We start from the raw sequence: 56,821 nt of genomic DNA on the forward strand, positions 1-56,821 counted from the left end.
CGGCGGGGATGCCCCCCCCCCCCCCCCGCCCCCCCACCCACCCCCCCCCCCCCCCCCCCCCCCCCCCCCCCCCCCCCCCCCCCCCCCCCCGGGGTGCGGGCGCGCCGCGACCGCGTACTGGGCCTACCGTGGAGTACGGACCCGGGGCGACGGACGCGACGAGCAGGGGCACAGGTGGACTGGACGGCAGCGGGTGGCCACGGCCACCCCGCGGCGGAGGGCTTCGCCCACGACGCGCTGCTCTACGACTCCCTGGAGGAGCTCGTCGCCACGGCGGGCCCGTTCCTCCGCGCGGGCCTGGCCGCCGGCGACGCCGCGGTGATCGCCGCCTCGCCCCCGGCCGCCGTCGCGCTGCGCGAGGCGCTGGACGACGAGCGGGTACTGGTCCTCGACCGCGGCGACGCCTACGGGCCGCGGACGCCGGCCGCCATCACCGCCTTCCGCCGGCTGGCCGAGGGCCAGCGGGCCGCCGGGGCGGCGCGGGTCCGGGTGCTCGGCGAGCTGGACTTCGGGACCACGCCGCGCCAGTGGCTCGAGTGGGAGCGCTACGACGCCGTCATCAACGAGGCGCTGCGCGGCTGGGACCTCTGGGGCGTCTGCGCGTTCGACACCCAGCGCCTCCCCGAGCCGGTGCTCGCCACCGCCACCCGCACCCACGCGCACCTGGTGACGCCCGCGAGCCGCACCCCCAACCCCGCGTACACCGAGCCGGCCAGCTACCTGCGCACGCTGCCGGTGCCCGACGAGCCGCTCGAGGCGACGCCGCCGCGGTTCGCGGCCGCCGACGTCGCCGACTTCATCGGCCTGCGGCACGCCGTCGCGGCCCAGCTCGCCGGGGTCGCGGCGCCCGCCGACCTGGTCGAGGACTTCCTGCTCGCCGTGGACGAGATGACCTCCAACGCCGTCCGGCACGGGCTGCCGCCGGTGAGCCTCCGCCTCTGGACCACCGCGGACCGGATCGTGTGCACCATCGCCGACGGTGGGCCGGGCTGGGACGACCCGTTCGCCGGGTACGGGCCGGCGCATGGGTCGGACCTCTCCCGGGGAGGCATGGGGCTGTGGCTGGCCCGGCAGCTCTGCGACCACGTGGACATCTCCGGTGGCGCGCACCACCCCGGCGACGGCGGGGTGCGCGTCCGGCTCACCACCGTCCTGCGCTGAGCCGTCACACCGTTCCCCGTTTCCGTCCAGTGGGGACGGTGGCCGCGCGGCGCACCCGCGGGCCGCGATACTGGGGACCTCGACCGGGCGACGATGGGAGCAGCGTGGTGGATCGGGCGCGCACGGACCACGGACGGATCACCGTCCTCGTGGAACGGGAGGGCTGACGTGGACAAGGTGCTTCCCTCCGCCGCGGAGGCGGTGGCCGACATCCCCGCGGGCGCGACGCTCGCGGTGGGCGGGTTCGGGCTGTGCGGGGTGCCGTACGCGCTGATCGACGCGATCCTCGAGCAGGGCACGGATCAGCTGACGACCATCTCCAACAACTGCGGGGTCGACGACCAGGCCCTCGGCGTGCTGCTCTACGCGGGGCGGATCCGCAAGACGATCAGCTCCTTCGTCGGCGGCAACAAGGAGCTGGCCCGGCTGTACCTGTCCGGCGAGCTGGAGGTCGAGCTGACCCCGCAGGGCACGCTGGCCGAGCGGCTGCGCGCCGGCGGCGCCGGCATCCCCGCCTTCTACACCCCCACCGGCGTCGGCACGCTGGTCGCCGAGGGCGGCATCCCCCTCCGCTACGACGCCGAGGGCACCGTCGTGGAGGTGAGCCGGCCGAAGGAGGTGCGGGAGTTCGACGGGCGGCAGTACGTGCTGGAGACCGCCCTGACCGCCGACTTCGGGCTGGTGCACGCCGCCGTGGGCGACCGGCACGGCAACCTGGTGTTCCACGAGTCGGCGCGCAACTTCAACCCGCTCGCCGGGATGGCCGGGCGGATCACGATCGCCGAGGTCGAGGAGCTCGTCGAGCCCGGCGAGATCACGCCCGAGGACGTGCACCTGCCCGGCGTCTACGTCGACCGCGTGGTGGTCGTCGGCGGCGACCGCAAGCCGATCGAGCGGCGAACGACCCGGCCCCGCACCGACCGCGCGCAGACCCCGGCCGCCGCCGGCGAGGAAGCCACCACCGAGGGAGCACGCTGATGGCCCTGACCCGTGAGCAGCTGGCCGCCCGTGTAGCGCTGGAGCTGGAGGACGGCCAGTACGTCAACCTGGGCATCGGGATGCCCACGCTGGTGCCGAACTACGTGCCCGAGGGCGTGCACGTGGTGCTGCACTCGGAGAACGGCGTCCTCGGCGTCGGCCCCTACCCCTTCGAGGGCGAGGAGGACCCGGACCTGATCAACGCCGGCAAGGAGACCGTCACGCTCCTGCCCGGGGCGAGCTTCTTCGACTCGGCGATGTCGTTCGGCATGATCCGCGGCCAGCACCTGGACGTCGCGGTGCTGGGCGCCATGCAGGTCAACCCCCGCGGCGACCTGGCCAACTGGCTGATCCCCGGCAAGATGGTCAACGGCATGGGCGGGGCGATGGACCTCGTCCACGGCGCCCGCCGGGTGATCATCATGATGGAGCACGTTGCCCGCGACGGGTCGCCGAAGATCATGCAGGAGTGCACCCTGCCGCTGACCGGCAAGGCGTGCGTCGACCGCGTCGTCACCGACCTCGCCGTCATCGACGTCACCGACGGCGGGCTGGTGCTGCGGGAGACGGCGCCCGGGGTCTCCGTCGACGAGGTGGTCGCCGCGACCGGCGCCCCGCTCACCGTCGCCGACGACGTCCGCGAGATGCCGCTGCCCGCCTCCGTCTGAGCCGCGCCGAGTGTCGGCCGGCTGTCGTCTCCCCGGCCGGGAAGCGACAGCGGGCCGACACCCGCTCAGCGGAGCAGGGCCGCGAGGCGGGTCAGGAGCCGGTCGGGGTCGTGCAGGTCGGCGGCGGTCACGAACACCACCGTCCACCCGGCTGCGGTGAGCCGGTTGAGCCGGCGGCGGTCCGCGGCGACCTGCTGCCGCGTCTCCCCGTGCCAGGCGCCCTCGTACTCCACGGCCACCTTCCGGTAAGGCCAGGCGAAGTCGACGCGCGCGACGAACCCCTCGGCGTCCCGGATGCTGAACTGGGCGACGGGGCGGGGCAGGCCCGACCGGTGCAGGAGCAGCCGCAGCCGGGTCTCCTGCGGCGACGCGGCCAGCCCGTCGGCGAGTTCAGCGGCGGCTCGCGCCTGGCGGCAGCCCCTCCCGCGCGCGGCGGCCGCGGTCTCGCGCACCCACGCCAACCGGGTCACCCCGAGGTCGACGAACCGGTCGACCAGCACGACGGCCTCGTCCAGCGGGCCCCTCCCGGCCAGGTCGACGACGGTGAGCTCGGCGCTCGTCAGCGGGATGCCCGCCCGGTGCGCGACGTGTTCTGCCGCGAGGTGACGACGCCGCGCCCGCACACCCGGTTCGCGGCACACGGTCGACCCCGCTGGGACGGTGAGCTCGACGTCGTCGAGGGGTCCGGCGAGGGGCAACCCCCACAGGACCGCCGCGCTCTTCCCGCTCACCACCGCGCCGGGTACCAGCAGCTGAGCCGCCGCGCCGGCTCGGAGGGCGTGCGTGACCGGAAGCGCGGCGCAGGCGTAGACGTCACGGAACAAGCGCTGCCACGCGGGGCCACGCAGCTGGCCGCGGCTGAGCGTGCCGGCCGCGACCGCGCTGGAGCCACGGAAGACACGTCCGCGCAGCTCGACCGGGCGATGGGGCGGGACGGGCACGCGCAGAAGCGTGGCCGACCGCGCGGCAGCGCGCTGACGCCGTCCACAGCCGGGCTGCGGGTGTCGGCCGGTGGTCGTCTCCGGGGCGCGGAGACCACCACCGGCCGACGGTCGATCAGGCGGACGTGCCGCGGAGCTCGGCGAGGATCGGGCCGGCCACCTTGAAGGCGTGGTTGGCCGCGGGCACCCCGGCGTAGACGGCGGCGTGCTGGATGACCTCGGCGATCTCCTCGTCGGAGAGCCCGTTGTTCACGGCCGCGCGCACGTGCAGGGCGAACTCCTCCCAGTGCCGCAGCGCGATGGTGATCGACAGCGTCATCAGGCTGCGGTCCCGGCGGGCCAGCCCGGGGCGCTGCCAGAGGTCGCCCCACGCGGTGCGGGTGATGAAGTCCTGGAAGTCCGCGGTGAACGGGGTGGTGGCGGCGACGGCGCGGTCCACGTGCGCGTCGCCCAGCACCTCGCGGCGGGTGCGCATGCCGGCCTCGCGGCGGGCGGCGTCGGTGTCGGGCAGCTCGCTCATCGGGCGCCTCCGGCGGCGTCGAAGTGGCGGAGCAGCGCGCCGGTGACCTCCGCCGCGCGCTCCAGGTTGCCCAGGTGGGCGGCCGGGCTGAGCGTGAGCAGCCCCGCCCCGGCGATGCCCGCGGCGATCGCCTCCTGGTGCGGGGGCGGCAGCGCCGGGTCCTCGGCGCCGGAGACGACGAGCGTCGGGGCGGTGATGCGCCGCAGGTCCTCGCGCAGGTCGATGCCGCCGACCACCTCGCAGCACGCGGCGTAGCCCTCGTCGTCGGCGCCGGCCACCATCGCCTCGAGCCGGGCCACGAGGTCGGGGTGCTGCGCGGCGAAGCCCGGGGTCAGCCAGCGGGAGACCACCGTCGGGGCGAAGCCGGCGGTGCCTTCGGCGCGGGCCTGCGCGGCCCGGTCGAGGAAGCCCTGAGGCTCGGTCCTCGCCGAGCTGAACAGCACGGCCAGTCCCTGCACGCGGGAGGGCTCGCGGGCCGCCATCCGCATGCCGACCATGCCGCCGAGCGAGACCCCGGCGACGTGCGCCCGCTGCGCCCCGAGCCGGTCGAGCAGCGCCAGGACGTCGTCGACCAGGTCGTCGAGGGAGTACGGCCCGGCCGGCGCGGGTGACTCGCCGTGGCCGCGGCCGTCGTAGGTGACCACCCGGAACCGCTCGGCCAGCGCGGGTACCTGCGGGTCCCACATCGCGCGGGCCGCGCCCAGGGAGTTGGACAGGACGACCACGGGCGCGTCAGCGGGTCCGGTGACGGTGTGGGCGACGGGGACGGCGCTCATCGGGCTCCCTCGGTGAGGTGGGTGTGCTCGGCCAGGACCTCGTCGACCTGTGCGCCCGCCTCGCCGACGTCCGGCCGTGCGCCGAGCAGTGCGGCGAGGTCGACGTCGTCCCGGCCGGCCACCACGTCGGCCAGCGGCCGCCCGGTGGCCTCGGCCTCCCGCACGGCGGCCGCCGCCTCGTCGTGCGCCGCGTCGCGGCCGAGCAGCGGGGTCAGGGCGTCGGCGAGCGCCCCGGCGAGCTCCGGGTCGCGGGCCGCGGCCACCGTCGCCGCCATGCGGGCGGGGTCGGGGCGCAGGCCGGCGAGGCTCTCGACCAGCCAGGCCGCGGCCGAGCCGACCGTCGACAGCAGGTCGGTCAAGGCGGGCCACTCGCTGTGCCAGGCGCCGGCGGCGCGCTCGTGCTCCTGCTCCATCGCACCCAGCAGGGTGGCCACGAGGCCGGGAGCCCGCCGGGCGCAGGCGCGGGCGGAGATGGCTGCGACAGGGTTGCGCTTGTGCGGCATGGCGGACGAGCCGCCCCGGCCGGCGCCGGTCTCGGCGACCTCGGCCACCTCGCTCTGCGCGAGCAGCACGACGTCGACGGCCACGGTGGCCAGCACGCCGGCGGTGGCGCCGAGCGCGCCGGCCAGGTCGGCGACCGGCAGCCGCACGGTGTGCCAGGGGGCGGCGGTGGCGACCAGCCCGAGCTCGGCGGCGAGCGCTGCCCGCAGCGCCGTCCCCGACCCGTCGGCGGCGGCCAGGGTGCCGACCGCCCCGCCGTACTGGACCGGCAGCGACGCCACGACCTCCGCCAGCCGCAGCCGGGCGCCGTCCAGCCCGCTGAGCCAGCCGGCGGCCTTCAGGCCGAAGGTGGTGGGCAGCGCCTGCTGCAGAAGGGTGCGTCCCATGAGGACGTCGTCGCGGTGGGCCCGGGCCAGCCCGGCCGCCGCCTCGGCCGCGAGCGCGAGATCACGGTCGATCGCGGCGATGGCCCGGCGGCTCATGAGCACCAGCGCGGTGTCGACGACGTCCTGGCTGGTGGCGCCGACGTGGACGGCCACCGCATGGCGCTCCCCCACCGCGGCCCGCAGCACCCGCACCAGCGGCGGCACCGGGTTGCCGGCGTCGGCGGCGTGCGCGACCACGGAGGCCAGGTCGAGGGCCGCGGGTTCCGCGCAGGCACGCGTGACCGCATCGGCGGCCGTGGCGGGCACCAGCCCCGTCGCCGCGGCGGCGCGCGCCAGGGCGGCCTCCACGTCGAGGAGCGCGTCGAACCAGGCGGAGTCGGAGACGGCGGTCGCCGCGCCGCCGCGGGCGAAGGTCGCGCTGAAGAGACCGGTCACGTCCCGTTCCTACCGCGTCGAGGACCCTCGGGCGGGCTCATACCGCGAAGAACACCGTCTCGCGCTCGCCCTGCAGGTGGACGTCGAAGCGGTAGCCGTCACCGCCCGGGGCGGCGAGCAGCGTCTGCCGCGCGGCCTCGTCGGGCAGCGAGCGCAGCACGGCGTCCTCGGCGTTCGCCTCGGCCTCGTCGGCGAAGTAGATGCGGGTGACCACCCGGTCGAGCAGCCCACGGGCGAACACCGAGACGTCGATGTGCGGCGCCTGCAGCCCGCCCTCGCCGTCGGGCACCCGGCCCGGCTTGAGGGTGAACACCGAGAACTCCCCGGTGATCGTCTGCGCGCGGGCGTAGCCGCGGAAGCCCGGGTAGGACGCCGCGCCGCGGGGGTCCTCGGGCGAGGGGAACCGGCCGTCGGGATCGGCCTGCCAGGTCTCGATCATGGCGTCGGGCACGACCTCACCGGCGCCGTCGAACACGCGACCGCGCAGCCAGAAGCCGCCCGGGGTGCCCTCGGCGGCGGCGAACTCGCCGTCGGGCCAGGTGAGCCCGATGGCGAGGTAGGGGCCGACGGTCGCGCTCGGCGTGGTGCCCAGCCGGAACGGGCCGGTGAGGAAGCCGCTGCCGCGCTGCCCGGAGCGCGGCTGGAAGGGGGTGGGCGGGTCCGGCGGGACGTCCAGCGGGTTCACGGTCACGCGACATCTCCGTCGTCGTCGGTCTCGAACGGCGTCTGGTCGGTCCCACGCAGCACGATGTCCCACTCGAAGGCCAGCGCCCAGTTGTCCTGGGTGCGCTCGAGGGAGAACCGGCTGATCGCCCGGTGCCGCGCCGCCGGCGGGATGGAGTTGAAGATGGGGTCCTGGCCGAACAGCGGGTCGTCCGGGAAGTACATCTGGGTGACCAGCCGCTGGGTGAAGGCGCGGCCGAAGAGGCTGAAGTGGATGTGCGCGGGGCGCCAGGCGTTGTGGTGGTTCCCCCACGGGTAGGCGCCGGGCTTGATCGTCAGGAACTCGTACCGGCCGAGGCTGTCGGTCACGACCCGGCCGAGACCGTCGAAGTGCGGGTCCAGCGGCGCGGGCCAGTTGTCGACGACGTGCCGGTAGCGGCCGGACGCGTTGGCCTGCCACACCTCTACGAGCGCGTCGGGCACCGGGCGGCCGTCGCTGTCCAGCACGCGGCCGTGGACGAGGATCCGCTGGCCCATCGCCTCGCCCCCGTTGCGCAGGGTGAGGTCGGCGTCGTGCGGGAGCACGCGGTCCTCGCCGAGCACCGGACCGGTGACCTCGGTGAGCCGGTGCGGCAGGTCCACCGGCGTCCGCAGGGGGGCCCGCAGGGCGGTGCTCCGGTAGCCGGGGAAGCCCACGGGGGTGCGCACCGCGGCGTCCTCGCGCAGGTACCGCGGCAGGTGCAGGCCGTCGGCGGACGTGGTCCCGGTCATGGCCGGACGGTACGGCCGCCCGGCTACGCTCCCAAGTCCAGCTTTCCACTGGACGGGAGACGAGCAGCATGGCCGGTCGCAGCGCCACCCCGGGACGGTCGGTCACCTCGCGGGCGCTGGGGATCCTCGACGCCTTCGACAGCCGCACGCCGCGACTGTCCCTCTCGGAGATCGCCGACCGCTCGGGCACGCCGCTGACCACCGCCCACCGGCTGCTCGGCGAGCTGACCGACTGGGGCGCGCTGATCCGCCGCCCCGACGGCCGCTACGAGATCGGCCGCAAGCTCTGGGACCTCGGCCTGCTGGCCCCGGTCCAGCTCGAGCTCCGCCAGGTCGCCGCCCCGTTCCTCCTGGACCTGCACACCACCACCCGCGACACCGTGCACCTGGCCGTCCGGGAAGGGCTGCACGCGCTCTACGTCGACCGGGTCTCGGGCCGGGAGTCGGTGCCGGTGGTCAGCCAGGTCGGCAGCCGGCTGCCGCTGCACGCCACGGGCGTGGGCAAGGTGCTGCTGGCCGCCGCTCCCGACGACGTGGTCGACCAGGCGCTGCGCTCGCTGCGACCGCTCACCCGGCACACCGTCACCGATCCGGCGAGGCTCACCCGCGAGCTGGCCGAGATCCGGCGCCGCCGCTACGCCCGCACCTGCGAGGAGATGTCGCCGGGCACGGCCTCCGTCGCGGTGCCGGTGCAGGTGGAACGGGAGAGCGGACCGCTGGCCGTCGCCGCGCTGGGCATCGTGGTGCCCCCGCACCGGCGCGACGTCGCCCGTCTGGTCCCCGCCCTGGAGATGGCGGCCCGCGGGATCGGTCGCGAGCTCGCCCGCTCACACGAATTCCACTGACCGGAAGGCTCGGGTCCCGGGGAGCCCGGGAGGGAGCCACACTCGTCGGCGTGCGCACCCAGGTAGGCATCATCGGCGCCGGCCCCGCCGGCCTCCTGCTGTCCCGGCTGCTCGCGCTGCAGGGCATCGACTCGGTCGTCCTGGAGAACCGCTCCCGGGAGTACGTGGAGGCACGCATCCGGGCCGGGATCCTCGAGCAGCACACGGTCGACACCCTGACCGCCGCCGGGCTGGGCGACCGGCTGCACCGGGAGGGCCTGGAGCACCGGGGCATCCACCTCCAGTACCCGGGCACCCGCCACCAGCTGGACTTCCCCTCGCTGTGCGACCGCACGGTGTGGGTCTACGGCCAGACGGAGGTCACGAAGGACCTCATCGCCGCGCAGCTGGCCGGCGGCCCGCCGCTGCTGTTCGAGGTCTCCGACGTCGCGGTCGAGGACGTCGACACCGACTCCCCGCGGGTCCGGTTCACCGACTCCGACGGCGTGGCGCAGGTGCTCGAGTGCGACGTCGTGGCGGGCACCGACGGGTTCCACGGCGTCTCCCGGCCGGTCGTGCAGGCCGGCCCCGGCGCGCGCACGTGGGAGCGCACCTACCCCTACGCCTGGCTCGGCATCCTGGCCGACGCCGCACCGGCCACCGACGAGCTGATCTACGCCTGGCACCCGGAGGGGTTCGCGCTCTACTCGATGCGCTCCCCCAGGGTCTCCCGGCTCTACCTCCAGGTCGACCCCGCCGAGAAGATCGAGGACTGGTCCGACGACCGGATCTGGGACAACCTCTCCCGCCGGTTCGCCCTGGACGGCTGGGAGATCAACACCGGCACGGTGACCGAGAAGTCGATCCTGCCGATGCGCTCGTTCGTCAGCGCACCCATGCGCCGAGGCCGGCTCTTCCTGGCCGGGGACGCCGCGCACATCGTCCCGCCGACCGGCGCCAAGGGGCTCAACCTCGCCGTCGCCGACGTGACGCTGCTCGCGCAGGCGCTGGTGCGACTGCTCGCCGAGAAGCAGACGGACCTGGTCGACAGCTACTCCGACCGGGCGCTGACCCGCGTCTGGCGGTCCACCCACTTCTCCTGGTTCATGACCTCGATGCTGCACACCTCCGGTGACGACTTCGACGCCCAGCTGCAGCTGTCCCAGCTGCGCCGGGTCTGCTCCTCGGAGGCCGCGGCCCGCGAGCTCGCCGAGAACTACACCGGGCTGCCGATCGAGCACTGACCCCGCCCCCGGGAGCCGGCCGCCGGCCCGGGCGCCGACCCTCAGGCGAGGTCGGCGAGGGCCGCCCGGACACCGTGGCCACGCAGCGCGAGGCGCGCGGCGCGGTAGGCAGCGGCGAAGCGGGCGTCGTCCACGAGATCCCCGAACAGGGTGCGGTCGGCGACGAAGGCGAGCGGGTCCGCCGCCTTCGCCGCGGCGACCAACCCGTCACGGCGGGAGTCCACGACCTCCAGCGGGCGCCCCTCCTCGTCCGGGCCCTCCAGGGAGCGGGCCCAGGCGGCCAGCACGAGGACGCAGCGGCGGATCTCGCCGCCCGAGGCGAGGTTCGTCCGCAGCACCGGCAGCAGGAACTGCGGGATCCGGTCGGAGGCCTCGGCGCGGATGCGGTCGAGCGTGTCGGCGATCGCCGGGCTGGCGAACCGCTCCAGCAGCGACTGCCGGTACCGCTCCAGGTCGATGCCGGGAACAGGGCGCAGGGTCGGCGCGGCCTCCTCGCGCAGGTAGCCCTCCAGCAGCCGGCGGAACAGCGGATCGGCGCAGGCCTCGTGGACGTACCGCAGGCCCGCCAGCCGACCGGTCTGCGCGAGCACCTGGTGCCCGGCGTTGAGCAGCCGCAGCTTCGTGAGTTCGTAGGGCGCGACGTCGTCCACGAGCTGGACGCCGACCTCCTCCAGCGGCGGGCGGCCGCAGGCGAAGGAGTCCTCCTGCACCCACTGCATCCACGGCTCGCACACCACCGGCCACCGGTCCTCGATGCCGAACCGGTCGGCCAGCCGGGCCCGGTCGGCATCCGTGGTGACCGGCGTGATCCGGTCGACCATCGAGTCCGGGAAGGGCCCCTCCCGGGCCACCCACTCCCCCAGCTCCGGGTCCCGCAGCCGGGCGAAGGCCGCGAAGCTCCCCCGCGCCAGCCGACCGTTGCCCGGGATGTTGTCGCAGGAGACGACCGTGAACGGCGGGAGCCCGCGGGCGCGCCGGCGCACCAGCGCCTCGACGACCAGGCCGAACGAGGTCCGCAGCGCGGCACCCGGCCGCAGGTCGTGGACCACGCCGGGGTCGGTCCCGTCGAACTCCCCGGTCACCGCCGAGGCGTTGTAGCCGCCCTCGGTGACGGTCAGGGTGACGACGCGGACGGCAGGGTCGGCCATCCGCTCCACCACCGCGTCGGGGTCGTCGGGGGCGAACAGGTACTCGACGAGCGAGCCGACCACCCGCGCCTCCTCGGTGCCGTCGGGATGCCGCACCACCAGCGTGTAGAGGCAGTCCTGGGCGGCCATCGCCTCGGCCATGCGCCGGTCGGCCGGGAGGACGCCGACGCCGCAGATCCCCCAGTCGAGCGCCCGCCCCTGCTCCATGAGGCGGTCCAGGTACATCGCCTGGTGGGAGCGGTGGAAGCCGCCCACCCCGAGGTGCACGATCCCGACGCGCAGCCGGCCCCGGTCGTAGGACGGCGTGGAGACCGGTGGGCCCAGCGTGCCGCGGGTGCGCTCGGTCAGGGGAACGGCCACGCACTGCCCATTCCCCGGGAGCGATCCGGGTAACGGCACCCGGCCGATCACCTCGGCGCCCCGCTCGCGGGACCTCGCGCTACCGTGCGCGCATGGTGGCGTAGCTCACACCGGGTGGGCTCGCCGACCGCAGGAGGTCCCGTGCGCACCCACGTCCCCCGATCCTTCCGCCGTTCGCTGCTCGCCGTCGCCGCGGGCGCGGCTCTCACCGCCGGCGCCCTCGCCGCCGCTGGGCCGGCCGGCGCCGCACCCGATCCCGCGCCCCTGGTCGTGCCGACCACGGAGGGCGCCGTCGAGGGCACCTCGACCGGGAACTACCGGCTGTTCCAGGGCATCCCGTTCGCCGCCCCGCCGGTGGGCGAGCTCCGTTTCCGCCCGCCGGCACCGGCACAGCCCTGGCAGGGCGTCCGGGACGCCACGGCACCCGGCAGCCCCTGCCCACAGGAACCGAGCGCCACCAACCCCTGGTCGTCGGTCGACGAGGACTGCCTCTACCTGAACGTCACGACCCCCTCGGGGCTGGACAGCCAGCGGCGGAACCTGCCGGTCATGGTCTGGATCCACGGCGGGTCCTGGCGGACCGGCACGGGCGCGGCCTACGACGCCGCGAAGCTCGCCGTCGAGGGCGACGTCGTCGTGGTGACGATCAACTACCGGCTCGGCCCGCTGGGCTTCATGGCCCAGGAGGACCTCTCGCGGGAGAACGGGGACGTCGCCTCCGGGAGCGCCGGGCTGCTCGACCAGCAGGCGGCGCTGCGCTGGGTGGAGCGCAACATCCGCGCCTTCGGCGGCAACCCGGGGCGGGTCACCATCTTCGGCGAGTCCGCCGGCGGCTCGGCGGTCTGCGCCCAGCTCACCTCGCCGACCGCGCGAGGTCTGTTCGACCGGGCCATCGCGCAGAGCTACAGCTGCACGACCCCGTACGACACCCTGGAGACGGCCGAGGCCACGGGCGCCTCGGTCGCGGAGGCCGTCGGCTGCGCCAGTGCGGCGGACGTCGCCGTGTGCCTGCGGGCCACGCCGGTGCAGGAGCTGCTCACCGCCTGGCCGGGCGGCTCCTTCGTCGTCGGCGGATCGGCGCTGCCGGTGCAGCCGGCCGAGGCGATCGCGGCCGGCGACCACGCGCGCGTGCCGGTCATGCACGGCAACCTCAGCGACGAGAACACCTTGTTCACGCCGCTGAACCCGGCCGTGGCAGCGCTGGCGAACGACGCCGACGGCTTCACCGAGGCCGATTACCGGGTCGTCCTCGGCAGCGTCTTCGGCGAGGGCGCCGGAGCCGTCCTGGCGCAGTACCCGGCGAGCGCCTACCCCTCACCGCTGCGCGCCCTGGCCGCCGTCAACAGCGACGCCGACAGCGCGCTGTCGACGTGCGAGCACGTCGACGCCTACGACACGCTGGCCCGTCCCCCGGTGCCGGCCCCGGTGTTCGCCTACCAGTTCCGCGACGAGACGGCCGACCCGCTGCTGGACTTCCCGTACCCGGCGTACCCGGAGGACGCGCAGCACGCGACCGAGCTGCCGTACCTGTTCCCGGGGCTGTTCGGCGACGGGCTGGACGCCGAGCAGGAGCAGCTGTCCACGGCGATGGTGCGCTACTGGACGAACTTCGCGGCCCACGGCAACCCCAACGGCCCCGGCGTCCCGACGTGGACCCGGTACCGGGCCCCGGCCGACGTCCAGGGCCTGGACATCGCCTCCGACGGGGGGATCGGCCCGGTCGACGTCGCCGCCGAGGCCGACTGCGCGTTCTGGTCGACCCTGTCCTAGAGCGCGGGCAGCGGCACCGGTTCCCGGGGGGAGTCCTCCCCGGGAACCGGTGCCGCCCGCTTTTCGCCCCGCCGGGGGTGCCGCATCTACTGGCCGGTACCGCATGTGGGATCGTCCGAGGCACACGTCGAGACGGCGCGCGCGATGACGAGTGCCGCCGTCAGGAAATGAGGACCGATGCGGTTGCAGCTGTCCCCGGAGCTCGAGGCATTCCGGGAGGAGATGCGGACCTTCTTCACCACCCAGGTGCCGCAGGAGATCCGCGACAAGGTCACGTCCCACCGGCACGTGACCAAGGAGGAGTACGTCGAGGCCCAGCGCGCGCTCAACGCCGCGGGCCTGGCCGTGCCCCACTGGCCGGTCGAGTGGGGCGGCCGGGACTGGACGCCCCTGCAGCGCCACATCTGGCGCGAGGAGATGCAGCTGGCCGGCGTCCCCGAGCCGCTGGCCTTCAACACCAGCATGATCGGCCCGGTCATCGCCGCCTTCGGCAACCAGGAGCAGAAGGAGCGCTTCCTCGCCAAGACGGCGAACCTCGACATCTGGTGGTGCCAGGGCTTCTCCGAGCCCGACGCCGGCTCCGACCTCGCCTCGCTGCGCACCACCGCCGTCCGCGACGGCGACGACTGGGTGGTCAACGGGCAGAAGACCTGGACGACCCTGGGCCAGCACGCCGACTGGATCTTCTGCCTGGTCCGCACCGACCCGACCGCGGAGAAGAAGCAGCGCGGCATCTCGATGCTGGTCTTCCCGATGGACACCCCCGGCGTCACGCTCCGCCCCATCGAGCTCATCGACGGCGGCTTCGAGGTCAACGAGGTGTTCTTCGAGGACGTGCGCGTCCCCGCCGAGAACCTCATCGGCGAGGAGAACCGCGGCTGGGACTACGCCAAGTTCCTCCTCGGCAACGAGCGCGTCGGCATCGCCCGCGTGGGCGCGACCAAGAAGATGCTCGCCCAGGCGAAGGACTACGCCCGCGAGATCACCGTCGACGGCCGCCCGCTGCTGGAGGACCCGTTCATGGCCCGGCGGATCGCCGAGATCGAGAACGAGGTGGTGGCCCTGGAGCTCACCGCGCTGCGCGTCGTCGCCAACTCCGCCGACGGCAAGCCGCACCCGGCCTCGTCGGTGCTCAAGCTCAAGGGGTCGGAGCTGCAGCAGGCCGCCACCGAGCTGCTGGTCGACATCGCCGGCCCGCTCTCGGTCGCCTCGTTCGCCGAGGAGGGCTCCGACGTGCCGGACTGGGCGCGCGTCGCGACGCCGCACTACCTGAACTACCGGAAGGTCTCCATCTACGGAGGCTCCAACGAGGTTCAGCGCACCATCATCGCCGGCACGATCCTGGGGCTGTGATCTGACGTGAACTTCGACTTCGACAGCGAGCAGAACGACCTGCGGGAGGCCGTGCGCGGCCTGCTGGCGCGCACGTACGCCGACAGCGAGCAGCGTCGCAAGGTGGTCGCGAACGACCCGGGCTTCGACGAGAAGACCTGGTCGCGGCTGGCCGAGATGGGGCTGCTCGGTCTGCCCTTCGCCGAGGAGCACGGCGGCATGGGCGCCGGGCCGATCGAGGTGGCGATCGTCGCCGAGGAGATGGGCCGGGTCATCGCCCCGGAGCCGTTCATCGAGGCGGTCGTGCTGGCCGGTGGGCTGATCGCCGCCGTCGGCACCGACGAGCAGAAGGGCGAGCTCCTCGCGGCCATCGCCGAGGGCACCTGCGTGCCGGCCTTCGCCCACGCGGAGATCGGCACGCGGTGGAGCGCGTCGGCGTCGGCGGTCATCGCCGCGCAGTCCGGCGACGGGTGGACCCTGACCGGCGTCAAGGAGCCGGTGCCCACCGGCGCCCGCGCCGACGTCCTGGTCGTCTCCGCCGCGGTGGACGGCGGCACGGGGCTGTTCGTGGTGCAGGGCGACGCCGCGGGTCTGACCCGCACCGGCTACCGCACCCACGACGGCACCCGCGCCGCCAACGTCCGCTTCGACGGCACCCCGGCGGCCCTGCTCGGTACCGGCGGAGACCAGACGGCCGCGATCGAGCGGGCGCTGGCCGAGGCGCGCATCGCCTACAGCCACGAGGCGATCGGGGCGATGGACACCGCGCTGCGGATCACCGCGGAGTACCTCAAGACCCGCAAGCAGTTCGGGGTCACGCTCAACAAGTTCCAGGCGCTCACCTTCCGCGCGGCGGACATGTACGTGTCCCTGGAGCTGGCCCGGAGCACCGCGCTGTGGGCGTCGATGGTCACGGACGCCGGCGGCGACGTCGTCTCCGCCGCCGACCGGGCCCGGCTGCAGACCAGCCGCGCCGGCCGGCACGTCGGCAAGGAGGCCATCCAGCTGCACGGTGGCATCGGCGTGACGGCGGAGTACTCCGTCGGGCACTACACCAGCCGGCTCACCGCCATCGACCACCTGCTCGGCGACGGCGACTTCGCCGCCGCCCGGCTGGCCCGCACCGTGGGCGAGCGGGAGACCGTCGACCCGCTGGGCGCGCCCTACGCGGTCTGAAGAAACACCCCCTGCCCCCCCACCGCTCGCACGCTCGCAGCGGGGCCCTGCAGGGGGCCGGCGGAGCCCCGTCCCCCATCCCGGGGGGCGGGGCTCCGCCGCGTGGCCCCCTCCCGGCTCCCGCCCTGAGCCTGCGAAGGGTGGGGAGGAGGGGGTCCTCTTTCAGTCGCCGAGCATCGCCCGGCGGAGCTCGTCGGCATCGGCCCGGACGGAGTCGAGCACCGGCACCAGGTCGTCCTCGCGCACCTGCCCGCAGGTGAGCCGCACGATCGGCACCGCCTCGTAGTCCTCGGTGGTCAGGCGCGCGGCGACCTCGAAGGCGGCGCGCAGCAGGCCACCCTCGACCGATGTGAGGTCGTCGACCTGGTTGAGCCGGTTGGTCATGCTGTGCGGGAAGCCCCACTGCTCGAGGGCGACGGCGGTCAACCGCACGCTGTTGATGCCGTAGCGGTGCAGCTCGGCGGTGCGCCGCGCGGCGAAGGCCGGGTGCTCGGCCACCAGCGCCCCGTAGCCCTCGGGGTCGTTGTGGTGCAGGAGCGCCGCACCCATCTGGGCGAGCAGGCCCACGCAGAGCGCCTCCTGCGAGCGCTCACCGAACCGCTGGGCCAAGGTCGAGGCCGCCAGCGCCAGGCAGCTCGTGACGTCCCAGAAGTTCTCCGGGAGCCGCGACTCGTCGTCCAGCTCCGTGAGCGCGACGGTCGCCATCGTCCGGACGGTGGTGAAGCCGACCACCGTCACGGCGAACTGCAGCGAGGTGACCCGTCCGCGCATGCCGAAGTAGGCGGAGTTGGCCAGCTTCATCACCCGGCCGGCCAGGGCGACGTCGGACGCCAGGATGTGGGAGAGCGCCTTCGCGCTGGTGTCGTCGGAGTTGGCGACCGACACGATCTGCGCCGCCACGGGGCGCTGGGCCGCCATCGTGTCGATGCCCGCGAGCACCTTCTCCAGGTCGAAGACGGGGGGCACCGCCGCCCGGGCCGGCAGCGGGGTCACGGTCATCGGGCGCACGCTCCGTGGGTCGCGAACCAGGCGGCGGTGTCCGCTCCGGTCATGGGTGGGCAGAGGCTGAAGCCCTGCAGGTAGGTGGCACCCAGCCGGCCGAGCTCGGTCGCCTGCTCCGGGGTCTCGACGCCCTCGGCCACGGTGCTCAGGTTGAGGCTGCGGGCCAGTGCGATGACCGCGGAGGCGATCTCGGTGTGGCCGTGCGCCAGCTCCGCCACGAAGGAGCGGTCCACCTTCAGGCAGTCCACCGGCAGGTGCCGGAGGTAGGCCAGCGACGAGTAGCCGGTGCCGAAGTCGTCGATCGCCAGCTCGACGCCCTGGTCGCGCAGCTGGTGCAGGGTCACCCGGGCCGAGTCGGGGTCCTGCATCAGCGCCGACTCGGTGATCTCCACGGAGATCCGGGACGCGTCCAGCCCGTGCCGCCGGAGAGCGTCGGCCACCTGCGGAGGGAGGTTGGCATCCAGCTGCAGGGCCGAGACGTTGACGTTCGCCCGGGGCGGCGCGGCGCCCCCCATGCGGCGGTCCCACTCCGCCAGCTGCCGGCAGGTCTCGTCGAGCACCAGCAGCCCCAGGCCGGCGATCAACCCGCTCTCCTCCGCCAGCGGCACGAACACCGCCGGGCTGATCGGGCCGCGCTCGGGGTGCGTCCACCGCGCCAGGGATTCGACGGCGACCGGGCGGCCGTCCTCGGTGCTGAAGATCGGCTGGTAGAGCAGCGTGATGTCGCGCCGCTCGATGGCGTCCCGCAGCTCGGCGACCAGGCGCAGCTTGTCGCGGGCCTCCTCGCGCGCCCGCTGGTCCAGCACGGTGATCCGCCCCTTGCCCCCGGCCTTGGCCTGGTACATGGCGATGTCGCAGTCCCGGATCAGCTCCTCGGCGCCGGTGTGCTCCTCGGTCTGGACGGTGACCCCGACGCTCGCATAGGGGCGGACGTCGACGCCCCCGAGCCGCACCGGCCGGGCCAGCTCGGCCGTGATCCGCTCGGCGAGCGCGACCGCGGCCGTCTGGTCGACCTCCTCGCAGACGACCACGAACTCGTCGCCACCGAACCGCGCCACCAGGTCTCCGGGGCGGACCACCGACCGCAGCCGGCTGGCGACCTCGGTGAGCAGCTCGTCGCCGGCGGTGTGCCCGAGCGAGTCGTTGACGACCTTGAAGTTGTCCAGGTCGAGGAACAGGCAGGCCAGGGTTCCGGCGCCCGGCACGAACCGCTCGGCGACGTACTGCGCCAGCAGCGTCCGGTTCGGCAGCCCGGTCAGCGGGTCGTGGTTGGCCTGGTGGGCCAGCGTGGCCTCGAACGCGAGCCGGTCGGTGATGTCCTCGATCGTGCCGACGAATCCCGCGCCCACGCCCGGGGTGAACAGGTGGGCGAATCGGATGACGGTCGTGCGCACGGTGCCGTCGTCGCGGAGCAGGCGGGCCTGCGCCTCGACCTCCTCGCCGTCCAGCGCCGCCGAGACCTGCTCGATCACCGTGTCGAGGTCGTCCTCGTGCACCGTGGCCATCCAGCCGGTGCCCAGCAACTCCTCGGCGCGACGGCCGACGAGGCTGCAGAACGCGTCGTTGACGTGGGCCAGCCGCATGCCCTGCTCGGAGAGCAGCGTCGGCACCGGCGACCGTTCGGTGAGCGTGGAGAAGCGGCGCTCGTGGGCGTCCGCGGTCGCCCGCAGCGCGCGCTCCTGCTCGTTGGCCGTGTCGACGATGCGCACGGTCCACATCCCGCCCCGGGGCGAGGGCGTCGTGGTCACCTGGGCCTCGATGGCGGCGCCGCTCGCCGTGCGGACGGGCAGCGTCATCCGGGCCGTCCGCTCCCGCCGCAGCAGCAGCTTGAGCTCCCCGCCCCCGAGGCTGGGGAACAGGTGCTCGACGGGGAGCGCGCGGAGATCGTCCAGGCCGTAGCCCAGCAGTTCCACGGCGCCGACGTTGCCCCAGCTGACCCTGGGGCGCCCGGCCACCATCTCGGCGACCACGATGGCGAGGGTGTCGCTGACGGTGGCGCTGTAGAAGACCGAGGTCACGATCTCCGGTGGGACGCGGTCGTCGCCGGGCCGGTTCATGCTGACGGACACGGTCCTCCCCTCCCGCGGCGCGGACGTCCATGTCCGCTCCGACAGGAGACCTTCGGCGGGTCGGGGGGGTGGTCTGCACCCGGCAACGGGGCGTAGCCCCCCGTCGGGGGGAGGGACACACGGTCGGTCACCGCGCGGCCGGGCTGCGGACGTGCCGTGCCTCACACTCACGGAGCCGGGCACCGCGACCCGGCGTCAGCAGGCAAGATCCGTCCAACCAACCGAGCACCGCGCACGACCCCAGCACTGGCGAGCAGGCGACGAGGCCTGCCCACCGAGGAATGGAGCGCCACGATGCAGATCGGAGTCCCGCGCGAGACGCGGCCCCGCGAGACCCGGGTGGCGGCGACCCCGGCGACGGTCACGCAGCTGGTGCGGCTGGGCTACGAGGTCGTGGTCGAGACCGGCGCCGGGGCGGCCGCCAGCTTCCCGGACGAGGCGTACGCGGAGGCCGGTGCGCGGGTCGGCTCGGGAACCGAGGCCTGGGGTGCGGAGGTCGTGCTGCGCGTGAACGCCCCCTCGCTGAGCGAGATCGGGCGGCTGGCCGACGGCGCGACGCTGATCAGCCTGCTGGCCCCCGCGCTGAACCCCGACCTGGTGGACGCGCTCGCCGCCCGCCCGATCACGGCGCTGGCCATGGACGCCGTGCCCCGGATCTCCCGGGCCCAGTCGATGGACGTGCTGTCCTCGATGGCCAACATCGCCGGGTACCGGGCGGTCGTCGAGGCGGCCAACGTGTTCGGCCGGTTCTTCACCGGCCAGGTGACCGCGGCGGGCAAGGTCCCCCCGGCCAAGGTCCTGGTCGCCGGCGCGGGTGTGGCCGGGCTGGCCGCGATCGGCACCGCGTCCAGCCTGGGCGCCATCGTGCGGGCCACCGACGTCCGCCCGGAGGTGGCCGAGCAGGTGCGCTCCCTGGGGGGTGAGTACGTCGCCGTCCCCGCGGGGGAGCAGGAGGTCAGCGCCGACGGCTACGCCCGGGAGATGGGGGAGGACTTCAACCGGCGGGCGGCGCAGATGTACGCCGAGCAGGCGAAGGACGTCGACATCGTCATCACCACCGCCCTGATCCCCGGCCGGCCCGCCCCGCGGCTGATCACCGAGGAGATGGTCGCCGCCATGCGCTCGGGCTCGGTGATCGTGGACATGGCCGCGGCACAGGGCGGCAACGTGGCCGGCTCCGTGCCCGACGAGGTGGTCGTGACCGAGAACGGGGTCACGATCATCGGGTACACCGACCTGCCCGCCCGGCTCCCCGCGCAGGCCTCCCAGCTGTACGGCACCAACCTGGTCAACCTGCTGAAGCTGCTGACCCCGGCCAAGGACGGGCACCTCGTCCTGGACTTCGACGACGTCGTGCAGCGGGCGATCACCGTCGTGCGCGCGGGCGAGAAGACCTGGCCCCCGCCACCGGTACAGGTCTCCGCGGCACCACCACCTCCGCCCGCTCCCCCGGCCGGCGCCACCGCAGGGGCGCCGAGCGTGCCGCAGAAGACGCCCGCGCCGGCGCGGCGGTTCGCCCTCGTGGGACTGGCCGCGGCGCTGCTGTTCCTGGTGGCCGCCTACTCCCCCGACGAGCTGGTGGGGCACTTCACGGTGTTCGCGCTCTCCGTCGTCGTCGGCTTCTACGTCATCGGGGCCGTGCACCACGCCCTGCACACCCCGCTGATGTCGGTGACCAACGCGATCTCGGGGATCATCGTGGTCGGCGCACTGCTGCAGCTGAGCAGCGGCGACGGCGTCGTCCTGGCGCTCGCCTTCATCGCCACCCTGGTGGCCAGCATCAACGTCTTCGGCGGCTTCGCCGTCACCCGCCGGATGCTGGGGATGTTCTCCCGCGGCACGGGCGCTCCGGCCCGCACCACCCTCCCGGCCGCGCGATGACCGCCACCAGCGCCGCGGCCGCGGCCTACATCGTCGCCGCCCTGCTGTTCATCCTGAGCCTGGCCGGGCTGTCGCGGCACGAGACCGCCAAGGCGGGCAACGCCTACGGCATCGCCGGCATGGCGATCGCCCTGGCGGCCACCATCGGCGTGGCCACGCAGGACATCTCGGCCGTCGGGCTCACCCTGCTCGTCGTCGCCGTGGCGATCGGTGCCGCGATCGGTCTGTGGCGGGCCCGCAAGGTCGAGATGACCGGCATGCCGGAGCTCATCGCGCTGCTGCACAGCTTCGTCGGCCTGGCCGCAGTCCTCGTCGGCTGGAACGGCTACCTGTCGGTCGAGGGCGTCGAGCCGCAGGACGGTGGCCCCCTGCTCACCGGGGCCGAGGCCGGCATCCACTCCGGCGAGGTCGTGGTCGGGGTCTTCATCGGCGCGGTGACCTTCACCGGCTCGATCGTCGCCTTCCTCAAGCTCTCCGCGCGCATGAAGAGCAACCCGCTGATGCTCCCGGGGCGCAACTGGCTGAACCTCGGCGCACTGGCGCTGTTCGCCGTCCTGACCGTCGTCTTCGTGGTCGAGCCGAACCTGCTCGTGCTGTCGGTCGTGACGGTCCTCGCCCTGGCGCTGGGCTGGCATCTGGTGGCCTCGATCGGCGGCGGTGACATGCCCGTCGTCGTCTCGATGCTCAACAGCTACTCCGGCTGGGCCGCTGCCGCATCGGGCTTCCTGCTGGGCAACGACCTGCTGATCATCACCGGCGCCCTGGTCGGCTCCTCCGGCGCCTACCTCTCCTACATCATGTGCAAGGCGATGAACCGCTCGTTCCTCTCGGTCATCGCGGGCGGGTTCGGCAACGAGGGCGCGGCGGCCGCCTCCGACGTGGACTACGGCGAGCACACCGAGATCTCGGCCGAGGAGACCGCAGAGCTCCTGCGGAACTCGAAGTCGGTGGTCATCACCCCGGGCTACGGCATGGCGGTCGCCCAGGCGCAGAGCGCCGTCGCCGAGCTGACCCGCAAGCTGCGTGCGCAGGACGTCGACGTGCGCTTCGGCATCCACCCGGTGGCCGGGCGCCTGCCCGGGCACATGAACGTGCTCCTGGCCGAGGCCAAGGTGCCCTACGACGTCGTCCTGGAGATGGACGAGATCAACGACGACTTCGCCGACACCTCGGTGGTGCTGGTCATCGGCGCCAACGACACCGTCAACCCGGCCGCCACCGACGACCCCACCAGCCCGATCGCCGGCATGCCCGTGCTGCGGGTGTGGGAGGCCGAGCACGTGGTCGTGTTCAAGCGGTCCATGAACACGGGCTACGCCGGCGTGCAGAACCCGCTGTTCTTCCGGGACAACAGCCGGATGCTCTTCGGCGACGCCCGGGAGCAGGTGGAGGCGATCCTCAAGGCGCTGTGAGCCGTTCGGCCTGGCCCGCCGCCCCCGAAGCGCCTACGCTGTGCACATGCACGCGCACGTTCCGCTGAGCGAGGGCGCGTCGCCGCGGGGGTGCGACCACGTGCGCCCGGCGGCGCAGCTCAGCGCACCGTCCGCGCCGCCGGCCTTCCGCGCCTACGTCGACCGGTACGGGATTGCGCTGGTCGGGGACCTCGACGTCGCCTGCGCGGAGCGGCTGGCGGGGATTCTGGGGGCCGTCCCGATCGAGGGCGACGCCTGCCCCCTGGATCTTTCCGGGCTCCGGTTCGCCGACGTGGCCGGCTGCCGGGCGATCGCCCGCTGGGCCCGGTCCCTGGCCGACGCCGGAGTCCGGGTGGAGCTGCGCGACGCGCCTCCGCTCGTCCAGCGGGCCTGGCAGCTGCTGGCGCTCGACCGGTGGGCGCGCGTCGCGTTCACCGACGCCGCCTGATCGACCGCGCGCAAGGGTCCCCACCGCCCGGCGCGGCCGGTCGCCGGCGCTACGCCCGGTCGCCGGGTTGCGCCCGCGGCACCGGTCGCCGACGGTTGCCAGGTGGATCCCTTCCGCGGTCTCGGCATGCCCCGCATCCCCGGGTTCGGCGAGCTGCTCGCGCTGCTGCAGGCCCAGACCGAGGCGCTCTCCCAGCTCCCCCGGACGCTGGCCGACCTCAACGGCACGGTCCGCGAGCTGACCGCCGCCACCACGTCCGCCCGGGAGACGATCGCCTCCGCGCAGCGGATCACCGAACGCCTGGAGAGCCTGCTCGAGGAGTTGGAGGAGCCGGTGCGGGCGCTGCGCCCCGGCATCGAGCGGGTCGGTCGCGTGCTCGACGACCCCGCCGTCGACACCGTGCCCGAGACGCTGCGCCGGATCCACGACGACCTCATGCCCCTGGTCCACGGGCTGCGCCAGGCGCAGAGCCGGGTGGGTTCGGTCACCGGCCTGCTCCGTCGTCGTCCGCCGGAGGACGAGGACGACGGCTACTGAGCGTGGAGCTGGCCACCGACCCGCTCGCACTCCTGGCGTGCGGCCTGGCGGTGCTGGTGGCGTCCGTCGTCCAGACGGCGACCGGCATGGGCTTCGGCCTCCTCGCCGGACCGCTGGTGCTGCTGGTGCAGCCCGCTCTCGTGCCCGGCCCGCTGCTGGTGGGCACGCTGACCGCGCTGCTGCCGGTGGTGTGGCGCGAACGGTCCGCACTGGAGCTCGACAACCTCCGCGGTGCGATGCTCGCCTCGGCCCCCGGCGTTGTCGTCGGCTTGGGGCTGGTGCAGGTCATCGACGGCCGGTTGTTGGGGATAACGGTTGCTGTCGTCGTGCTGCTCGCCTGTGGCGCGTCGCTCGCCGGGGTGCGGTTGCCGGGCGGGCGGCGCGCGCTCACCGTCGCCGGCTTCGCCTCCGGGACGCTCTCGACTGTCGCGGCGACGCCCGGACCGCCCCTGGTGGTCACCTACCGCGCGCCCACCCCGGCCGCCCAGCGGGCGAACCTGTCGGTGTTCTTCGTCGGGACGACGCTGCTGTCCCTCGGCGTGCTGGTCGCCGGCGGCGAGCTCGACGGGGGCGGGCTGCTCACCGGTGCGGGGCTGGTGCCGTTCGTGCTGACCGGCTTCCTCCTCGCCGGACCCCTGCGCCGGCGGCTGGCCCTGCCGGCCATGCGCCGCGCCGCCCTGGTGCTGTGCCTGCTCTCCGGCGCGGTGCTGCTCGTCAGGTCGCTGGCGGGCTGACCGTCACTGCTCGACGGGCGGCTCCCGGCGCACGATGTCGCCGACGGCCTCCTCCAGCCGCGCCCAGGTCGTGCTCCACTCGACCAGGGGGTCGAGGATCCGCTCGAAGACGGCGAGCTGCTGGTCGAACGCGTCGAGCTGAGCGCGCATGGCGGCGATCGAGGTGCGCTGCGCGGTCACCATCTCCTTGACGGCGCGCAGCTGGGCCGCCGACATCGCCCCGGGCGGGCTGGGCAGGGCCGGCAGCGGGAGGCGGGACGTCGCATTCCCGGCGAGGTTACGGGCGCGGTCGGAGAAGAACCGCAGCTGGTTCACGAACTCGTCGATCGACCGCCCGACGATCCCGCTCTGCGGGGTGGTCCGGTCGGCGTCGTCGGCCTCGGTCATCGCTCCCCCTCCGTGCACGCTGCACCGACCTTAGGCCTGGAGCCGAGGCTCGGCTGCGCTGAGCCGACCCCGGGCATTGGAAGCTCTACCTGCGTCCTCGGGGCCGACGACGCAGGTAAAGCCTCCAATGCCTCAGCGGGGACGCCCCCGTCCGAAGACCACCCCGAGCGTGGTGACGTGCTGGAACGGCCTCGCCGCAGGGTCCCGCCCCGCGCGGGCGAGGGGCGGGGGCAGAGGCCCGCTCAGTACCAGCCGGTGGCCTGGGAGTGCGACCACGCGCCGCACGGGGAGCCGTAGCGGTTGTTGATGTAGATCAGGCCGGCGTCGATCTGCCGGTAGCCGTCGGAGGTCTTGGCGATGCCGGTCCCGGCCCAGGTGGAGTCGAGGAACTGCGCGATGCCGTAGGCGGTGCTCCGCGGGTTCTGGGCGTTCGGGTTCCACCCGCTCTCCTTGCCCCACAGGCTCTCCAGGCAGCTGAACTCGCTGCCCGAGCCGCCGAGCTTGCCCATCGCGTACTCCTGGAAGGAGCCGGCCGGGGCCGCGGCGGCCGGCGCGGGAGCGCTCCGGGCAGGAGCCGGAGCCGGGGCCGGGGCCGGGGCCGGGGCCGGGGCTGGTGCGGCCGGCGCCGGGGTGCGGGCGGCCTGCTCCCGGGCCGCCTGCACGCGGGCGGCCTCCTCGGCAGCGGCCTTGCGGGCGGCCTCCTCGGCAGCGGCCTTGCGCGCGGCTTCCTCCTCGGCGGCGCGGCGGGCGGCCTCCTCGGCGGCACGGCGGTCCAGCTCGGCCTGCTCGGCCGCGGCCCGCGCCTCCGCCGCGGCGGCCTGCTCGGCCGCGCGCTCGCTGCGGCTCGCGGCCAGCTGGCCGAGGGTGTCGGCCGCGGCCACCGTCACGTCGGGCGCGGGGGTCTCGTCGGTGATGCCGAGCTGCTCGGCGACGCTGACGGAGGCCAGCTCCGGCTCGGCCTGGGCGACCGGCTCGTCGGCGACGACGCCGTTGGCCAGCAGGCCGCCTGCCGCGGCGACCGCCAGGAGCAGCAGCGCGGAACGGCGGACCGTCTTCGTCGAACGGCGCCCGGTCGTGGGGCGGAGAGCACGGGTGATCGAGGTGGCGCGAAGGTTCATGGGGAGGAACTGCTCCAGGGGCAGGGGGCGGCAGGGCCGGCGACGGCGGCGGGAACTGCTGCGGGGATGGTCGAGGGGCAGCGGTGTCGGGCGTACGCCCGGGCGCTCAGCGCGGGGAAGGCGCGCGCGAGGCTCCGTACCGGCTGCGGTTCCGTGCAAGGTGGGCCCGCAGGCTCGCCATGCGGCGGCTCTCCGTTTCTTCCGTCGTGCCGCCTACCGGGTTAGCTGACGGATTCGGGCGGGAAGCGGCCCTACCCGCGCCAGGACGTGCCCCGGCGCGCGATTCACCCCAGTACTTCGGTGGGTCCCCGGCTCGCCCTCGGCGGGCGACTCGGCGGCGCCCGGCGGACCTCCCCCGGATGGGGAGAGAACGACCGGCCGGGCGGGACCCACGGTAACCAGCGTTATCCGTTCGTGACAATCCCCTGGCGGGAAAAGGAACGGGAGGTGACCGTCAGGGGAGCCGCCAGACCGTGGTCCGGCGCACCGGCACCGGCCCGGTGGGCGACGGCTCGGTGTCGGGCACGTCGTAGACCGCCAGCGCTTCCAGCCGGTCCTCGGGGAGGTACACCCGCCCGGGATCACCGATCAGCACCTCGGCACCGCCGGCCCGGGCCGCCTCGAGGAAGGGCAGCACCCGGTCGGTCATCTCCCGGTCGTAGCAGACGTCGCCGGCGAGGACGACCGCGACGTCGGGCGGCTCGCCCCCGAGCACGTCGCCGGCGGGCGTGATGCCCGAGGTGCCGTTCCGCTCGGCGTTGACGGCGATCGCGGTCAGCGCGAACGGGTCGACGTCGCTGGCGAGCACCGCGGTCGCGCCGGCCAGGACCGCCGCGACCGCGACCAGGCCGCTGCCCGCCCCCAGGTCCAGCACGGTGCGCCCGGCCACCAGGCCGGGGTGGTCGAGCACGTGGCGGGCCAGCGCCTGGCCGCCCGGCCAGGCCGCGGCCCAGAACGGCGGGTCCGTGGAGGTGCGCCCGTGCTCGGTCTCCATCGCCTCCCACAGGGCGACGACGTCGGCGGCGACCAGCAGCTCCACCTCGGGCACCAGGTCCGGCCGGACCGGCCGGGTGTGGGCGCGGACGAACTCCGCAGGGATGGAACGGTCCACCCCGGCAGTCAACCGCACGCGACCCGGGGCGGTGGGACCGCCCGGCTCAGAGGCGGGTCGACCAGGACGACAGCGCGCCGGCGGGGCGGAAACCCAGCGCCTCGTTGACCGCGACCATGGGCGTGTTGCCCTCGGAGTTGTAGGTGCTGATCCGCCGGACGCCGGGGAACCCCGCTGCCAGCTCCCGCAGCACGGCCGCCTTCATCCGGGCGCCGAGCCGGTGCCCCCGGTGCTCACGGAGCACCAGCGTGCCGCCCTGGTGGGCGAGCGCCGGCTGGGCGAGCGGGATCTGCAGGTCGGTGAAGCCGACCAGCCGGCCGCCGATCACCGCGCCCGCGCTGAGCACCGTCCGGCCCCGGGCGACGTGGGTCCGCTCGTACTCGCGGATCCGGTCCCCGTCCCACTCCTCCTCCCCCACCGGCAGATCGCCGTGGGGTGCGTCGGTGGTCATGCGCCGCTCCAGCAGCGCCCGGTCGGCCAGCAGCGCGTCCGGGGTGCGGTCCCGCCAGGTGACGATCTCGTACCCGGCGCCGGCCGCGGCCTCGAGCGCCCCCAGCCGGTCCTCGTCGACCGGCAGCACCAGTTCCCGGCGGGTCTCCACCAGGTCGCAGGACCAGCCGTGCCGCTCGGCGAAGGCGCGGCCCGGCGCCCCGGGGCCGGGCTCGTCCACCTCGCTCACCAGCGAGCTGCGGCCGTGCGCGGCGGCGAGTACCCGGGCCTCGGCCAGCAGCGCGCTCCCGAGGCCACGGCGCCGGGAGGCCGGGTGCACCGCGAGGTCCACCACCGCCAGCGTCGGGTTGTCCTTGCGCGGGAGGATCAGCCGGAGCGCGCCGGCGACCGCGCCGTCCACCAGGGCGGCCCGGTGGGTGCCGTCCCGGGAGCCACCGGGCGCGACGAGCTCCCACCCCAGCGCGACGTGCTCCTGCGCCGGCCGGGGCGGGTCCTGCGGCCGGGCGGCCCGGCCGGAGGCGGCCCACACCTCGCACCAGGAGGGGAAGAGGTCGTCGTCGGGGCCGAGCTCGACGATCCGGCAGGAGGGGTCGGTCACGTCCCCGTTCTACTGCCACCGGCAACCCTTTTCCCGGTGCTCAGCCCCTCGGCCGCGCCGCGGTCGCCCGGCGAGCGATCAGCCGCCAGTAGGTGCCGGGCAGCAGGCGGACCAGCACGTCGGGCACCGTGGCGGTCCAGCCGATCAGCAGCCGGGGGCGGCGGCGCTCGACGGCTGCCACGATGCGGGCGGCGGCGTCCTCCGGCGGCATCCGCAGCAGCTTGCTGAACTGCGCCCGCCCCTTTTCGTACTCCTCCACCGAGACGCCCGCGCCGGTGCGGGCGCTCTCGGCGATCCGCGTCCGGATCCCACCCGGGTGCACGACCGTGACGCCGATGCCGTCGTCGGCGAGCTCGTGACGGAGCGCCTCGCTGAACCCCCGGACGGCGAACTTGCTCGTCGCGTACGCGACCTGCCCGGCCGGGGCGAAGATGCCGAAGACGCTGGAGACGTTGACGACGTGGGCGCCGGGGTGGGTCTTCAGCACGGGCAGCAGCATGTGGGTGAGGCGGACGACGGCGCGCAGGTTCACCGCCAGGACCCACTCGAAGTCCGCCAGCCCGATCTGGTCGAAGCGACCGCCCAGGGCGACCCCCGCGTTGTTGACCAGCAGCGTGGTCTCGGGGTGCTCGGCCACCAGCGTCCGGGCCACCCGCGCGGTCGCCTCGTCGTCGGCCAGGTCCACGACGTGCGTCGCCACGCGCAGGGCCGGGTGGTCGGCGGCGATCCGACCGGCCACCGCCGCCAGCCGGTCGGCGTCGCGGTCCAGCAGCACCAGGTGGCTGCCCCGGTCGGCCAGCTGCACGGCCAGCGCCTCGCCGATCCCGCTGGCGGCGCCCGTGACGACCGCCGTCCCGCCCGCGAAGGCGTAGGGCCCCATCAGGCCACGACCCGATCCGCGTGGGCGGCTGCGGGCACGCGCGGCTGAAAGGTCATGCCCTCGTCCTCGAGCGAGCCCCGGCGCATCATGGCGACGTCCCGCAGGTAGTTCTGGTGCAGCCGCCAGGGTGTGCGGCGCCCCTGCTGCGGCAGGCCGGCGAGGCTGCGCTGGACGTAGCCCGCCGCGAGGTCGAGGAAGGGCGCTCCCCCGCCCTCCGGGGGGGCGACCGGCGTGGCCGACGCGTAGCCGTGCTCCTCGAGGTGGTCCAGCAGGCGGCAGACGTAGCGGTTGACCAGGTCGGCCTTGAGGGTCCACGAGGCGTTCGTGTACCCGATGACCATGGCGAAGTTGGGCACGCCGGAGAGCATCATGCCCTTGTAGGACACCCGCTCGGGCAACTCGACCGGCTCCCCGTCGACCACGATCCGCATCCCGCCGACCGGCAGCAGGTTCAGGCCGGTCGCGGTGACGACGACGTCGGCCGCCAGGTGCTCGCCCGACGTCAGCTCGATCCCCTCCTCGGTGAACGTCGCGATCCGGTCGGTGACGATGGACGCCGCGCCCCGGCGGAGGGCTCGGAACAGGTCTCCGTCGGGCACCAGGCACAGCCGCTGGTCCCAGGGGTCGTAGGGCGGGTTGAAGTGCGTGTCGACGTCGACCCCCGGCAGCTGCTTCTGCGTCATGCGACGGATCAGCGAGCGGACCAGGGCCGGCCGGCGCCGGCTGAGCTGGTAGAGCGCGGTGCTGGTGAGCACGTTCTTCCACCGCACGACCGAGTAGGCCACCCGCTCCGGCAGCCGCGCCCGCAGCTTCTGCGCGATCGGGTCACGGCCGGGCAGCGACATGACGTAGCTGGGCGTGCGCTGCAGCATGGTCACGTGCTCGGCCTGCTCCGCCAGGTTGGGCACCAGCGTGACCGCGGTGGCGCCGCTACCGACGACGACGACCCGCTTGCCGGTCAGGTCGATGCCCTCGGGCCAGTGCTGCGGGTGGAGAAGCTGCCCCCGGAAGCGCTGCTCGCCCGGGAACTCCGGCCGGAACCCCTGGTCGTAGCGGTAGTAGCCGGAGCAGACCGACAGCCACGTGCACGTGAGGGTGACCGTCTCGCCGGTGTCGGCGCGCGCGGCGGTGACCGCCCAGCGGGCCTCGGCGCTCGACCACTCCGCCGACACGACGCGGTGGTGGTAGCGGATCCTCTCCGTGACGCCGTACTCGCGGGCCGTCTCCTCGATGTACCGGCGGATGGTCGGCCCGTCGGCGATCGACTCGGGCTCCCGCCACGGGCGGAAGGAGTAGCCCAGGGTGAACATGTCCGAGTCCGACCGGATGCCCGGGTAGCGGAACAGGTCCCAGGTCCCGCCCAGCGCCGCCCGCGACTCCAGCACCGCGTAGCTGGTCCCCGGCCGCTCCCGTTCCAGGTGGCAGGCGGCACCGACACCGGAGAGCCCGGCGCCGACGATCAGGACGTCCACGTGCTCGGTGGTCATGCCAGCACTCTCCGGTTCGCTCCGCCGGGCCGTTCGGCCGCACCCCGCGCCGCGGGTGGCCCGCCGACGCTATCGACGCAGTGTCGAGGGAGTCAACGGGGTGTCGAGTCGGGGCCGCGTGCGGCTATCCTCCGCTCCGTGCCGGCTGCCGCGAGTCATGTGCCCGCTGCTGGGCGGGGACGGCGTCCGGTCCGGCCCTCCGGCGACGACCGGGAGCTCGCGATCCTCACCACCGCCGAGCGCCTCCTCGCCGAACGGCCGTTGGCGGCCATCTCGGTCGACGACCTCGCGCGCGGCGCCGGCATCTCCCGCCCGACGTTCTACTTCTACTTCTCGTCGAAGGACGCGGTACTGCTCTCGCTGCTCGATCGCGTCGTGGCCGAGGCCGACACGGCGATGCGCCGGGCGTTCGACACCCCGGCGGCCGGGGCGCGGGACGGCTGGGCACGCGCGATCGGCGCCTACTACGACACCTTCCGGACCCACCGTTCGCTCACCGTCGCCTGGGCGCAGGCCCGCTCCACCAACGACGAGGTGCGCGCGCTGTGGTCGGCGGTGCTCGAGCGCTGGGTGCAGCGTTCGGCGGCGGCGATCGACGCCGAGCGCGCGCGGGGCGCCGCGCCGCCGGGGCCGGCTGCGCGCGACCTCGCCGTCGCCCTGACCTCGATGAACGAGCGGGTGCTCTACGCCACCTTCAGCGGGGACGGCCCCGCTGTCGCCGAGCAGGACGTCGTCGAGGTCCTGCTCGGCATCTGGCTCCCCGCCGTCTACGGCACGCCGGCGCCGGACTGATCCCGGCCGTCAGACGGCGACCGTGGCCACCGTGCTGCCGGTGAGGCTGCCGAACCACAGGGTGCCGCCGGACTCGCGCACCCCGGTGAGCATCTCGAACCCGGGGATCTCCCCGTTGAACCGGTGCACCGTCGCCCCGTGCTCGTCGACGGCGAGCACCCCCAGCGTCCGGCCGGGGCTGGGCTGCAGAGCCGGCGGCAGCGCGCTCAGCAGCGCCCGCAGCGGTGCGGGCAGCCGGTGGATGGCGGCCAGCGCCGCGACGCGCGGGCTGGGGAGGGTGATCCACACCAGCCCGTCGGATCCCAGCGCGATGTTGTCGGGATGGCCGGGGAGGTCGTCGACGAACACCTCGCTCGCGCCGGCCCGGGCGCCGGTCAGCCACACTCGCCGGAGCCGCGCCGCGCCGGTCTCGGCGACCGCCACCCAGGACTCGTCCGCGGCGAGCGCGACCCCGTTCGCGAACTCCAGCCCGCCGAGCAGCTCGGTCACGGTGCCGTCGGGGGTGCGGCGGAACAGCCGGCCGCTGGCGGTCCGCCGGACCAGGTCCGCCCGCCACTGCGGGATGCGGAACCGCTGGGAGGAGTCGGTGAAGTAGATCGTGCCGTCCGCGGCGACGGCTGCGTTGTTCACCGCCTCCAGCCGGCGGCCGGCCACCCGGTCGACCAGCGTCCGCACCGCCCCGTCGGCCAGCGAGACCGCCAGCAGCCCGGCGTCGGACGCGCACACCAGCAGCTCGTCCGCCCCGAGGAACTCCAGGCCCAGCGGACGGCCCGGCACGCGGGCGACCGCCTCGACCGGGGCGCCCGGTCCTGCCGTGCGCACGACCCGGCCGTCGGCCAGACCGGTGTAGACCCGCCCGGCCGCGTCGACGAGCACGTCCTCCGGCCCCTCGCCGACCGGTACCACCGTCGTGCCCGCGAAGTCGCGCACGCGCGTCTCCTCCCGCCGCCTGCCCGCGGTGGGTCCGCAGGTCAGCGGCAGTCTGCCCGACGCCCGCCCCGGGCCGTCGGCGTCACTCCCCGACGGCGGCGCCGACCTCGTCGGCGGTGAAGTCCCGCCCCTGGGCCCCGGTGCGCACCACCGTGACCGGGCAGGCGGCGTGGTGGACCAGCTGGTCGCTGACCGAGCCGAGCAGGAGCCCGGAGAAGCCACCGCGTCCACGCGCACCGACCACCAGCAGGGCCGCCCCCTCGGCGGCGGCGAGCAGGCCGGGCACCGGCGCGCGGTGGACGACGTGGCCGGTGACCCGCACCGCGGGGTCCAGACCGGCTGCGGCCACGTGCGCGGTGAGCTCGTCGTGCACCGCCTGCTCCCAGTCGGGCAGCGGCGGCACGTAGCCCGGCTCCCAGGTCGCGGGCCGCGGTGCGGTCGTCATCGACCAGGCGCGCACCACGTGCAGGTCGACGTCGGCGCGGTGGGCCAGCCGACCGGCCCACCGCAGCGCTTCCTGCGCGCACTTGGAACCGTCGTGCCCGACGACGACGCCACCCTCGACCTGAACGACCTCACGGACCTCGTCCACCGCTGACCTCCCTGTTGGCGCGCGCCGGTGCGATCACCGTGGGGGTCAGCCTCTCATCACGCGGGGCCGGTCACGTCACCGGCGCCGCCGCGCCGCGCCGTCAGCCCGCGACGGGCTCGCGCCGCGCGCCCAGGAGCGCCAGCTCCTCGGCCGGCGGCACGCCGACCGCCTGCAGCGCCGCGCCGATCCGGTCGGTCAGGCACCGCAGCGACTCCCGGGCCTGGTCGCGCTGCCTGCACAGGTCCTCGAACTCCGCCCGCACCGCGGCCAGGCGGGCGCCGGCCGCCTCCTCGGCTGCGGCCCGGTCGCGCCGGGCCTGCTCCGCGACGCGCTCCCGCTCCGCCGCGGCCTCGGCGGCCAGCCGGTCCCGCTCCGCCGCAGCCTCGGCGGCCAGCCGGTCCCGCTCCGCCGCGGCCTCGGCGGCCAGCCGGTCCCGCTCGGCCGCCGCGGCGCGCAGCAGCTCCTCGGCGTCGGCGCGGGCCTTCTCCAGGACGGCTGCACCCTCGGCCCGGTCCCGCTGCGCGTTCACGCGGAGCTGGTCGGCGACGTCGATGGCCAGCTCCTTGATCTCGTGGGCCTTGCGCAGCCGGGCGTCGGCCTCCAGGCGGGCATCGGCCCGCAGCTGCGCCGCCTCGGCCTCGGCGGCGTCCAGCACCTGCGCCGCCTGGTCCTCGGCCAGTCGCAGCACCTCCCCCACCCGTGCGCTGACCACCGGACGGTCCCGACCGACCGGCTGCTCGGCGAGCAGCCGCCGGGAGATCTCCAGCTCGGTGCCGCAGGCGACGACCCGGTCCAGCAGGTGCTCGCGCTCGCGGTGCGCGGCGGCGAGCTCGCCCTCGGCCCAGGCGACGTAGTTGTCGACCTGGAGCCGGTCGTAGCCACGCACGGAGCCCCGGAAGGTGGGCCGGTGGTCCAGCAAGGCCTCCAGATCGCTCGCCGGCTGCGAGGGCCGCGGAGCACTCCCGTCCGGCGGCACCCCCTCGTCCTGGGCACGGTTGGCGACGAACTCGACACGCCGGAGCATCCGGATGGCCCCCCTGGGAAGTAGGTGAAGCGGAATCTGCCAGAGGGCCGCACGGCGCGCGGGCGGCCGTGATTGCTCCGTGACCCGTGTCGCGGGCACCCCGGTGGCGCCACGGCAGGGCGTGCCGGATCAGTTACGGATCGCTTTCACCGGCGCTGGCCACCCGGAGGGGCGACCGGGCATAGAGCCGGGGTACGCCGCGTTGACCCGGCTGAGATGATTGCATGCTCAACCAGTTTGGAGATCGAGATGCAGTTCGGCGTCTTCACCGTCAGCGACATCACCACCGACCCCACGACCGGCCGCACCCCCACCGAGGCCGAGCGGCTGAAGGCGGTGCTGACCATCGCGCAGAAGGCCGAGGAGGTCGGGCTCGACGTCTTCGCCCTCGGCGAGCACCACAACCCGCCGTTCTTCTCCTCCTCCCCCACGACCACGCTGGCGTGGATCGCGGCGCGGACGCAGAGGCTGCAGCTGTCGACGTCGACGACGCTGATCACCACGAACGACCCGGTGAAGATCGCCGAGGACTACGCGATGCTGCAGCACCTGGCCGACGGCCGGGTCGACCTCATGATGGGCCGCGGCAACACCGGACCGGTCTACCCGTGGTTCGGGCAGGACATCCGCAACGGGATCGAGCTGGCGGTGGAGAACTACGCGCTGCTGCGCCGGCTCTGGACCGAGGACGTCGTCGACTGGCAGGGGCGGTTCCGCACCCCGCTCCAGGGCTTCACCTCCACGCCCCGGCCCCTGGACGGCGTCCCGCCGTTCGTGTGGCACGGCTCGATCCGCTCCCCGCAGATCGCCGAGCAGGCCGCGTACTACGGCGACGGCTTCTTCCACAACCACATCTTCTGGCCGGCGGAGCACACCCAGCGGATGGTGGAGTTCTACCGCCGCCGCTTCGAGCACTACGGCCACGGCAGCGCCGACCAGGCGATCGTGGGCCTGGGCGGGCAGGTGTTCATGCGCAAGAACAGCCAGGACGCGGTGGACGAGTTCCGCCCCTACTTCGACAACGCCCCGGTCTACGGCCACGGCCCGTCGCTCGAGGAGTTCAGCACCCAGACGCCGCTGACCGTGGGCAGCCCGCAGCAGGTGATCGAGCGCACGCTGGGCTTCCGCGACTACGTCGGGGACTACCAGCGGCAGCTGTTCCTCATCGACCACGCCGGCCTGCCGCTGAAGACGGTGCTGGAGCAGCTGGACATCCTCGGCGAGGAGGTCGTGCCGGTGCTGCGCCGCGAGTTCGCCGCTCTCAAGCCGGCGCACGTGCCGGACGCCCCCACCCACGCCTCCCGCGTCGCCGCGGCCGGCGGGGCGAAGGACGCCACCGTGCACGCCGATGGCGACAGCGTCACGGGCCAGGCCCGTGAGGAGATCGAGGTCCGATGAGCACGCGCACCCTCGCCGTCGTCAGCGCCGGGCTGAGCAACCCGTCGTCGACCCGGCTGCTGGCCGACCGGCTGACCGCGGCCGCGCAAGCCGCGCTGGCCGACCGCGGCATCACCGCGACCGTCGAGGTCGTCGAGCTGCGCGAACACGCCCGCGACCTCGCCGACAACCTGCTGACCGGCTTCGCGAACGAGGGGCTCCGCCGCGCCGTCGACACGGTGACCGGGGCCGACGGGCTCATCGCCGTGACCCCGATCTTCTCGGCGTCCTACAGCGGGCTGTTCAAGACCTTCGTCGACGTGCTGGACAAGGACGCCCTCACCGGCAGGCCCGTGCTGCTGGGGGCGACGGCGGGAACCGCCCGGCACTCGCTGGCGCTCGAGCACGCGATGCGCCCGCTCTTCGCCTACCTGCGCGCGACGGTGGTCCCGACCGCGGTCTTCGCCGCGCCCGAGGACTGGGCGGGCGGCACCGACGGCGGCCCCGGCCTCTCCGGCCGGGTGCGCCGCGCGGCAGGCGAGCTCGCCGACCTGGTCGCCGGCCGCCCCCCGGCCGTCCCGGCGGATCCCTTCGCCGACCCGACGACCTCGTTCGAGGACCTGCTCCGCGGCAGCTGAGGCCCGCCGGCGGGGCGGCCGGCCCGTCGGGTCAGTCGTCCTCCTCCTCGCCCTCCTCCTGCTCGCCCTCGCCGCCGCCTTCCTCCTGCTCGACGATGCCGCCCTCCTCGGCGGGCTCCTCGGCGCCGCAGGCGGTCGTGGTGAACGCCGCGGCCGCGAGGGCGATCCCCGCCGCGGCCGAACGCCAGCGACGGGTGGGCAGGGACGTGCGGTTCATGGGCTCTCCTCCGGACGGCCGACCGATGTCGGGTGCGGGTGCTCCCTGGTCTTCCCCGGCCGGGGCCGGCCCACTCCTCGACCTCGGCGCCATCGGCGTCGGGCCGGCGACGGGTCGGAGCGCGGGGCCCTCACTCAGCCGACGGCGTCCTCGGACGGCGGTGCGGTGCCGCCCTGCTCGCCATGCCCGCACATGATCGCCGTGATCGCCGCGCGGTCGGCGGCCGAGGGCAGCCCCCAGCCCGGCTCGTACCCGTAGACCGACGCGAGCGGGCTCGAGGCGGTGCGCCCGGTGAGGATCTCGACCGAGTCGGTCTCGATGAGCCCCGGGTGGGGTACGCCGCACGCCTCGGCGACCTTGAGCAGGTCGCGGCGCAGGGTGCGCACGTAGTTGCCGGCCCGGACGGACTTCAGCTCCGGGTCCAGGCCGCGCACCAGCCAGGCGTTCTGCGTGGCGACGCCGGTGGGGCACGTGTCGGTGTGGCACTTCTGCGCCTGGATGCAGCCGATGGCCAGCATCGCCTCCCGGCCGACGTTCACCATGTCGCAGCCCAGCGCGAAGGCGACGGTCGCGTTGTCCGGGAGGCCGAGCTTGCCGGCCCCGATGAAGACGACCGAGTCGTGCAGCCCCTTGCGCGCGAAGACCGAGTAGACCCGGGCGAAGCCCACCTGGAACGGCAGCGACACCGTGTCGGTGAAGATCAGCGGCGCGGCGCCCGTACCGCCCTCGCCACCGTCGATGGTCACGAAGTCGACGCCCCGGCCGGTGGACGCCATCAGGTCGGTCAGCTCCTCCCAGAAGGAGAGGTCCCCGACCGCGGACTTGATGCCGACCGGCAGGCCGGTCTCGGCGGCCAGCAGCTCCACCCAGTCCAGCAGGCTGTCGGGATCGGAGAACTCCGCGTGCCGGGACGGGCTGATGCAGTCCACGCCCTCCCGGACGCCGCGCGCCTCCGCGATCTCGGCCGACACCTTCGCCGCCGGCAGCACTCCCCCGAGGCCCGGTTTGGCGCCCTGGCTGAGCTTGATCTCCAGCGCCCGCACCGGCGCGGAGGCCACGAGGGCCTTGAGCCGGTCCAGGTCGAACCGCCCGTGCTCGTCGCGGCAGCCGAAGTACGCCGTCCCGATCTGGAAGACCAGGTCGCCGCCGTGCCGGTGGTGCCGCGAGATGCCGCCCTCGCCGGTGTTGTGCAGGCAACCGGCCAGCGCGGCACCGCGGTTGAGCGCCTCGATCGCCGGACCCGACAGCGAGCCGAAGCTCATCGCGGAGATGTTGACCACCGATTCGGGCCGGAACGCCCCCGCCCGGCCCCGCGCGGCACCCAGCACCTTGGCGCACGGGAGGGCGACGCCCTGCCCGGTGTGCACGTCGGTGGCCGGCACGGAGGCCCCGAAGGTGGCGTGCTTGATCACCGGGTAGCCGGCGGTGAACTCGAGGTCGTTGTCGGTGCCGAAGCCGAAGTAGTTGTTCTCCTGCTTGCTGGAGGCGTAGACCCAGCGCCGCTGGTCGCGGGTGAAGGGCCGCTCCTCGTTGTTGCCGGCCACGAGGTACTGGCGCAGCTCCGGCCCGATCGACTCGATCAGGTAGCGCGCATGGCCGATCACCGGGAAGTTGCGCAGCAGCGAGTGCTCGCGCTGCATCAGGTCACGGGCGGCGACGGCTGCCAGGGCGGAGAGGCCGGCCGCGGCGGCGCGCGAGGCGAGCGTCATTCCTCCACCCTGCCACGGTCGGCCCGGCCCGACAGCTCGTCCGTCGGAGGCGCCACGGTCAGAGGAAGATGCTGAGCACCAGCGCCAGCACGAAACCGATCGTGCCCAGCAGCGTCTCCATCACCGTCCAGGTCTTCAGGGTGGTCTTCTCGTCCATCTGGAAGAACCGGCTGACCAGCCAGAAGCCCGAGTCGTTGACGTGCGAGAGCACCGTCGCGCCACCGGCGATCGCGATGACGATCAGCGCGAGGTCCACGGAGCTGAGCCCGTCGGTGGCCGCCACCACGGGGGCGATCAGGCCGGCTGCGGTCGTCAGCGCGACCGTGGCCGAGCCCTGCGCCACCCGGATCAGAGCGGAGACGACGAACGCCGCCACGATGACCGGCAGGCCGATGTCGCCGAGGACGTCGGCCAGCGCGGTGCCGATGCCGCTGGCCCGCAGCACGCCGCCGAACATGCCGCCGGCGCCGGTGATCAGGATGATCGCGCAGACCGGCCCGAGCGCGCTGTTGAGCACCGACTCGACCTCTGCGCCGCTGTCGCCGCGGCGCCGACCCAGCACCCACATGGCCAGCAGCACGGTGATCAGCAGCGCGATCGGCGTCGCCCCGATCAGCTGACCCCAGCGGACCACCGCCGACTCCTCGTCCACGATCCCCTCGGCGGCGAGCGTGGTCAGGCCTGTGTTGAGGAAGATCAGCAGCATCGGGAGGAGCAGCACCGAGATCACGGTGGCGAACCGCGGCGGTGCGGGCCGGGTCGCCGTCCCGGTGGCGGCCCGCCCGCCGGTGGCGATCCCGGGCGAGCTGCCCTCGACCGACGGGTCCGGGGCGTCGTCCGCCGTCTTCGGCTCCCCGGCCAGGATGGTCGGGACGGGGAGCTCGAACCGGCGCCCGGCCCAGAGCCCGAACAGGTAGCTGCCCAGGAACCACGTCGGGACGCCGATGAGCAGGCCGAAGACGAGCACCAGGCCGATGTCGGCACCGATCAGCCCGGCCGCGGCGACCGGGCCCGGGTGCGGCGGCACGAAGGCGTGCATGACGGCGAACGCACCGGCCACCGGCAGCCCGTAGGTGAGCAGCGAACCCCCCAGCCGGCGGGCCACGGTGAACACGATGGGCAGGAAGACGACGAGCCCGGCGTCGAAGAAGATCGGGAAGCCGAACAGCAGCGCGGCGATGCCGAGGGCCAGCGGTGCCCGCTGCTCGCCGAAGCGCTTGATCAGGCTGTCGGCGAGCACCTGGGCGCCGCCGCTGTGCTCGAAGAGCCGGCCCAGCATCGCCCCGATCCCCACGAGCAGCGCGACGCTGGCCAGCGTGGAGCCGAAACCGGCGGTCATGGTGGTGACCACGTCCTCCAGCGGCACCTGTGCCGCCAGCGCCACCGCCAGGCTGACCAGGATCAGGGCCAGGAAGGCGTGCAGCTTCACCTTCATGATCAGGAAGAGCAGGACGCCGACCGCGATCGCGGCGATCAGCAGCAGCACTCCGGCGCTCAGCGCCGGTTCTGCGTCGGGCATGGCTCCTCCACGAGGCTCAGGTCGGGGGGTTCGGGGCGTCGTCCAGGGCGTCGAGCGTGGTCAGGACGTCGGCCAGGGCCGTGGTGGACCGGTCGACGAGGGGGCGCAGCCGCCGGTACACGGCGACGGCGTCGGGGTCCGGCAGCACCGGCTCGTGCACGGCGACCAGCGCGGTGGCGGCGCCGAGGTCGGGCAGCTCCCCGAGCGCGTGCCACCCCAGCAGGCAGGCGCCCAGGCCGGTGCCCTCCGGGGAGTCGGCCACCCGCACCGGCAGGTCGAGGGCCGCCGCGAGCGTCCGGATCCAGAGCGGGGAGGCCACCGCGCCGCCGGTCGCCCGGACCTCCCGCACCGGCACGTCCGTCGCGGCGAAGGCGTCCCGCACCAGCGCCAGCTGCTGGCAGACGCCCTCGACGGCGGCGCGCACCAGGTGCGCCCGGCGGTGCTCGCGCCGCAGCCCCAGGTAGGCCCCCCGCATCCCCGACCGCCACCAGGGCGCCCGCTCGCCGAGGAAGTAGGGCAGGCACAGCAGGTCCGAACTGCCGACCGCAACCGCGGCAGCCTCCTCGAGCAGCTGCGCGTCGAGGTCGTCGGCGGCCTCGCCCGCGGGGCCCTCGGCGCCCTCGGGGCCGGCGGCCAGCGCCTGGGCGGCCCAGCGCACCACCGACCCGCCGTTGTTGATGGCGCCGCCGACCACCCAGGCGTCGTCGGTGAGGGCGTAGCAGAACAACCGGCGCCCCGGGTCGACCGTCGGGCGGGGGACGACGACGCGCATGGCCCCGCTCGTGCCCAGCGAGACCGCGGCGACATCCGGGCTCACGGCGCCGACACCCAGGTTGGCCAGCACCCCGTCGGAGGCGCCGATCACCACGGGCAGACCGGGCGGCAGCCCCGTGGCGGCGGCCACCTCCGGGCGCAGGCCGGGCAGCACCGCCGTCGTCGGCAGCACCTCGCCGAGCTGGCGGGGGCGGACGCCGGCGATGCTCAGCGCCTCCTCGTCCCACCGCCCGGCGCGGAGGTCGTAGAGCCCGGTGGCCGACGCACAGGACCGGTCGACCACGTGCCCCCCGCCGCACAGGGCGGCCACCACCAGCTCCTTCACCCCGCCCCAGCGGGGCACCCGGGCCACCCGGTCGGCGTCCTCGGCCCGTTCCCACGACAGCTTGACCAGCGGGGACATCGCGTGCACGGGGGTGCCGGTGCGGGCGTGCAGGTCCGGGGCGCGGCCGTCGGCGACCAGCGCCTGGGCCCACTGCGCCGCGCGGTCGTCGGCCCAGGTCACCACCGGGCCGAGCGGGCTCCCCTCGTCGTCCATGGGCACCAGGCCGTGCATCGCCGCGCTGAGCGAGACGGCGACGACCGAGTCCCCCCGGTCCCGGGCCAGGGCGGCGACCTCGCCCAGCGCCTCGACGGCCGCCGCGGCCAGGCGCACGGCGTCGAGCTCGGCCCGGCCGGGGGCCGGCACGAGGAGCGGGTAGGCCACGCTGGCGACGTCGCGGATGCGGCCGTCGGTGCCCGCGGTGACCGCCTTCGTCGCGGTGGTGCCCGAGTCCAGCCCGACCACGACGTCCACGAACACCCCCCTGACCGGCCCCTCCGTTGGCCGCATCGTGCCCGCACCGCGCACGGCGTGGCAACCGCTCGCGGCGCCGGGCGGCCGCCGATCTCAGCCGGCGGGCGCACCTCCGGCGGGGCGGCGCCGGACGACGTAGCGCCGTGCCCGCCAGTGCGTCGCGGGCTCGTCGACCGGGGCGGCGTCCAGAACCTCCGCCCCGTGCACCGCGACCAGGTCGGCCACCCGCCGCTCGGGCACCCCGGTCATCCGCATCGGTGCTGGGTAGCCGAGCAGGCGCCGCTGCGCCCACCGCACCAGCGGCGCCGGCGCCACCCGCCACACGACACCACGCAGGGTCCACATCGGCCGGGTGGTGCAGTGCACCACGGCCACACCTCCGGGGCGCAGCACGCGGGCGAACTCCGCCAGGTACGTCTCGAGGACCGGGCGCGGCAGGTGCTGGAGGACCCGCTCGGTGTAGACGAGGTCGAACGATTCGTCCGGGAAGGCCCGCAGGTCGGGGTCCTCCCCGAGCACGAAGCGGACGCGTCCGCCGCTGCGGTCCAGGCGGCGAGCGGTCTCCAGCATCGGCGCGGAGACGTCGAGGCCCACCACCTCGCGCGCGTGCTCCGCGAGCGCCTGGCTCAGCCGGCCGGCACCGCAGCCGAAGTCCAGGACGCGGTCCCACGTGGTGGGTAGCCCGAGCCCGGCCAGCTGCTCGCGCGCGACCCCGACGTCCCGGCGGCCGAGCTCGAGGAAGGCGTCGGCGTCCCACCGCCCACCACGCTTGTCCGCGGCCACGTGGACGGCCCAGAGCGGGTCCTCCGCCCCCAGGGTCGTCCAGTCCCTGCGCACCTGGTCGAAGCTCATCGCACCCACCGATCTCATGACCCGGACGGCGGACGCTACCGGTTCCCGGGCCGCCGGCTCCGGTCCCGCCCCGCCCCCGGCCGCTGCGCGGAGCGCCCGGCCGAGCGCAGCCGGACGCGGACGGCGGCGTGCAGCGGTACCAGGACCACGCCGTCCCGGGCCAGCCGCGAGCGGAGCTCCCGACGGTGCCGGACCACCCCGGCCAGGCCGATCGCCCAGAACAGGTACTGCACGGCGAACGCCGCCCGGAAGGCGTCCAGGTCGTAGTCGGTGGACGCGCCGGGGGTGAGCAGGTCCAGCACCGCCCCGACGGCCAGGATCGTCAGGAGCGAGGCGACGAACCCGCCGACGTTGACCACACCGCTGGCGCTGCCCTGCCGCTCGACCGGGTTCTCCGTGCGGGCGTAGTCGAACCCGATCATCGAGCCGGGACCGTTGGTGCCGAGCACCGCCACGAGCACGACCAGCAGCCACAGCGGGGCACGCCCGGGCCACAGCAGGACGACGGTCCAGATCGTGGCGGTGGCGGTCAGGATGCCGAAGACGAGCACCGAGCGGCGCAGCGGCCAGCGGGCGCACAGCTTGCCCAGCACCGGCCCGACGCCCATCCCGACCAGCACCAGGAGGGTGAGCAGGCCGGCCGCCGTGCCGGGCGCGAGCCCTTGGCCGACCACCAGGAACGGATAGCCCCAGAGCAGTGCGAACACGGTGCCGGAGAACTGGGTGACCAGGTGCGTGTAGAGGCCGATCCGGGTTCCAGGCTCCCGCCAGGTGTCGACCAGCCCGCGGCGGAGCTCCGCCACCGGTGGCGCCACCGGCCGGACCGTGCCGGGCGGGGCGTCCCGAAGCGCTGCTGCCACGAGCACGGCGACGAGCGCGCCGGTCGCTGCGGCACCGAGGAACGTCGCCGTCCACGAGGTGGCGTGCAGCAGCGTCACGAGCGGGTACGCCGCGGCGACCGATCCGATCTGCCCGAGGATGCCGGTGAGCTGGGTGATCAGCGGCGCCGACGTCCCGGGGAACCACAGGGCGACGATGCGCAGCACGCTGATGAAGGTCATCGCGTCCCCCGCGCCCACCAGCACCCGGGCGGCGACGGCCGTCGGCACGTCGGTGGCCAGCGCGAGCAGGAGCTGGCCTCCGGCCATCGTCACGGCCCCGGCCAGGATCATCCGGCGGGATCCGAACCGGTCCAGCGCCACGCCCACCGGCACCTGCAGCGCCGCGTAGACGGCCAGCTGCAGCACGAGGAACAGCGACACCGCCGACGCCCCGGCCGAGAACCGTTCCTGCGCCTCCACCGCCGCCACGCCGAGCGAGGACCGGTGGAAGACGGCGACGGCGTACGCCAGCAGCCCGACCAGCCACATCGCGTAGGCGCGGGCCGACGGGCGGGCGGCCGGGACGGAGGTCACCTGGACAGGACACCGCAACGCGGTCGGCCATTCCACGCCGGGCCGGTGAGTTCCCTCACCGCACCCTCCCGGCGCACTACTCTTGCGAGCCGATGGACCCCTTGGTCGACCCCACCGACGATCCCTCCGTGGACGACGGTCACCGCCGCGGACGGATCCTCTGGGCCCTGGCCACCTGCATGGCGGAGAAGGGGTACCAGGCCACCACGATCTCCGACATCGCGCGCGAGGGCCGGGTGTCGAAGACGATCGTCTACGCCCACTTCCGCGACAAGGAGGAGTGCCTCCTCGAGCTCTACAGCCGGGCCAACGAGAAGGTGCTCGACACGGTGCGCCGGGCGCAGGAGCAGGCGCACGCGGCCGGGCTCCCCTGGCGCGGCCGGCTGCGCGCGGGCATCGGCGCCTACCTGGAGACGCTCGCCGCCGGGCCGGCCGTCGCCTGGGCGGCGCTGGTCGAGGTGCAGGCGGCCGGCCCGCGGGCCCGGGCGCTGCGCCGGCAGGTGTTCGACCAGTACGTCGACCTCATCTGCGAGGTGGCCGGCGGGCTGGCGCAGGACCACCCCGACGAGGTGCGCCCGGTCGGTCGGGAACTGGTGCTCGCCGCAGTGGGCGGCGTCAACGAGCTGATGCTGGCACGGGTGGAACGCGGGGAGGCCGCGCAGCTGCCCGAGGACGTCGACGCCGCCACGGCGACGGTGGTCGGGCTGCTCGAGCGCCGTCCCTAGCGGTGTCCGAGGTGGTACCGGCGGGTACTACCGCTCGGTAGCCGCGCTGTCTACGCTGCCCCGGAACCCGGGTCACAGTGGACGGAGCCCCATGAGCGCACCCCCGCGCGTCGACGCCGGCGCGCCTGCGGAGGCCCCGTCGCGTCCGGGGACCGCCGTCGTGCAGCTGCGCATCGACCGGGCGACCGTCGTCCCGGTGGTCGCGGCCGTGCTCATCGCCGGGCACCTCGCCCTCCGGGGCTGGGCCGCGGCGAGCGGCTGGCTCACCGGGCCGGACTTCCTCGCGGCCGCGGTGGCCGCCGGCCTGCCGGTCGACGTCCCCGGACCTCCCGGCGCCGTGGGCCTGGCCCGGGGCGTCGCGGCCATCGCCCCGCTGTCCTGGCCGGCGCTGGTGGGGCTCGAGCTCCTCGGGCAGCTGCTCGTGGACCTCCTCCTGTACCGGCTGCTGGTCGAGCTGTTCGGCCGCCGGCCGACGGTGCTGCTCCCGCTGACGGTCTACCTGACCAGCTCGCTCACGCTCGTGGGCGGGACGTGGTGGAGCGCGGCCGTGGTGCAGCTCCCGCTCCAGCTGGCCCTCCTCGTCGCCGTCCGCGGGCACGTGCACCTCCTGCGCTCGGGCTCGCCCGCACAGGCCCTCACCAGCGCGCTGGCCGTCGCGGCCGGGGTGTTGTTCGCCGTGGAGGCCGCGCTGGTGCCGCTGCTGCTCCTGGCCGGCACCGTGCTCTGGGCGACCACCGGCCCGCTGCGGGCCAGGCTGCGCACCCTCGCCCGGTGGCGGATCGCCTGGGCGGCCCACGCCGCCGCCGTGGCCGTCGGCCTCGGCGCGCGCCTGCTCCTCTCCGATGACCCGCTCGTCGATGGGGCCGCCCTGGGCGAAGGCCTCCGCACGCTGCCCGGCGTCCTCGCGCACACGGTGCTCCCCGGTCTCGTCGGCGGCCCCTGGCGCTGGGAGACCGTGCTGGCGCCGCTGGCCACGCCCGACCCGCCGGTCGGCCTCGTCTGGGGCGCCCCCGTGGCCCTGGCCGTGGTGGTCCTCGCGTCCGTGCTGGTCCGCCGGGGGGCGCTGCGCGCCTGGCTGCTCGCCGCGGTGGTCGTCGTCACCGCCGTGCTCGGCGCCGCGTCCTCCGGCGCCACGGCGGGTGCGGTGGCGGCCGACCTGGTTCCGCCGGCCACCACGGCCCTCGTGGCGGCGCTGGCGGTCGGGCTCGCCTTCCTGCCGGTCCGGGAGGCACCCACCGTCCTGATCCGACGGGCCTGGACCACCCGCGGCCGGACGGCCGAGGCGACGGCTCGGCTCACGCGGACCGGAGTCGCACTGGCGGTCGCCTCGGCCCTCCTCGCCGGGGCCGTGCTCTCGACCGCCGGCTTCGCCCGGCACTGGTCGACCAACGCCGGCCGCGACTTCGTCGACAACGCCAAGGGGGCGCTGACCGGGCGCGTCGACCTCGTCCTCGCCGATGCCCCGGTGCCCGAGCACGTCGTCCCCGAGCGGCTGGCGCCGGCCAACCGCGCGTCGGTCGTCCTGGCCGGCCTCCCCCGGCTCCCACCCTTCCTGGCCGAGGGGCAGGTCGTCGACGAGGTGGTGGCCCTGGACGACCAGGGCCACGGCCAGCTGGCCGTCGTCGACCCCGTGAGCACGTCCGGCTCCGGGCCCACCCCGGACTGCGGCTGGCCCGCCGGGGAGGAACCGGCCGAGGTACAGCTGCCGCGGGGGACGCCCGACGGCCGGTGGCTGGTGCAGATCGCCTACTTCGCCGGGGTGGGGAACCTGGTGACCGTGCGAGCCGGGGACACCGTGGGTGCCGGCCTCGCGGAGGCGGGGGTCCACAACCTGTTCGTGCAGGTGAGCGGCCCCGTCGACAGCGTCGTCATCGAGGTGGCCGACCCCCAGGCCCCGCTGTGCGTCGCGTCGGTGGCCGTCGGACAGCCCCTGGCCCTCACCCCCGGCGGGAACTGACCGTGCGCTATCCGGCGCTCAACGGCCTCCGCGCGCTCGCGGCCACCGCCGTGGTCACCACGCACGCGGCCTTCTGGACCGGCTCGTACACCGCCGACACCGGTGGCTACGCCCTGGCCCGGCTGGACGTCGGCGTCGCGGTGTTCTTCGCGCTCTCGGGCTTCCTGCTCTCCCAGCCGCTCTTCCGCGCCGCGGCGGAGGGGCGTCCGGCGCCACGCACCGCCGCCTTCCTGTGGCGACGGGCGCTGCGCATCCTGCCGGCGTACTGGGTGTGCGTCGTCCTGGCCATGCTGTTCCTCCCCGGGAACCGGGAGATGGGCGGCGGTGACTGGTTGCGCTTCCTCACCCTCACCCAGATCTACTCGCGCAGCTGGCACGCCGACGGCCTGGACCACGCCTGGAGCCTGTGCACCGAGGTCTCCTTCTACGTCCTGCTCCCCCTGATCGTCGCCGGGCTGCTCCGGCTCAGCGGCGGTCGGTGGCGACCCGGGCTCCTGCTGGCCGCGCTGGCCGTGGCCTCCCTCCTGGGTTTCGCCTGGTTCGCCTGGGCGGCCTCGGACCCGTACCTGCTCGGTTCGCTGACGCTGTGGCTGCCGGCCTACGCGTCGTGGTTCGGGGCGGGCATGGCGATCGCGGTGCTCTCCGTGGCCTCGCCCGACTGGGCGCCGGTCCGCTGGGCGCACGAGCTGGGCGGCAGCCCGTGGACGTGCTGGGGCGCGGCCGCGGCGCTGTTCTGGGTGGCGGCCGGGCCGTTCACCGGGCCCGTCGACCTCTCCTCGGCGCTGACCGCCGGACAGGGGATCACCAAGCACGTGCTCTACACGGGCGTCGCCGCGCTGGCGGTCTGGCCGCTGGTGTTCGGCGACCAGACGGCGGGCCGGGGACGCCGCTTCCTCGCCAGCCGCCCGCTGGACTGGCTGGGTGAGCGCTCCTACGGGCTGTTCCTCTTCCACATGCCGCTGCTGATCGTCCTGTGGGACGTCTTCACCCACCCGCTCGTGGTCGTGCTTCCGGTGACGTGGCTCGTCGCCGTCGCGGTCGCCGCGGTGGTCTACCGCGTGATCGAGCGACCGCTCGTGCTGCGCGGGCGCAACCTCGTCCCCGACCGCCCGGGCGCCCGGGCGGACGGCGCCGGCACGGGCGCGGGCGGCCACGCGGCCGGCATCCCCGCCGGACCGACCCCGCCGGCGGGGGCGACGCGCGGCTGACCTGGGCTCACCCCTCCCGGTGGCGGCCGCCGACCGGCGCCGTACGGATCCACCGCGGCGGGCCGGGCAGCACCCCGGCGACGACGGCGGCAACGGCGACCAGCGCGCACACCTGGCGCACCGTCGACGTGCTGCCGGGGGCGAGCAGCAGGAGCGCACCCGACAGGGCCAGCGCGCCGGCGGCCGCCCCGCCGAGGACCAGGTGGCGGTGCCGTCCGGCGCAGCGACCGGCGACGTAGGCGACCGCCAGCGCACCGATCCCCACCGGCCCACCGACCAGCGCGATGCCCGCCACCGCCGCGAGCACGAGCACGGCTGCCGCAGCCCGGCTCCCGCCGCGCTCGGGGCGGGCCCTGCGGGGGCGCGCGGGCAGAGCCGCGAGCGCACCGAGCAGGAGCACGGCACCCGCCCCGACCCCGAGCGCCGTCCGGTAGGCGGAACCGGGACCGAAATCGAGGGCGACCGTCCCGGCCGGGCCCGGTGGCAGCACGTACCCCTGCTGCCACCCGTCCACCGCCACCTTCTCCAGGGGCCGCCCGTCGAGGGTCGCGCTCCAGCCCGGGTTGGTGTTCTCCGGCACCACGAGGAGCGTGCTCTCGCCACGGGCGCCGACCTCGACCCGGCGGTGCTCGGCGTCCCAACGGACGACATCGGCCGGCCGCCGGTCGATCCCGTCCGCGGGGGCGCCGGACCTCGTCAGCGTCGCCGTGTCGACGGTCAGCAGGTCGGTGCCGGGAGCGACCAGCCGGTGCTCGCCGCCGGCGAGGCTCACGGTCCCCTCGTCCCCGCAGACCGAGAGCTGCAGCGGCTGCAACGAGGCGAGCGCGCCGACGGTGGTGCGGGCGGAGGTGCGGAACGTCGTCCCGTCCACGGTGACCACGGGCCCCTCCGCGCACGGGACCACGACCGGCGCCTCGAGTTCCGGCGCAGGATTCGGCTCGCCCACCTGCAGTTCGCTGACGCCGATGCCGAGCCGCTCGGTCGTGCGGCTGTAGGGGTCGAACGACGACAGTTCGAGCGGCCGCCGGAGGCCGACCAGCAGCCGGTCGGTGGTGATCGGGGCGAACCGGACGCTGCCGTCGTCGTCGAGGGCGAGGAGCGCGGGCAGGCCGCCGCCGGCCTCGATCGTCACCGCGGTCGGGACCGCAGCCGCCAGACCGGCACGCGTGACGATCCGCACCGAGTCGACCGTGCGGGGTTCGCTCCACCGGAGCTCGAGCGAGGGGGTCCCGTCAGCGCGATCGGCGAGCCACGCGGTGCCCGGATCGCCGTCCACGGCGGCCGCGGCGCTGCCTCGGGGATCCTCGACGGCGCTGCTGCTCGCCGTCACCGCCACGTCGGTCCCCCGGATCCGGGCGAGGAGCGCGTCGAGCGCAGGGCCCGGCCGCGGCACCGCCGTCACGGACAGCTCGTAGGCGGCCGGCCGGGTCACGGTGAAGGCCCGGTCCAGCCCCTGCGGCTCCTCCGCCCCGGTGGGCAGCGCGGCCGCGCAGCGGGGGCCGTCCGCGGCCACGAGGCAGCCGGCGCGGCCCGGACCGGAGGTGTCGAACGCGTACACGTCGACCTGCCCGGCCGGTTCCGGCGTGACGACGGTGCGGCTCACCGCGACGCCGGGCAGCTCGACTTCGGCCAGCGCGAGGACCCCGGCCGCTCCCCCGGAGGGAGCGATGGTCAGCGAGGTCGTGCGCCCCGGTGGCAGGGGCAGCTGCTGCGGCTGGTCGGTGTCCTGCACTGCCACGTCGAAGGCGCCGGCGTCGGTGGTGAGCCGGATCCGGTGCGGCAGCTCCGCGGCCGACGGATCCAGCGTGACGGTGACGGTGCCGGCGAGGAACTCCGCATCGGTCTCCAGCCGCCACCACAGGGCCCCCGGCTCCGTCGCGTCGTCGGCAGGGCGCCACGCCGTCCGCGGATCGCCGTCCACCGCCGCCCACGGCGAGGCGTCGGGTCGGGCGCCGCCGCTGGTGCCGGGGTCCGAGGCGGAGCTCCCCGCGCTCGGTGTACCCCCGCTGTACCGGACGGTGCTGAGGGCCGGCCCCGCCACCGGGTAGTCGGTCGCCACGCCGGCCAGCCGGAGCGGATCGTCCGGGGAGAGCCCCGACGACTCGGCGCCGGTCAGCCGACCGAAGGTGCGTTCCCGCCGGACCAGTGCGTCACTGACCATGGTCGCGCCGGTTGCCCCCGCGACGTCGGCGCCCGCGAGCACCGCCGGCCGGCCCTCGATCAGCTCCTGCTCCTCCAGCGCCAGCACCGCATCCGGACCGCCGTGCACGGTGACCGCGTCGGACAGCGGCGCGGTCCAGGCCGTCGGCGCCGGGTCGCTCACGGTGAAGATCTGCACCGCCGGGCTGGGCTCCTGGAGTCCGGCGTCGAAGCGCGTGCCCGCGACCGGCATCTCCGCGGGATGGTCCGGTCCGAACTCGGCGACCAGCTCGATGCCCGGGGAGTCGCGCAGCGCCTGGCGCACGAGCGCAGGACGGGTGGCACCGGCCGGGCCGGCGTCGAGGTCGTTGCGCAGCACCAGGTGCGAGATGCCGGCGCGGGCGAGGAACCGGGTCAGCCCCGCGGACCCCGCGCCGCGGGCCAGCCGCTCCTCCACCGCGTCGAGGAGGCGGATGTGCGCGGGCGGGGTCAGCGGGATCGCGCTGCGCACCTCCCAGGGGGACTCCGCCAGGGCCTGCAGGGGCTCGTCGCCGGTGGACCCCCACGCGTAGGTGGCGAACGACGACCCCGGCACCAGCAGTGCCCGCCCGCTGGGCTGCGCGTCCGCGAGGTAGTCGGCGGTCTCCTGCCAGTAGGAGGGGATCGCCACGAAGGCCCCCTGCGCGGGGATTCGGTCGGCCAGCGCGGGCGAGGTGGTGGCGAGGAGCGCCAGGGCGAGCAGCGCGAGGGCGGCGCGCGCCCCTTCGCGGCCGGCCCGCCCCCACCAGGCCGGGCGCCCGGACCGGGCCGTCCGGTGCTCGCGCGCCCGACGGAGCAGCACGGCGAGCAGGTGGGCCAGTCCGAGGACCAGCGGCAACCGGAGGACGGGTTCGAACTTGTGCACGTTGCGGAGCGGGGCCAGCACGCCGTCCAGGGCATCGTGCAGCCGGCCGGCGAGCAGCCCGTCGACGGCCGCGAGATGACCGAGCGAGACGAGGGCGACCCCGGCGAGCAGCCCGAGCACCAGCCAGGTCTGCTCCGGCAGGCCCCTGCGGGTCAGCGCGAACAGCCCGGCGGCGGCCAGGACCACCGTGGCGGCGACGGGTAGCGCGTCCCGCGCCAGCGCCCAGCCCGCCGGCCAGTAGGGACCGGTGGGCGTGGCGAGGTAGGGGACCCAGTGGGAGGCCCCGCGCAGGATCGTCGTCAGATCCGTCGGGGCCGTGGTGGTCGCGGCCGTCTCGATGTAGTCGAGGAACGGCGGGCTGTACCGACCCAGGAGCAGCAGGGGGACGGCCCACCAGCTGGACGCGAGCGCCACGGCGGCCACCCACCAGGCCGCCAGCCGCCGGCGGAAGGGGCCCGGCTGGCGGGTGAGGAGGTAGAGCACCGGCAGCGGCAGGACGGCAGCGGTGGCCACCGCGTTCACCCCACCGACGCAGAACACCGCGAGGCCCGAGAGCGCTGCCGCGCGGCGTGCCGAGCCGTGCCCGGCGGCCCCGACGAGGGGCAGCAGCACCCACGGCGCGAGCGCCATCGGGAGCACCTCGATGCTGACCGAGCCCACGAGGGAGACCATCCGGGGCGCGAGCGCATAGGCCAGCCCGGCCAGCAGCGCGGTGGCCGGCGTGCCGATCCCCAGCCGGCGGGCCAGGAACACCACGCCCAGGAACGCGGTGCACAGGAGCACCGCCCACCAGAGCCGCTGGACGAACCACAGGGGGATGCCGGCGCCCTGGCCGAGGACGAAGAACGGCCCCATGGGGAACAGGTAGCCGTAGGCCTGGTTCTGCACCTGGCCCGCGAACCCTTCGGGCTCCCACAGCTGCAGCGCCCGGGACAGGAAGCCCGCGGGGTCGACGTAGAGGTCGACCTTGGTGTCGGGGACCAGGCGGCCGGACGACTGCGTCAGCGCGAGCGCGGTCAGGGCAGCGCACACGGCGGCCAGCCGGACGCGCCACACGAGGCTGCTGCCACCGCTGCGGACGGCCGGCGGCACGGGCACCGGGGAACGCGCGGAGCCCGCCGGACGGGATCCGGCGGGCTCGCGCGCGAGGGTCGTGGCCATGGGTGCACCTCCGGAGGGGGCACCCCCTCCCCGGCCGGTCAGTGGCCGGTGGCCGCCCGCGGACCGCCGTCGACGTGCGCCGGCCGGCCGGTGCGCCGGTCCCGGGCCACGAGGACGGCCCCGCCGACGAGCAGGACGAGACCCACCCCTCCGAGGACCAGGGGAACGGTCTGCTGGATGAGGGTGATCTGGCTGCGGTTGTCCTCGGCGCGCTGCACCCCGTCGGCGATGGTCTCCTCCGTGCCGCTGAAGGTGCCGGCCAGCATCGTCACGCCGGTGGTGCCGTCGGGCCCGCGCAGCACCGTGTTCGGCGACTCGGACGCCGTCACGACGACGCCGCTGGTCGGCTCGACCCAGACGGTCCGCTCGTTGCTGTAGACCACCTCGGCCTCGACGGTGCCCGCGTCGGGGTCACCCACGAGCGCGCCGGGGACCTCGGCCTCCCGGATCACGGTCTCGGGCACGGTCGTGACGAACTTGTAGACCTCAAGCCCCTCCAGCTCCTCGACGCCCTCGAAGCGGGCGGGGAACGCCTTGCCCGTGGTGGGGTTGAACAACTCGTAGTCGCGCTGCTCGGTGCCGAAGGGGAACGTAAGGGTGAGCCCTTCGACGTCCTTGCTGCGGTCGTCGTCGACGTGGTCGGAGTCGCAGTCGACGGCCACGGCCTCGGTGCGGTCCAGGCAGACCCGGTAGGTGGAGGCGTTGAGCAGCGTCCCGTCGGTACCGCTCACCGTCGACCCGAAGCTCCAGACGGCGACGTCGTCGCCGGCATCCGCGGAGTCCGGATCGCCCTGCACGCGCTGCTGGACCTCCGCCTCCAGACCCCGCAGCTGCCGCATCTCGCCCAGGTCGAAGAAGCTCACGCCGCTACCGGAGGCGGTGGGCTCCGCCGTCTGGTCCAGCGGCAGCTTCACCATGGTGGGCGCCAGGATCAGTCGCACGGAGAGCGCCGCGGCGATCAGGAACGCCCCCGCACCCAGCAAGATCAGCCCGATGACGCGTCCTCGCATGCGGTTGGCTCCTCTGCATCGGCGCGACAGCTCCACTGGCATCGCGGCGCGGCAACACTACTGGTGGGTAGCCAAAAGGCAAAGACCAGCCGATACGAGGCGGTACCACGCCGACAGCCGAGCGGATACCGCGTCGTACCAGGCCCGCCGTCTCCTCACCCGATCGGGCGACTCGGACGCCGGTAACCCCGGGTACCGGGGGGCGGCGGATCGCACTTGCGCGGTTCCGGGAACCGCTGCGCGGCGGCATGGCTCACCGGCGGCGCATCACCACGACGAGGTTCCAGCAGACGACCTCCCGCAGCAGTGGCACCGCCACGACCCAGCGCGCCCACCACGGGTGGTACCGCGGGTAGGTCGTGACGACGTCGACGTCCGGGCAGCGCCGCGCCCACCGCAGTGCGGCCCCCACGGACACCGGGAACAGCGACTCGCCGAACCGGTTCTTCGGCTCCCGGCCCTCGCGGCGCCGGTACCGGCGTCGCGCCCGGTGCCCGCCCAGGTAGTGCCAGGGCCCGGTCTCGTGGCCGCCGTGCGGGGACCACCAGGGGGTGAAGGAGAGGAAGATCGTTCCCCCGGGCCTCGTCACGCGGACCATCTCGGCCGTCATGGTCCACGGGTGCGCGACGTGCTCCAGCACGTTCGACGAGTAGCAGACGTCCACGCTGCCGGTGCGGATCGGCAGCGCCTCGCCGCTCCCGCGGACCGTGCCGGGCTCCGGCTCCCCCCGGGCGACGAGCTCGCCGGCGTCGGGCTCCAGCCCCGTGTAACGGGCCCCGGCCGCCCGGAACTCCCGGGCGAAGTACCCCGGGCCGCCGCCGACGTCGAGCACGGCCCTCCCCCGCAGGTCGACGTGCTCCGCGAGCTGCCGCACGGAGTCCCGGGCCAGCGTTCCGTAGAACAGGTCCGGGTCGGACTGCTCCCGGAGAAATGCCCGGAAAAGTGTGACCGACCGGGCGAACGTGGCGGTGCGCGCCATTCCTGTAGCACCCCATCCTCTCGGTGAAGGGACTGGCCGAAAGCCTGGTACCGGCGGGTACTCTCCCGCGGTGCCCATGCGATCAACGGCGATCGACGTCCTCTTCGTCAACTGGCGGGACCTGAGCCACCCCGAGGGCGGGGGCTCCGAACGGTACGTCCACCGCATGGCGGAGGGGCTCGCGGCCACGGGCCTGCGCGTCACGCTGTTCTGCGCGGCCCACGAGCGGGCCCCGGCCGAGGAGACGCTCAACGGCGTCCGGGTGGTGCGCCGCGGCGGGCGGTTCTCGGTGTACCCCCACGCCCTCGCGTTCGTCCGGCGGCACCGGCCCCGACTGGTGGTCGACGTGCAGAACGGCCTGCCGTTCGCCAGCACGCTGGTGACCCGGGCCCCGGTGCTCAACCTCGTGCACCACGTGCACCGCGAGCAGTGGCCCATCGTGTTCGGGCGGTTCGGCGGTGCGCTCGGCTGGTGGCTGGAGTCCCGGGTGGCCCCGGCGGTGTACCGCCGGTCCCCGTACATCGCCGTCTCCCGGGCCACGGCCGCCGAGCTCGTCGGGCTGGGCGTGGCGGCCGACCGGATCGCCGTCGTGCCCAACGGTGTCGAGGAGCCGCCGCCGGTGACGTCCCGGCCCTCCCCCACGCCCAGGCTGGTGGTGCTGTGCCGCCTCGTCCCGCACAAGCGGGTGGAGCACGCCCTCGAGGTGGTGGCCAGGCTGCGTCCGCGGTGGCCGGACCTGCGGCTGTCCGTCATCGGTGAGGGATGGTGGGGCGACGAGCTGCGGGCCGCGGCGGAGCGGCTCGGTGTCCGCGAGCTCGTGGACTTCCACGGCTACCTCGACGAGCAGGTCAAGCACGAGGAGCTGGCCCGGGCCTGGGTGCACCTGTGCCCGTCGGTCAAGGAGGGCTGGGGCCTGGTGGTGACCGAGGCCGGGGCGCACCGGGTGCCGACGGTGGGGTACCGGTCGGCCGGTGGCCTGCGGGAGTCGGTGGTCGACGGTCGGACGGGGGTGCTCGTCGACGACCTCGACGAGATGGTCGAGGCCGTGGAGCGACTGCTCGCGGGCGAGGCGACCCGCCGCCGGATGGGCGAGGCCGCCGCCCGACACGCAGCGGGGTACAGCTGGGACGCGAGCGTGAAGGGCTTCGCCGACGTGCTGTCGGCGGCTGTCGCTGTCAGGCGGTCAGCGCACGCCGTAGTCGAGGACGTCGACCTGCTGGCCGGCCTGCTCGAGGGAGTTGTCGGGGTCGACCGCGGCGGAGACACCGGCAACGGCGGCGACGGCGAGACCGGCCCCGCCACCGAGGGCGATCACGACGGCGATGAGGGTCTTCATCGGGGGGCTCGCTTCCGCAGGAGTCGACGACGGCCCGTCACGCTAGATGTCCCGGCGAAGATCCACAACAGCGAGCCCACGCAGACCCCGAGCGCCACCGCGTGAGCGGCCACCACCGCCGTCACCCGGACGGAGGACGGCTCGGGCGCCGGCCGGGCGCCGGGCACCCGGTGCAGCCGGAGATCGGGACCGTCCACCACCAGCGGCAACCCGATCGCGGCGGCGGGCACGGGGCGGCCGGGGGTGCCCCGTTCGACGAGCACCCAACCGATGCCGAGGTCGGCGAGCGCCCGCGGGTCGTCGACGGCCGCGGCCACCGCGCGCGCCCGCTGGTCCTCCCCCGCCACCGCCCGGCCACCGACCACGAGCTCGTCATCGGTGACGGTCGGGCGAGGCAGCCAGCGAGGCGCCGGATCCAGCAGCGGCCGGCCCGCGTTCCACTCGAACGCCCGGTAGCTGCCGAAGGGCAGCACGAGGACGTCGCCGGTGGCGTCCTCGGCCGACAACCGCTCGCGGACCCGTTCCCAGTCGGCCGGGTAGCTGACCGGCTGCAGCCGGCCCCCGGCGCCCCAGGCCAGGTCCGGCAGGGCGACCAGCGGGAGCGCCAGCACGGCCGCGACGGCGACCCCGCCCAGGCCCGGCGAACCGCTCCACGCCGTGACCGCCGCGGCGAGGCGGCGGGCGCCGAGCCCGGTACCGACGGCCAGGGCCAGCCCCCACCACGCCGCCCACTTCTGCCCGTCCCGCAGCAGCCCGGCGCCCGGCACCGTCCGCACCACCCACTCGAGCAGGTCGGCGAGGCCGGGGACGGCGCCGGCACAGGCCAGCACCACGCCGGCTGCGGCGAGCAGCAGCAGCCGGCGCGCGGGCCCGGTCAGCGCCTCCCGGGTGGTCCAGCCGACCGCGGCCACGGCCAGCAGCACCAGGGTGAGCAGCGGGACGAGCACCGAGGTGCGGCTGCCGGGGACCGCGCCGGCGTTCCAGATGCCGCCGGTCCCGAGCACCGACAGCAGCGTTCCGCCCCAGCCCTCCGGGCGCGCGGCGAAGGCGCCCACGCCCGCGGGATCGGAGGCGCCGCCCGCGGGGTGCAGCGCGCCGGCCACGATCCACGGCAAGGAGAGCACCAGGACCCCGCTCCCGGCCACGAGCAGCCGCTCGCGACCGACCAGCACGAGCACGAGGCCGGCGGCCAGCAGGGCGCCCGTCGGGGTGAGCGCCGCCGGCACGCAGACCAGCAGCAGTCGGGGCAGGGCGCCCGGCAGGCGCTCGCGCACCCGCAGCGACGCCCGGGCGATCCAGGGCAGCGCGGCGTAGGCGAGCAGCAGCGCCCAGTGCCCCATGAGCAGCCGCTCGGCGAGGTAGGGGCTCCACCCGTACACCAGCCCCGCGACGGCGGCCGCGACTCCGCGCCGGCCGTCGGCACCCGGCGGAACCAGCCGCGCGGCGCCGAGGACGGCGGCGAAGACCGTGCCCAGGAGGACCGCCTTCTGCACCGCGTCCCCGGGCACGATGGCCGTCAGCAGACCCATGACGGCGTCCACCGGCACGGCGCGCGGCAGGGAACCACCGAGGCCCAGGGCGTCCAGGTCGAGATCCTGCCTCGGTACGAACACCATGTCACGGAGGAGGACGAAGCCGGGGGCGAGCGCCGGACCGGTCACGAGCAGGGCCACGGCCAGCGCGAGCACCCGCGCGGGCCACGGCGATGCGTCGGGCCGGGCCCATCGCTGGTCCACGTGCGCTCGCACCTCCGTCCCGACAGCCGGCACGCCGGGCTCCCGGCGGACGAGCGCAGAGTATGGGGGTGAGCGCACTGGGATCGAGCAATCGCCGGCGGGACGTCGGCCCGGCGGCGCGGTCACCCCGTGCGCTCGGCTCGGCGGCCCTGGTGACCGTGGCATTCCTGGGCGCCAACGCGCTCGCCTACGTGTTCACCGTGCTCGCCGCCCGGCTGCTCGCCCCCGCCGCCTACGGGGAGCTCGCCGCGCTGCTCGGCGTCGTGCTCGTCGGCGCGGTGCCGGGCACCGGGGTCCAGACCACCGCCGCGCTGGTCCTCGGCGGACGCGCGGGCGACCCGCGGACGACCGGCCGGTTGCACAGCACCGCCCTGGCCGTGGGCCTGGGCGTCAGCGCCGGAGCGCTGGCGCTCGCACCCCTGCTGGTGGCCCTCCTGCACCTCCCCACCGCCGGCGCCGCGGTGTGGCTGGCGCTGCTGCTCCTCCCGCAGACCATGGTCGTGGGGTACCAGGGGCTGCTGCAGGGCGCGGGGCGGTTCCGCCGGCTGGCCGTCCTGACGGTGGCCTTCGGCGCGGGCAAGCTGAGCGGTGGGCTCGCCGGGTTGCTCATCGGCGGCAGCTCGTCGGGCGCGCTCGCCGGCATGACCGCCGGGGCGGCCCTCGCCGCGCTCGGCGGCTGGGTGGCCGCGGGCCGACCGGGGCTGGTGCGCGGCCTGGGCCGGCCCCTCGCCGCGTCGCTGCGGGCGGCCGGCGCGTTGCTCGGCCTGGTGGTGCTGCTCAACCTCGACGTGCTGCTGGCCCGCCACCACCTGCCCGGCGCGACGACGGGTGAGTACGCCGTCGCCTCGATCATCGCCAAGGTCGCGTTCTGGCTGCCGCAGGGCGTCGGCGTGGTCCTGCTCCCCCGGCTGGGCGACGCCGCCGGCCGGCACGCGGTGCTGCCTTCGGCGCTGGCCGCCGTGGCGGCCGTCGGCGCGCTGCTGACGGCCGGCACCGCCGCCCTGGGCGGAGCTGCCCTCCCGCTGATCGGGGGTGCGGCGTACGGCGACGAGCTCGGGAGCGCCACATGGCTCTTCGCGGCGCTGGGCACGCTGCTGGCGCTCGCCCAGCTGCTGCTGTTCTCCGGGATCGCCGCGGCCGACCGGCTCGCCGGCGTCGCGGTGTGGTCCGCCGCCGTCCTCGAGACGGTCGTGGTCTCGGCCCTCGCCGCCGCCGGCCGGTTGACGCTGCTCTCCCTGATCTCCACGGCCCTGCTGACCGCCC

The 56,821-nt window shown here is 75.1% G+C and carries 49 protein-coding genes and 1 riboswitch (1 of these 50 cut by a window edge); of the genes, 21 read left to right on the plus strand and 28 right to left on the minus strand.

Annotation, left to right across the window (positions count from 1 at the left end; translation table 11 throughout):
- The first annotated feature begins 174 nt into the window (after positions 1–174).
- The 3 genes from ACI8AG_RS18220 (at position 175) to ACI8AG_RS18230 (ending at position 2,807) form a co-directional block, all read left to right on the plus strand.
- Positions 175–1,161, plus strand: coding sequence for an anti-sigma factor RsbA family regulatory protein (locus tag ACI8AG_RS18220; RefSeq protein ID WP_456598131.1), 987 nt, complete (start codon positions 175–177; stop codon positions 1,159–1,161).
- 168 nt (positions 1,162–1,329) lie between these two features.
- A complete protein-coding gene (locus ACI8AG_RS18225) occupies positions 1,330–2,139 on the plus strand; it encodes a CoA transferase subunit A (protein WP_456590689.1) in 810 nt (269 codons plus the stop codon).
- Positions 2,139–2,807 (plus strand): CoA transferase subunit B, encoded by a 669-nt coding sequence (locus ACI8AG_RS18230; protein WP_456598132.1) that lies wholly within the window; start codon positions 2,139–2,141, stop codon positions 2,805–2,807. The genes ACI8AG_RS18225 and ACI8AG_RS18230 overlap by 1 nt, the downstream gene beginning before the upstream one ends.
- A 65-nt stretch (positions 2,808–2,872) precedes the next feature.
- Here the strand turns inward: ACI8AG_RS18230 and ACI8AG_RS18235 are convergent, their stop codons facing one another.
- The 6 genes from ACI8AG_RS18235 to pcaH form a co-directional block, all read right to left on the minus strand.
- Positions 2,873–3,748, minus strand: a complete 876-nt coding sequence (locus ACI8AG_RS18235) for a hypothetical protein (protein WP_456598133.1) — start codon at positions 3,746–3,748, stop codon at positions 2,873–2,875.
- A 115-nt stretch (positions 3,749–3,863) separates the two neighbouring features.
- Positions 3,864–4,268, minus strand: a complete 405-nt coding sequence (gene pcaC / locus ACI8AG_RS18240) for a 4-carboxymuconolactone decarboxylase (RefSeq protein ID WP_456590692.1) — start codon at positions 4,266–4,268, stop codon at positions 3,864–3,866.
- Positions 4,265–5,044 (minus strand): 3-oxoadipate enol-lactonase, encoded by a 780-nt coding sequence (gene pcaD / locus ACI8AG_RS18245; protein ID WP_456598134.1) that lies wholly within the window; start codon positions 5,042–5,044, stop codon positions 4,265–4,267. Before pcaD ends, pcaC begins: the two co-directional genes overlap by 4 nt.
- Complete coding sequence (pcaB, locus tag ACI8AG_RS18250; protein ID WP_456598135.1) at positions 5,041–6,366, minus strand: 3-carboxy-cis,cis-muconate cycloisomerase; 1,326 nt, start codon at positions 6,364–6,366, stop codon at positions 5,041–5,043. The genes pcaD and pcaB overlap by 4 nt, the downstream gene beginning before the upstream one ends.
- 37 nt (positions 6,367–6,403) lie before the next feature.
- Positions 6,404–7,057 (minus strand): protocatechuate 3,4-dioxygenase subunit alpha, encoded by a 654-nt coding sequence (gene pcaG / locus ACI8AG_RS18255; protein WP_456598136.1) that lies wholly within the window; start codon positions 7,055–7,057, stop codon positions 6,404–6,406.
- Positions 7,054–7,800 carry a protocatechuate 3,4-dioxygenase subunit beta gene (gene pcaH / locus ACI8AG_RS18260; protein ID WP_456598137.1) on the minus strand — a complete coding sequence of 249 codons (747 nt, stop codon included), beginning with the start codon at positions 7,798–7,800 and terminating at the stop codon, positions 7,054–7,056. The genes pcaG and pcaH overlap by 4 nt, the downstream gene beginning before the upstream one ends.
- A 68-nt stretch (positions 7,801–7,868) precedes the next feature.
- On the opposite strand from pcaH, the gene ACI8AG_RS18265 reads away from it, so the two are divergent.
- Entirely contained in the window at positions 7,869–8,645 is a 777-nt protein-coding gene (locus ACI8AG_RS18265) for an IclR family transcriptional regulator (protein WP_456598138.1), read from the plus strand.
- A 50-nt stretch (positions 8,646–8,695) separates the two neighbouring features.
- Positions 8,696–9,868 (plus strand): 4-hydroxybenzoate 3-monooxygenase, encoded by a 1,173-nt coding sequence (locus tag ACI8AG_RS18270; protein ID WP_456598139.1) that lies wholly within the window; start codon positions 8,696–8,698, stop codon positions 9,866–9,868.
- A 41-nt stretch (positions 9,869–9,909) separates the two neighbouring features.
- Here ACI8AG_RS18270 and ACI8AG_RS18275 read toward each other — a convergent pair whose 3' ends face one another.
- A complete protein-coding gene (locus tag ACI8AG_RS18275; RefSeq protein ID WP_456598140.1) occupies positions 9,910–11,376 on the minus strand; it encodes a mannitol dehydrogenase family protein in 1,467 nt (488 codons plus the stop codon).
- Positions 11,377–11,517: 141 nt separating this feature from the next.
- On the opposite strand from ACI8AG_RS18275, the gene ACI8AG_RS18280 reads away from it, so the two are divergent.
- From ACI8AG_RS18280 to ACI8AG_RS18290, 3 genes are all read left to right on the plus strand, one after another.
- Complete coding sequence (locus ACI8AG_RS18280; protein WP_456598141.1) at positions 11,518–13,146, plus strand: carboxylesterase/lipase family protein; 1,629 nt, start codon at positions 11,518–11,520, stop codon at positions 13,144–13,146.
- Positions 13,147–13,323: 177 nt separating this feature from the next.
- Entirely contained in the window at positions 13,324–14,499 is a 1,176-nt protein-coding gene (locus ACI8AG_RS18285) for an acyl-CoA dehydrogenase family protein (protein ID WP_456590701.1), read from the plus strand.
- Between the two features lie 6 nt (positions 14,500–14,505).
- The gene (locus ACI8AG_RS18290) at positions 14,506–15,654 is read left to right on the plus strand and encodes an acyl-CoA dehydrogenase family protein (protein WP_456598142.1); all 1,149 of its coding nucleotides are present in this window, start codon (positions 14,506–14,508) and stop codon (positions 15,652–15,654) included.
- A gap of 162 nt (positions 15,655–15,816) precedes the next feature.
- Here ACI8AG_RS18290 and ACI8AG_RS18295 read toward each other — a convergent pair whose 3' ends face one another.
- The gene (locus tag ACI8AG_RS18295; protein ID WP_456598143.1) at positions 15,817–16,653 is read right to left on the minus strand and encodes an HDOD domain-containing protein; all 837 of its coding nucleotides are present in this window, start codon (positions 16,651–16,653) and stop codon (positions 15,817–15,819) included.
- Entirely contained in the window at positions 16,650–18,725 is a 2,076-nt protein-coding gene (locus ACI8AG_RS18300; protein ID WP_456598144.1) for a putative bifunctional diguanylate cyclase/phosphodiesterase, read from the minus strand. The genes ACI8AG_RS18295 and ACI8AG_RS18300 overlap by 4 nt, the downstream gene beginning before the upstream one ends.
- A 294-nt stretch (positions 18,726–19,019) precedes the next feature.
- On the opposite strand from ACI8AG_RS18300, the gene ACI8AG_RS18305 reads away from it, so the two are divergent.
- The 5 genes from ACI8AG_RS18305 (at position 19,020) to ACI8AG_RS18325 (ending at position 23,737) form a co-directional block, all read left to right on the plus strand.
- Positions 19,020–20,606 (plus strand): Re/Si-specific NAD(P)(+) transhydrogenase subunit alpha, encoded by a 1,587-nt coding sequence (locus tag ACI8AG_RS18305; RefSeq protein WP_456598145.1) that lies wholly within the window; start codon positions 19,020–19,022, stop codon positions 20,604–20,606.
- Positions 20,603–22,018, plus strand: a complete 1,416-nt coding sequence (gene pntB / locus ACI8AG_RS18310; RefSeq protein ID WP_456598146.1) for a Re/Si-specific NAD(P)(+) transhydrogenase subunit beta — start codon at positions 20,603–20,605, stop codon at positions 22,016–22,018. Before ACI8AG_RS18305 ends, pntB begins: the two co-directional genes overlap by 4 nt.
- 46 nt (positions 22,019–22,064) lie before the next feature.
- Positions 22,065–22,466, plus strand: a complete 402-nt coding sequence (locus tag ACI8AG_RS18315; protein ID WP_456598147.1) for an STAS domain-containing protein — start codon at positions 22,065–22,067, stop codon at positions 22,464–22,466.
- 102 nt (positions 22,467–22,568) lie between these two features.
- Positions 22,569–23,003 carry a hypothetical protein gene (locus ACI8AG_RS18320; RefSeq protein WP_456590708.1) on the plus strand — a complete coding sequence of 145 codons (435 nt, stop codon included), beginning with the start codon at positions 22,569–22,571 and terminating at the stop codon, positions 23,001–23,003.
- A 2-nt stretch (positions 23,004–23,005) separates the two neighbouring features.
- Positions 23,006–23,737: a TSUP family transporter gene (locus ACI8AG_RS18325; protein ID WP_456598148.1), complete on the plus strand. Its 732-nt coding sequence runs from the start codon at positions 23,006–23,008 to the stop codon at positions 23,735–23,737.
- Positions 23,738–23,740: 3 nt separating this feature from the next.
- On the opposite strand, the gene ACI8AG_RS18330 is transcribed toward ACI8AG_RS18325, so the two are convergent.
- The 6 genes from ACI8AG_RS18330 to ACI8AG_RS18355 all read right to left on the minus strand — a co-directional run bounded on the left by ACI8AG_RS18330 (position 23,741) and on the right by ACI8AG_RS18355 (position 29,768).
- Complete coding sequence (locus ACI8AG_RS18330; protein ID WP_456590710.1) at positions 23,741–24,124, minus strand: hypothetical protein; 384 nt, start codon at positions 24,122–24,124, stop codon at positions 23,741–23,743.
- A gap of 242 nt (positions 24,125–24,366) precedes the next feature.
- Entirely contained in the window at positions 24,367–25,242 is an 876-nt protein-coding gene (locus ACI8AG_RS18335; protein ID WP_456598149.1) for an aggregation-promoting factor C-terminal-like domain-containing protein, read from the minus strand.
- A 210-nt stretch (positions 25,243–25,452) separates the two neighbouring features.
- Positions 25,453–25,579: riboswitch (cyclic di-AMP (ydaO/yuaA leader) on the minus strand.
- A gap of 117 nt (positions 25,580–25,696) precedes the next feature.
- Complete coding sequence (locus ACI8AG_RS18340; protein WP_456598150.1) at positions 25,697–26,353, minus strand: class I SAM-dependent methyltransferase; 657 nt, start codon at positions 26,351–26,353, stop codon at positions 25,697–25,699.
- A gap of 46 nt (positions 26,354–26,399) precedes the next feature.
- Positions 26,400–27,401 carry a GNAT family N-acetyltransferase gene (locus ACI8AG_RS18345; protein ID WP_456598151.1) on the minus strand — a complete coding sequence of 334 codons (1,002 nt, stop codon included), beginning with the start codon at positions 27,399–27,401 and terminating at the stop codon, positions 26,400–26,402.
- 40 nt (positions 27,402–27,441) lie between these two features.
- Entirely contained in the window at positions 27,442–28,281 is an 840-nt protein-coding gene (locus ACI8AG_RS18350; protein ID WP_456598152.1) for an SDR family NAD(P)-dependent oxidoreductase, read from the minus strand.
- Positions 28,281–29,768, minus strand: a complete 1,488-nt coding sequence (locus ACI8AG_RS18355; protein WP_456598153.1) for a flavin-containing monooxygenase — start codon at positions 29,766–29,768, stop codon at positions 28,281–28,283. Before ACI8AG_RS18355 ends, ACI8AG_RS18350 begins: the two co-directional genes overlap by 1 nt.
- A 138-nt stretch (positions 29,769–29,906) precedes the next feature.
- Between ACI8AG_RS18355 and ACI8AG_RS18360 the strand changes: the two genes are divergently transcribed.
- A complete protein-coding gene (locus ACI8AG_RS18360) occupies positions 29,907–30,560 on the plus strand; it encodes a TetR/AcrR family transcriptional regulator (RefSeq protein ID WP_456598154.1) in 654 nt (217 codons plus the stop codon).
- A gap of 9 nt (positions 30,561–30,569) precedes the next feature.
- Here the strand turns inward: ACI8AG_RS18360 and ACI8AG_RS18365 are convergent, their stop codons facing one another.
- The 3 genes from ACI8AG_RS18365 to ACI8AG_RS18375 form a co-directional block, all read right to left on the minus strand.
- Positions 30,570–31,490, minus strand: coding sequence for an SMP-30/gluconolactonase/LRE family protein (locus ACI8AG_RS18365; RefSeq protein WP_456598155.1), 921 nt, complete (start codon positions 31,488–31,490; stop codon positions 30,570–30,572).
- Positions 31,491–31,572: 82 nt separating this feature from the next.
- Positions 31,573–32,082, minus strand: a complete 510-nt coding sequence (locus ACI8AG_RS18370; RefSeq protein ID WP_456590718.1) for a universal stress protein — start codon at positions 32,080–32,082, stop codon at positions 31,573–31,575.
- Between the two features lie 100 nt (positions 32,083–32,182).
- On the minus strand, positions 32,183–33,106 hold the full coding sequence (locus tag ACI8AG_RS18375) for a DivIVA domain-containing protein (RefSeq protein ID WP_456598156.1): 924 nt from the start codon (positions 33,104–33,106) through the stop codon (positions 32,183–32,185).
- 237 nt (positions 33,107–33,343) lie between these two features.
- Between ACI8AG_RS18375 and ACI8AG_RS18380 the strand changes: the two genes are divergently transcribed.
- Both ACI8AG_RS18380 and ACI8AG_RS18385 read left to right on the plus strand, forming a co-directional pair.
- The gene (locus ACI8AG_RS18380) at positions 33,344–34,504 is read left to right on the plus strand and encodes an LLM class flavin-dependent oxidoreductase (RefSeq protein ID WP_456598157.1); all 1,161 of its coding nucleotides are present in this window, start codon (positions 33,344–33,346) and stop codon (positions 34,502–34,504) included.
- Positions 34,501–35,121, plus strand: coding sequence for an FMN reductase (locus ACI8AG_RS18385; protein ID WP_456598158.1), 621 nt, complete (start codon positions 34,501–34,503; stop codon positions 35,119–35,121). The genes ACI8AG_RS18380 and ACI8AG_RS18385 overlap by 4 nt, the downstream gene beginning before the upstream one ends.
- Positions 35,122–35,152: 31 nt before the next feature.
- On the opposite strand, the gene ACI8AG_RS18390 is transcribed toward ACI8AG_RS18385, so the two are convergent.
- From ACI8AG_RS18390 to ACI8AG_RS18415, 6 genes are all read right to left on the minus strand, one after another.
- Positions 35,153–35,338 carry a hypothetical protein gene (locus ACI8AG_RS18390; protein WP_456598159.1) on the minus strand — a complete coding sequence of 62 codons (186 nt, stop codon included), beginning with the start codon at positions 35,336–35,338 and terminating at the stop codon, positions 35,153–35,155.
- A 134-nt stretch (positions 35,339–35,472) separates the two neighbouring features.
- Positions 35,473–37,047, minus strand: a complete 1,575-nt coding sequence (locus tag ACI8AG_RS18395; protein WP_456598160.1) for an FMN-binding glutamate synthase family protein — start codon at positions 37,045–37,047, stop codon at positions 35,473–35,475.
- A 58-nt stretch (positions 37,048–37,105) separates the two neighbouring features.
- Positions 37,106–38,566: a GntP family permease gene (locus ACI8AG_RS18400; protein WP_456590724.1), complete on the minus strand. Its 1,461-nt coding sequence runs from the start codon at positions 38,564–38,566 to the stop codon at positions 37,106–37,108.
- A 16-nt stretch (positions 38,567–38,582) separates the two neighbouring features.
- The gene (locus ACI8AG_RS18405) at positions 38,583–40,136 is read right to left on the minus strand and encodes a gluconokinase (RefSeq protein ID WP_456598161.1); all 1,554 of its coding nucleotides are present in this window, start codon (positions 40,134–40,136) and stop codon (positions 38,583–38,585) included.
- 93 nt (positions 40,137–40,229) lie between these two features.
- Positions 40,230–41,006, minus strand: a complete 777-nt coding sequence (locus tag ACI8AG_RS18410; protein ID WP_456598162.1) for a class I SAM-dependent methyltransferase — start codon at positions 41,004–41,006, stop codon at positions 40,230–40,232.
- Positions 41,007–41,023: 17 nt separating this feature from the next.
- Positions 41,024–42,403 carry an MFS transporter gene (locus tag ACI8AG_RS18415; protein ID WP_456598163.1) on the minus strand — a complete coding sequence of 460 codons (1,380 nt, stop codon included), beginning with the start codon at positions 42,401–42,403 and terminating at the stop codon, positions 41,024–41,026.
- A gap of 128 nt (positions 42,404–42,531) precedes the next feature.
- On the opposite strand from ACI8AG_RS18415, the gene ACI8AG_RS18420 reads away from it, so the two are divergent.
- The 3 genes from ACI8AG_RS18420 to ACI8AG_RS18430 all read left to right on the plus strand — a co-directional run bounded on the left by ACI8AG_RS18420 (position 42,532) and on the right by ACI8AG_RS18430 (position 46,293).
- A complete protein-coding gene (locus ACI8AG_RS18420) occupies positions 42,532–43,128 on the plus strand; it encodes a TetR/AcrR family transcriptional regulator (RefSeq protein WP_456598164.1) in 597 nt (198 codons plus the stop codon).
- 91 nt (positions 43,129–43,219) lie between these two features.
- The gene (locus tag ACI8AG_RS18425) at positions 43,220–45,085 is read left to right on the plus strand and encodes a hypothetical protein (protein WP_456598165.1); all 1,866 of its coding nucleotides are present in this window, start codon (positions 43,220–43,222) and stop codon (positions 45,083–45,085) included.
- A gap of 2 nt (positions 45,086–45,087) precedes the next feature.
- The gene (locus ACI8AG_RS18430) at positions 45,088–46,293 is read left to right on the plus strand and encodes an acyltransferase family protein (protein ID WP_456590730.1); all 1,206 of its coding nucleotides are present in this window, start codon (positions 45,088–45,090) and stop codon (positions 46,291–46,293) included.
- Positions 46,294–46,300: 7 nt separating this feature from the next.
- Here ACI8AG_RS18430 and ACI8AG_RS18435 read toward each other — a convergent pair whose 3' ends face one another.
- The 3 genes from ACI8AG_RS18435 to ACI8AG_RS18445 all read right to left on the minus strand — a co-directional run bounded on the left by ACI8AG_RS18435 (position 46,301) and on the right by ACI8AG_RS18445 (position 52,486).
- Complete coding sequence (locus ACI8AG_RS18435; protein WP_456598166.1) at positions 46,301–50,497, minus strand: alpha-(1->3)-arabinofuranosyltransferase domain-containing protein; 4,197 nt, start codon at positions 50,495–50,497, stop codon at positions 46,301–46,303.
- 38 nt (positions 50,498–50,535) lie between these two features.
- Positions 50,536–51,507: a DUF3068 domain-containing protein gene (locus tag ACI8AG_RS18440; protein ID WP_456598167.1), complete on the minus strand. Its 972-nt coding sequence runs from the start codon at positions 51,505–51,507 to the stop codon at positions 50,536–50,538.
- 253 nt (positions 51,508–51,760) lie between these two features.
- Positions 51,761–52,486 carry a class I SAM-dependent methyltransferase gene (locus ACI8AG_RS18445; RefSeq protein ID WP_456598168.1) on the minus strand — a complete coding sequence of 242 codons (726 nt, stop codon included), beginning with the start codon at positions 52,484–52,486 and terminating at the stop codon, positions 51,761–51,763.
- Positions 52,487–52,562: 76 nt separating this feature from the next.
- Here ACI8AG_RS18445 and ACI8AG_RS18450 point away from each other — a divergent pair, with 76 nt between their 5' ends.
- Entirely contained in the window at positions 52,563–53,927 is a 1,365-nt protein-coding gene (locus ACI8AG_RS18450; RefSeq protein WP_456598172.1) for a glycosyltransferase family 4 protein, read from the plus strand.
- On the opposite strand, the gene ACI8AG_RS18455 is transcribed toward ACI8AG_RS18450, so the two are convergent.
- Entirely contained in the window at positions 53,819–55,558 is a 1,740-nt protein-coding gene (locus ACI8AG_RS18455; RefSeq protein WP_456598169.1) for a hypothetical protein, read from the minus strand. The two genes, ACI8AG_RS18450 and ACI8AG_RS18455, sit on opposite strands and share 109 nt — an antisense overlap.
- A 68-nt stretch (positions 55,559–55,626) precedes the next feature.
- On the opposite strand from ACI8AG_RS18455, the gene ACI8AG_RS18460 reads away from it, so the two are divergent.
- Positions 55,627–56,821: the 5' portion of a hypothetical protein gene (locus ACI8AG_RS18460; protein WP_456598170.1), read on the plus strand. Its footprint extends 95 nt past the window's final position; only the first 1,195 of its 1,290 coding nucleotides appear in the window; the start codon lies at positions 55,627–55,629; its stop codon lies off the right edge, out of view.

Source organism: Blastococcus sp. SYSU DS0552, assembly GCF_054050815.1.

What these genes read in the sequence shown, in the direction of transcription:
- ACI8AG_RS18435 (WP_456598166.1), bottom strand. Translation starts at nt 50,497, where the DNA reads ATGGCCACGACCCTCGCGCGCGAGCCCGCCGGATCCCGTCCGGCGGGC.
- ACI8AG_RS18375 (WP_456598156.1), bottom strand. Translation starts at nt 33,106, where the DNA reads ATGCTCCGGCGTGTCGAGTTCGTCGCCAACCGTGCCCAGGACGAGGGG.
- ACI8AG_RS18425 (WP_456598165.1), top strand. Translation starts at nt 43,220, where the DNA reads ATGAGCGCACCCCCGCGCGTCGACGCCGGCGCGCCTGCGGAGGCCCCG.
- ACI8AG_RS18390 (WP_456598159.1), bottom strand. Translation starts at nt 35,338, where the DNA reads ATGAACCGCACGTCCCTGCCCACCCGTCGCTGGCGTTCGGCCGCGGCG.
- ACI8AG_RS18350 (WP_456598152.1), bottom strand. Translation starts at nt 28,281, where the DNA reads ATGGGGCCCTACGCCTTCGCGGGCGGGACGGCGGTCGTCACGGGCGCC.
- ACI8AG_RS18450 (WP_456598172.1), top strand. Translation starts at nt 52,563, where the DNA reads ATGCGATCAACGGCGATCGACGTCCTCTTCGTCAACTGGCGGGACCTG.
- ACI8AG_RS18230 (WP_456598132.1), top strand. Translation starts at nt 2,139, where the DNA reads ATGGCCCTGACCCGTGAGCAGCTGGCCGCCCGTGTAGCGCTGGAGCTG.
- ACI8AG_RS18400 (WP_456590724.1), bottom strand. Translation starts at nt 38,566, where the DNA reads ATGCCCGACGCAGAACCGGCGCTGAGCGCCGGAGTGCTGCTGCTGATC.
- ACI8AG_RS18385 (WP_456598158.1), top strand. Translation starts at nt 34,501, where the DNA reads ATGAGCACGCGCACCCTCGCCGTCGTCAGCGCCGGGCTGAGCAACCCG.
- ACI8AG_RS18305 (WP_456598145.1), top strand. Translation starts at nt 19,020, where the DNA reads ATGCAGATCGGAGTCCCGCGCGAGACGCGGCCCCGCGAGACCCGGGTG.
- ACI8AG_RS18355 (WP_456598153.1), bottom strand. Translation starts at nt 29,768, where the DNA reads ATGACCACCGAGCACGTGGACGTCCTGATCGTCGGCGCCGGGCTCTCC.
- ACI8AG_RS18445 (WP_456598168.1), bottom strand. Translation starts at nt 52,486, where the DNA reads ATGGCGCGCACCGCCACGTTCGCCCGGTCGGTCACACTTTTCCGGGCA.
- pcaC (WP_456590692.1), bottom strand. Translation starts at nt 4,268, where the DNA reads ATGAGCGAGCTGCCCGACACCGACGCCGCCCGCCGCGAGGCCGGCATG.
- ACI8AG_RS18335 (WP_456598149.1), bottom strand. Translation starts at nt 25,242, where the DNA reads ATGAACCTTCGCGCCACCTCGATCACCCGTGCTCTCCGCCCCACGACC.
- ACI8AG_RS18315 (WP_456598147.1), top strand. Translation starts at nt 22,065, where the DNA reads ATGCACGCGCACGTTCCGCTGAGCGAGGGCGCGTCGCCGCGGGGGTGC.
- pcaD (WP_456598134.1), bottom strand. Translation starts at nt 5,044, where the DNA reads ATGAGCGCCGTCCCCGTCGCCCACACCGTCACCGGACCCGCTGACGCG.
- ACI8AG_RS18395 (WP_456598160.1), bottom strand. Translation starts at nt 37,047, where the DNA reads ATGACGCTCGCCTCGCGCGCCGCCGCGGCCGGCCTCTCCGCCCTGGCA.
- ACI8AG_RS18265 (WP_456598138.1), top strand. Translation starts at nt 7,869, where the DNA reads ATGGCCGGTCGCAGCGCCACCCCGGGACGGTCGGTCACCTCGCGGGCG.
- ACI8AG_RS18410 (WP_456598162.1), bottom strand. Translation starts at nt 41,006, where the DNA reads ATGAGATCGGTGGGTGCGATGAGCTTCGACCAGGTGCGCAGGGACTGG.
- ACI8AG_RS18295 (WP_456598143.1), bottom strand. Translation starts at nt 16,653, where the DNA reads ATGACCGTGACCCCGCTGCCGGCCCGGGCGGCGGTGCCCCCCGTCTTC.
- ACI8AG_RS18440 (WP_456598167.1), bottom strand. Translation starts at nt 51,507, where the DNA reads ATGCGAGGACGCGTCATCGGGCTGATCTTGCTGGGTGCGGGGGCGTTC.
- pcaH (WP_456598137.1), bottom strand. Translation starts at nt 7,800, where the DNA reads ATGACCGGGACCACGTCCGCCGACGGCCTGCACCTGCCGCGGTACCTG.
- ACI8AG_RS18330 (WP_456590710.1), bottom strand. Translation starts at nt 24,124, where the DNA reads ATGACCGAGGCCGACGACGCCGACCGGACCACCCCGCAGAGCGGGATC.
- ACI8AG_RS18285 (WP_456590701.1), top strand. Translation starts at nt 13,324, where the DNA reads ATGCGGTTGCAGCTGTCCCCGGAGCTCGAGGCATTCCGGGAGGAGATG.
- pntB (WP_456598146.1), top strand. Translation starts at nt 20,603, where the DNA reads ATGACCGCCACCAGCGCCGCGGCCGCGGCCTACATCGTCGCCGCCCTG.